Annotated in this window: 52 protein-coding genes (1 of these 52 running past the window's edge); 28 read left to right on the top strand and 24 right to left on the bottom strand. The window is 59.4% G+C overall.

Features of this window, described 5'->3' with window-relative positions:
• The 4 genes from ACEN8Z_RS26605 to ACEN8Z_RS26590 all read right to left on the bottom strand — a co-directional run.
• A protein-coding gene (locus tag ACEN8Z_RS26605) for an NAD(P)/FAD-dependent oxidoreductase (protein ID WP_495596181.1) crosses the window boundary here: on the bottom strand, window positions 1-113 show its 5' end (the start). The gene continues 1,015 nt to the left of window position 1, outside the view; the window shows 113 of its 1,128 coding nt (coding positions 1-113); it begins with the start codon at window positions 111-113; the stop codon falls past the left edge of the window.
• A 147-nt stretch (window positions 114-260) separates the two neighbouring features.
• Complete coding sequence (locus tag ACEN8Z_RS26600) at window positions 261-1,205, bottom strand: ornithine cyclodeaminase family protein (RefSeq protein ID WP_495596180.1); 945 nt, start codon at window positions 1,203-1,205, stop codon at window positions 261-263.
• A gap of 138 nt (window positions 1,206-1,343) precedes the next feature.
• Entirely contained in the window at window positions 1,344-2,834 is a 1,491-nt protein-coding gene (gene rhlB / locus ACEN8Z_RS26595; RefSeq protein WP_007998588.1) for an ATP-dependent RNA helicase RhlB, read from the bottom strand.
• 98 nt (window positions 2,835-2,932) lie between these two features.
• Entirely contained in the window at window positions 2,933-3,589 is a 657-nt protein-coding gene (locus tag ACEN8Z_RS26590; protein ID WP_495596179.1) for an alpha/beta hydrolase, read from the bottom strand.
• Between the two features lie 467 nt (window positions 3,590-4,056).
• Here ACEN8Z_RS26590 and ACEN8Z_RS26585 point away from each other — a divergent pair, with 467 nt between their 5' ends.
• The 6 genes from ACEN8Z_RS26585 (at window position 4,057) to ACEN8Z_RS26560 (ending at window position 10,463) form a co-directional block, all read left to right on the top strand.
• Window positions 4,057-5,088 carry an amino acid ABC transporter substrate-binding protein gene (locus ACEN8Z_RS26585; protein ID WP_007972676.1) on the top strand — a complete coding sequence of 344 codons (1,032 nt, stop codon included), beginning with the start codon at window positions 4,057-4,059 and terminating at the stop codon, window positions 5,086-5,088.
• A 65-nt stretch (window positions 5,089-5,153) separates the two neighbouring features.
• Window positions 5,154-6,335 (top strand): amino acid ABC transporter permease, encoded by a 1,182-nt coding sequence (locus ACEN8Z_RS26580; protein ID WP_108228530.1) that lies wholly within the window; start codon window positions 5,154-5,156, stop codon window positions 6,333-6,335.
• A 10-nt stretch (window positions 6,336-6,345) separates the two neighbouring features.
• Window positions 6,346-7,443: an amino acid ABC transporter permease gene (locus tag ACEN8Z_RS26575; protein WP_495596178.1), complete on the top strand. Its 1,098-nt coding sequence runs from the start codon at window positions 6,346-6,348 to the stop codon at window positions 7,441-7,443.
• A 28-nt stretch (window positions 7,444-7,471) separates the two neighbouring features.
• On the top strand, window positions 7,472-8,236 hold the full coding sequence (locus ACEN8Z_RS26570; RefSeq protein WP_007998578.1) for an amino acid ABC transporter ATP-binding protein: 765 nt from the start codon (window positions 7,472-7,474) through the stop codon (window positions 8,234-8,236).
• Between the two features lie 276 nt (window positions 8,237-8,512).
• Window positions 8,513-9,172: a FadR/GntR family transcriptional regulator gene (locus ACEN8Z_RS26565; protein WP_007998576.1), complete on the top strand. Its 660-nt coding sequence runs from the start codon at window positions 8,513-8,515 to the stop codon at window positions 9,170-9,172.
• Window positions 9,162-10,463: a CynX/NimT family MFS transporter gene (locus ACEN8Z_RS26560; RefSeq protein ID WP_495596177.1), complete on the top strand. Its 1,302-nt coding sequence runs from the start codon at window positions 9,162-9,164 to the stop codon at window positions 10,461-10,463. The genes ACEN8Z_RS26565 and ACEN8Z_RS26560 overlap by 11 nt, the downstream gene beginning before the upstream one ends.
• A 14-nt stretch (window positions 10,464-10,477) precedes the next feature.
• Here the strand turns inward: ACEN8Z_RS26560 and ACEN8Z_RS26555 are convergent, their stop codons facing one another.
• From ACEN8Z_RS26555 to ACEN8Z_RS26535, 5 genes are all read right to left on the bottom strand, one after another.
• Window positions 10,478-11,128, bottom strand: coding sequence for a DUF1120 domain-containing protein (locus ACEN8Z_RS26555; protein ID WP_495596176.1), 651 nt, complete (start codon window positions 11,126-11,128; stop codon window positions 10,478-10,480).
• An 85-nt stretch (window positions 11,129-11,213) separates the two neighbouring features.
• Window positions 11,214-11,825, bottom strand: coding sequence for a DUF1120 domain-containing protein (locus ACEN8Z_RS26550; RefSeq protein WP_495596175.1), 612 nt, complete (start codon window positions 11,823-11,825; stop codon window positions 11,214-11,216).
• A gap of 81 nt (window positions 11,826-11,906) precedes the next feature.
• The gene (locus ACEN8Z_RS26545; RefSeq protein WP_495596174.1) at window positions 11,907-13,049 is read right to left on the bottom strand and encodes a DUF1120 domain-containing protein; all 1,143 of its coding nucleotides are present in this window, start codon (window positions 13,047-13,049) and stop codon (window positions 11,907-11,909) included.
• A gap of 10 nt (window positions 13,050-13,059) precedes the next feature.
• Complete coding sequence (locus tag ACEN8Z_RS26540; RefSeq protein ID WP_495596173.1) at window positions 13,060-15,543, bottom strand: fimbria/pilus outer membrane usher protein; 2,484 nt, start codon at window positions 15,541-15,543, stop codon at window positions 13,060-13,062.
• A gap of 134 nt (window positions 15,544-15,677) precedes the next feature.
• Window positions 15,678-16,412 carry a fimbria/pilus chaperone family protein gene (locus ACEN8Z_RS26535; RefSeq protein ID WP_495596172.1) on the bottom strand — a complete coding sequence of 245 codons (735 nt, stop codon included), beginning with the start codon at window positions 16,410-16,412 and terminating at the stop codon, window positions 15,678-15,680.
• 458 nt (window positions 16,413-16,870) lie between these two features.
• Between ACEN8Z_RS26535 and ACEN8Z_RS26530 the strand changes: the two genes are divergently transcribed.
• The 4 genes from ACEN8Z_RS26530 (at window position 16,871) to ACEN8Z_RS26515 (ending at window position 19,491) form a co-directional block, all read left to right on the top strand.
• Complete coding sequence (locus ACEN8Z_RS26530) at window positions 16,871-17,497, top strand: response regulator (RefSeq protein ID WP_442098255.1); 627 nt, start codon at window positions 16,871-16,873, stop codon at window positions 17,495-17,497.
• 120 nt (window positions 17,498-17,617) lie between these two features.
• A complete protein-coding gene (locus ACEN8Z_RS26525) occupies window positions 17,618-18,088 on the top strand; it encodes a nuclear transport factor 2 family protein (protein ID WP_007998559.1) in 471 nt (156 codons plus the stop codon).
• A 40-nt stretch (window positions 18,089-18,128) separates the two neighbouring features.
• Window positions 18,129-18,467, top strand: coding sequence for a GIY-YIG nuclease family protein (locus ACEN8Z_RS26520; RefSeq protein WP_495596171.1), 339 nt, complete (start codon window positions 18,129-18,131; stop codon window positions 18,465-18,467).
• Window positions 18,468-18,555: 88 nt separating this feature from the next.
• On the top strand, window positions 18,556-19,491 hold the full coding sequence (locus ACEN8Z_RS26515; protein ID WP_495596170.1) for a glutathione S-transferase family protein: 936 nt from the start codon (window positions 18,556-18,558) through the stop codon (window positions 19,489-19,491).
• Window positions 19,492-19,592: 101 nt separating this feature from the next.
• Here ACEN8Z_RS26515 and ACEN8Z_RS26510 read toward each other — a convergent pair whose 3' ends face one another.
• Window positions 19,593-19,943, bottom strand: coding sequence for a glutaredoxin family protein (locus ACEN8Z_RS26510; protein ID WP_495596169.1), 351 nt, complete (start codon window positions 19,941-19,943; stop codon window positions 19,593-19,595).
• Entirely contained in the window at window positions 19,943-20,947 is a 1,005-nt protein-coding gene (gene yejK, locus ACEN8Z_RS26505; RefSeq protein WP_495596168.1) for a nucleoid-associated protein YejK, read from the bottom strand. The genes ACEN8Z_RS26510 and yejK overlap by 1 nt, the downstream gene beginning before the upstream one ends.
• A 396-nt stretch (window positions 20,948-21,343) precedes the next feature.
• Between yejK and ACEN8Z_RS26500 the strand changes: the two genes are divergently transcribed.
• Together ACEN8Z_RS26500 and ACEN8Z_RS26495 are read left to right on the top strand one after the other, a co-directional pair.
• A complete protein-coding gene (locus ACEN8Z_RS26500) occupies window positions 21,344-21,625 on the top strand; it encodes an HU family DNA-binding protein (protein WP_007905514.1) in 282 nt (93 codons plus the stop codon).
• Between the two features lie 333 nt (window positions 21,626-21,958).
• The gene (locus tag ACEN8Z_RS26495; RefSeq protein ID WP_495596167.1) at window positions 21,959-22,396 is read left to right on the top strand and encodes a DUF3757 domain-containing protein; all 438 of its coding nucleotides are present in this window, start codon (window positions 21,959-21,961) and stop codon (window positions 22,394-22,396) included.
• 167 nt (window positions 22,397-22,563) lie between these two features.
• Here the strand turns inward: ACEN8Z_RS26495 and rlmF are convergent, their stop codons facing one another.
• From rlmF to ACEN8Z_RS26470, 5 genes are all read right to left on the bottom strand, one after another.
• The gene (gene rlmF / locus ACEN8Z_RS26490) at window positions 22,564-23,595 is read right to left on the bottom strand and encodes a 23S rRNA (adenine(1618)-N(6))-methyltransferase RlmF (RefSeq protein ID WP_495596166.1); all 1,032 of its coding nucleotides are present in this window, start codon (window positions 23,593-23,595) and stop codon (window positions 22,564-22,566) included.
• A 246-nt stretch (window positions 23,596-23,841) separates the two neighbouring features.
• Window positions 23,842-26,688 carry a valine--tRNA ligase gene (locus tag ACEN8Z_RS26485; protein ID WP_495596165.1) on the bottom strand — a complete coding sequence of 949 codons (2,847 nt, stop codon included), beginning with the start codon at window positions 26,686-26,688 and terminating at the stop codon, window positions 23,842-23,844.
• Between the two features lie 230 nt (window positions 26,689-26,918).
• Window positions 26,919-28,235, bottom strand: a complete 1,317-nt coding sequence (locus ACEN8Z_RS26480; RefSeq protein WP_495596164.1) for an MFS transporter — start codon at window positions 28,233-28,235, stop codon at window positions 26,919-26,921.
• Between the two features lie 220 nt (window positions 28,236-28,455).
• A complete protein-coding gene (locus ACEN8Z_RS26475) occupies window positions 28,456-29,688 on the bottom strand; it encodes a transporter associated domain-containing protein (RefSeq protein ID WP_495596163.1) in 1,233 nt (410 codons plus the stop codon).
• Between the two features lie 12 nt (window positions 29,689-29,700).
• The gene (locus ACEN8Z_RS26470; protein WP_495596162.1) at window positions 29,701-30,513 is read right to left on the bottom strand and encodes a cytochrome C assembly family protein; all 813 of its coding nucleotides are present in this window, start codon (window positions 30,511-30,513) and stop codon (window positions 29,701-29,703) included.
• Between the two features lie 210 nt (window positions 30,514-30,723).
• Between ACEN8Z_RS26470 and ffh the strand changes: the two genes are divergently transcribed.
• The 11 genes from ffh (at window position 30,724) to ACEN8Z_RS26415 (ending at window position 41,255) form a co-directional block, all read left to right on the top strand.
• Window positions 30,724-32,100 (top strand): signal recognition particle protein, encoded by a 1,377-nt coding sequence (ffh, locus tag ACEN8Z_RS26465; protein WP_495596161.1) that lies wholly within the window; start codon window positions 30,724-30,726, stop codon window positions 32,098-32,100.
• Between the two features lie 250 nt (window positions 32,101-32,350).
• A complete protein-coding gene (gene rpsP, locus ACEN8Z_RS26460) occupies window positions 32,351-32,602 on the top strand; it encodes a 30S ribosomal protein S16 (RefSeq protein ID WP_007972721.1) in 252 nt (83 codons plus the stop codon).
• A gap of 5 nt (window positions 32,603-32,607) precedes the next feature.
• A complete protein-coding gene (rimM, locus tag ACEN8Z_RS26455; protein WP_007990026.1) occupies window positions 32,608-33,144 on the top strand; it encodes a ribosome maturation factor RimM in 537 nt (178 codons plus the stop codon).
• Between the two features lie 2 nt (window positions 33,145-33,146).
• Window positions 33,147-33,899 carry a tRNA (guanosine(37)-N1)-methyltransferase TrmD gene (gene trmD, locus ACEN8Z_RS26450; protein ID WP_007998533.1) on the top strand — a complete coding sequence of 251 codons (753 nt, stop codon included), beginning with the start codon at window positions 33,147-33,149 and terminating at the stop codon, window positions 33,897-33,899.
• A 45-nt stretch (window positions 33,900-33,944) separates the two neighbouring features.
• Window positions 33,945-34,295, top strand: coding sequence for a 50S ribosomal protein L19 (gene rplS / locus ACEN8Z_RS26445; RefSeq protein ID WP_003440273.1), 351 nt, complete (start codon window positions 33,945-33,947; stop codon window positions 34,293-34,295).
• Between the two features lie 133 nt (window positions 34,296-34,428).
• Window positions 34,429-35,325 (top strand): site-specific tyrosine recombinase XerD, encoded by an 897-nt coding sequence (xerD, locus tag ACEN8Z_RS26440; protein ID WP_007998531.1) that lies wholly within the window; start codon window positions 34,429-34,431, stop codon window positions 35,323-35,325.
• 319 nt (window positions 35,326-35,644) lie between these two features.
• Window positions 35,645-36,376, top strand: a complete 732-nt coding sequence (gene dsbC, locus ACEN8Z_RS26435) for a bifunctional protein-disulfide isomerase/oxidoreductase DsbC (RefSeq protein ID WP_495596160.1) — start codon at window positions 35,645-35,647, stop codon at window positions 36,374-36,376.
• A gap of 132 nt (window positions 36,377-36,508) precedes the next feature.
• A complete protein-coding gene (locus ACEN8Z_RS26430; RefSeq protein WP_495596159.1) occupies window positions 36,509-37,813 on the top strand; it encodes a homoserine dehydrogenase in 1,305 nt (434 codons plus the stop codon).
• A 109-nt stretch (window positions 37,814-37,922) separates the two neighbouring features.
• Entirely contained in the window at window positions 37,923-39,332 is a 1,410-nt protein-coding gene (gene thrC, locus ACEN8Z_RS26425; protein ID WP_008018562.1) for a threonine synthase, read from the top strand.
• Between the two features lie 119 nt (window positions 39,333-39,451).
• Window positions 39,452-40,807, top strand: a complete 1,356-nt coding sequence (locus ACEN8Z_RS26420; protein ID WP_495596158.1) for a transporter substrate-binding domain-containing protein — start codon at window positions 39,452-39,454, stop codon at window positions 40,805-40,807.
• Between the two features lie 160 nt (window positions 40,808-40,967).
• Window positions 40,968-41,255: a DUF3509 domain-containing protein gene (locus ACEN8Z_RS26415; RefSeq protein WP_007998520.1), complete on the top strand. Its 288-nt coding sequence runs from the start codon at window positions 40,968-40,970 to the stop codon at window positions 41,253-41,255.
• Window positions 41,256-41,425: 170 nt separating this feature from the next.
• On the opposite strand, the gene ACEN8Z_RS26410 is transcribed toward ACEN8Z_RS26415, so the two are convergent.
• A complete protein-coding gene (locus tag ACEN8Z_RS26410; protein ID WP_495596157.1) occupies window positions 41,426-42,382 on the bottom strand; it encodes a TIGR02285 family protein in 957 nt (318 codons plus the stop codon).
• Entirely contained in the window at window positions 42,336-43,535 is a 1,200-nt protein-coding gene (locus ACEN8Z_RS26405; RefSeq protein WP_495596156.1) for a CaiB/BaiF CoA transferase family protein, read from the bottom strand. The genes ACEN8Z_RS26410 and ACEN8Z_RS26405 overlap by 47 nt, the downstream gene beginning before the upstream one ends.
• Window positions 43,536-43,683: 148 nt before the next feature.
• On the opposite strand from ACEN8Z_RS26405, the gene ACEN8Z_RS26400 reads away from it, so the two are divergent.
• The 3 genes from ACEN8Z_RS26400 (at window position 43,684) to ACEN8Z_RS26390 (ending at window position 47,384) form a co-directional block, all read left to right on the top strand.
• Complete coding sequence (locus tag ACEN8Z_RS26400; protein WP_007998514.1) at window positions 43,684-44,226, top strand: YaeQ family protein; 543 nt, start codon at window positions 43,684-43,686, stop codon at window positions 44,224-44,226.
• A gap of 66 nt (window positions 44,227-44,292) precedes the next feature.
• On the top strand, window positions 44,293-46,002 hold the full coding sequence (gene recJ / locus ACEN8Z_RS26395) for a single-stranded-DNA-specific exonuclease RecJ (protein WP_007998513.1): 1,710 nt from the start codon (window positions 44,293-44,295) through the stop codon (window positions 46,000-46,002).
• A gap of 275 nt (window positions 46,003-46,277) precedes the next feature.
• On the top strand, window positions 46,278-47,384 hold the full coding sequence (locus ACEN8Z_RS26390; RefSeq protein ID WP_495596155.1) for an NADH:flavin oxidoreductase/NADH oxidase: 1,107 nt from the start codon (window positions 46,278-46,280) through the stop codon (window positions 47,382-47,384).
• Between the two features lie 67 nt (window positions 47,385-47,451).
• Here ACEN8Z_RS26390 and glpD read toward each other — a convergent pair whose 3' ends face one another.
• The 4 genes from glpD to ACEN8Z_RS26370 all read right to left on the bottom strand — a co-directional run bounded on the left by glpD (window position 47,452) and on the right by ACEN8Z_RS26370 (window position 52,566).
• Window positions 47,452-48,990, bottom strand: coding sequence for a glycerol-3-phosphate dehydrogenase (glpD, locus tag ACEN8Z_RS26385; RefSeq protein ID WP_495596154.1), 1,539 nt, complete (start codon window positions 48,988-48,990; stop codon window positions 47,452-47,454).
• 293 nt (window positions 48,991-49,283) lie between these two features.
• Window positions 49,284-50,039, bottom strand: coding sequence for a DeoR/GlpR family transcriptional regulator (locus tag ACEN8Z_RS26380; RefSeq protein ID WP_495596153.1), 756 nt, complete (start codon window positions 50,037-50,039; stop codon window positions 49,284-49,286).
• 95 nt (window positions 50,040-50,134) lie between these two features.
• Window positions 50,135-51,640, bottom strand: a complete 1,506-nt coding sequence (gene glpK / locus ACEN8Z_RS26375) for a glycerol kinase GlpK (protein WP_495596152.1) — start codon at window positions 51,638-51,640, stop codon at window positions 50,135-50,137.
• Window positions 51,641-51,714: 74 nt separating this feature from the next.
• The gene (locus ACEN8Z_RS26370; RefSeq protein WP_495596151.1) at window positions 51,715-52,566 is read right to left on the bottom strand and encodes an MIP/aquaporin family protein; all 852 of its coding nucleotides are present in this window, start codon (window positions 52,564-52,566) and stop codon (window positions 51,715-51,717) included.
• A gap of 348 nt (window positions 52,567-52,914) precedes the next feature.
• On the opposite strand from ACEN8Z_RS26370, the gene ybaK reads away from it, so the two are divergent.
• Window positions 52,915-53,385 carry a Cys-tRNA(Pro) deacylase gene (gene ybaK, locus ACEN8Z_RS26365; protein ID WP_495596150.1) on the top strand — a complete coding sequence of 157 codons (471 nt, stop codon included), beginning with the start codon at window positions 52,915-52,917 and terminating at the stop codon, window positions 53,383-53,385.
• Between the two features lie 106 nt (window positions 53,386-53,491).
• Window positions 53,492-54,274, top strand: coding sequence for a PhzF family phenazine biosynthesis protein (locus tag ACEN8Z_RS26360; RefSeq protein ID WP_495596149.1), 783 nt, complete (start codon window positions 53,492-53,494; stop codon window positions 54,272-54,274).
• A 123-nt stretch (window positions 54,275-54,397) separates the two neighbouring features.
• Here ACEN8Z_RS26360 and ACEN8Z_RS26355 read toward each other — a convergent pair whose 3' ends face one another.
• Window positions 54,398-55,507, bottom strand: coding sequence for an ABC transporter ATP-binding protein (locus tag ACEN8Z_RS26355; protein ID WP_495596148.1), 1,110 nt, complete (start codon window positions 55,505-55,507; stop codon window positions 54,398-54,400).
• Window positions 55,504-56,424: an ornithine carbamoyltransferase gene (gene argF / locus ACEN8Z_RS26350; RefSeq protein ID WP_033052334.1), complete on the bottom strand. Its 921-nt coding sequence runs from the start codon at window positions 56,422-56,424 to the stop codon at window positions 55,504-55,506. The genes ACEN8Z_RS26355 and argF overlap by 4 nt, the downstream gene beginning before the upstream one ends.
• Between the last annotated feature and the right edge of the window lie 433 nt (window positions 56,425-56,857).

The following is a 56,857-nucleotide window of genomic DNA, read 5'->3' as shown; positions in this document are numbered from 1 at the left end:
GCCGGATGGGATTCGCGTTCGAGCACGATCACGCGACCATGCTGCGACAGCCAGAAACCGGTGGAAGCGCCGGCAATCCCGCCGCCGATGATGATGAAATCTGCCTGGCTCATGAACGTCTCCTTTAGAGCGCAAATGCCAATGAAGTCGGTGCCTTTGTGGGAGCGAGCTTGCTCGCGATGGCGGTGTATCAGTCAAATCATTTCTGAATGACAGATAGCTATCGCGAGCAAGCTCGCTCCCACAGGTGACTGTTGGTGTCAGTACGTGAGGTGGTAGATCGCATTGGCCAGCGCAATGTCTTCCAGGCCCAGGCCAATCGAGCGGAAAAACACGTGGCGATCGTAATCCGGGCGCTGGGCTTTTTCGCTGAGCAGGTCGGGCAGGTCGCCGACAATCGCACTCCTGTCCCAACCGTGCTGCTCGGCGGCGATCAGCATTTCACCGGCGGAGCCCGGGGTGGTCAGGCGATAGTCGCAGTACACCTGCATGTCGTTGAGGCACTGCGGCGGCACTTCGTGGGCACGCGGCGCGTTGGTGCTGATGGAGGTGATCAGCGCCGGTTTGCGCAAGCTCGACGGATCGATCACCGGACCGGCGGACGAGGTGCAGAGCATGATCACGTCGGCGTCCTGAACGGCGGTTTCGCGACTGTCGACGATGTTCAGGCGTGGCTCGATGTTTTTCAGCAGGCTGACGGTCTCGGCATCTTCGCTCAGGCTCGGCGAGTACAGGCAGATGCTCTGCCAGTCGCGCAGGCCTTTCACGTAATGCAGGTGCGCCTGGGCCACTTTGCCGCTGCCGATGATGGCCAGGCGATTGGCTGTTAGCGGCGCGAGGGCATCGACGGCCACCGCTGTGGTCGCAGCGGTGCGTGCCGTGGTCAGTTCGCCTGCATCGCAAAGCAGTAGCGGTTGGCCGGTCTGCATCGACATCAACAGTGTCCACGCTGTCACCAACGGTCCCTGTTCACGGACGATGTACGGCGACGTTTTGATCCCGTACACGCCGTCTTCGGCCAGCACACCCAGGTAGTTGATGAAGTCGCCGGCGCCCTGTGGAAACTCCACCAGTTGCTGCGCCGGTTGTACGGCTTGCCCGGCGGCCAGGTTACGGAACAGTTTGCGCAGGATCTGCGGCACATCGACCTGCGCCAGTAGCTCGCGAGCCTGGGCTTGGGTAATCACTTGCGGCGTACTGGACATGATCGGCTCCGGAGCTGGAAGTAAACTAATTTGTCTATTATGGACTTTTAGTTATCGCGAGCAAGCACCTGTTGAAAAAAAGCCGGACGAAAAAAAAGCGCAGTCCGTTTCCGGCTGCGCTTGTTCTTGCAACGTCACTCAGTGCGGACGCTTGCGCTCAATCGCCCGCAACAGATGCGTCGGTGGCGTTTCACAGCTGATCTTGCGGCCCAGCAGTTCTTCGATGGACGGTAGCTGGTAGGAGTCGTCTTCACCGGCAAAGCTGATGGACACGCCGTCGGCACCGGCACGCCCGGTACGCCCGATGCGGTGCACGTAGTCGTCCGGCACTTCCGGCAGGGTGAAGTTGATCACGTGGCTGATGCCGTCGATGTGGATGCCGCGACCGGCCACGTCGGTGGCGACCAGGACGCGAATCTTGCCTTCGCGGAAACCTTCCAGAGTCTTGATGCGCTTGTGCTGCGGCACGTCGCCGGACAGTTGCGCGGCGTTGATGCCGTCGCGCACCAGGCGTTCTTCGATGCGCCGCACTTCATCCTTGCGGTTGGCGAAGACGATCACCCGCTCCCAACCATTGTCGTTGACCAGGTTGTAGAGCAGTTTGTATTTGTCAGCACCGGCCACCGCGTAGATGTGCTGCTCGACGTTTTCGCTGGCCACGTTCTGCGACTCGATCTCGACGATCGACGGGTCGGTGGTCCATTGCTTGGCCAGGTTCATCACATCTTCGGTGAAGGTCGCGGAGAACAGCAGCGTTTGACGCTCGGACTTCGGCGGCGTCTGGCGAATGATCTGGCGCACTTGCGGGATGAAGCCCATGTCGAGCATGCGGTCGGCTTCGTCCAGCACCATCACTTCGACCATGTCCAGATGCACGTCGCCGCGCTGGTTGAAGTCCAGCAGGCGGCCCGGCGTGGCCACGAGGATGTCGCAGTGGCGGGCTTCGAGGTGCTTGAGCTGCTTGTCGAAGTCCATGCCACCGACGAACGTCATGACGTTGAGGCCGGTGTACTTGGTCAGGTCGGCGGCGTCCTTGGCGATCTGTACCACCAGTTCGCGGGTCGGCGCGATGATCAGTGCCCGTGGCTCACCCATGTAGCGCTCTTTCGGCGGCGGGGTTTGCAGCAACTGGGTGATGATCGAGATCAGGAACGCAGCGGTCTTGCCGGTGCCGGTCTGGGCGCGGCCGATGGCGTCTTTGCCCGCGAGGGTGAAGCCCAGCACCTGGGCCTGGATCGGCGTGCAATACGGGAAGCCCAGGTCCTGGATGGCGTGCATCAGTTCAGGGGCGAGTTTGAAGTCGTGGAAGCGGGTTTTGCCTTCCTGGGGTTCGACGACGAAGTCTTCGAGTTTCCATGGGATCACCGGCGCCTTGGGCTTGGGTTCGCGACGCGGTTTGGCGGGTTTCGGCGTTTCGCTGAGCGGCTGCTCCGGGGCTGTTATCGCCGCAGGCTGGGCAGCTTTTGCGGTCTTTGGCTCATGCTTGGGTGCCGCGGTGGTGGCGGCCCGTTCAGACTGATTACCGTCGGTGCGGTGGCCGGGAGCGTGAGACGCAGGGCTGGGAACTGGCGCGAGTTGCTCAGTCTCGCTTTTACCGAACATTTTCTTGAGTGCTTTGAGCACGGTCATCTCATCAATTGGTTAAGGAATGTACGCCGGCCAGTGTAATGCAAGAATCAGGCGCGGCGTAGTGGGATGGATCAAAGGGCGCTTTTAAACAGGAATGCTTAACGCAAGCGCTCGGCGAGCCATGTGCCGATGTCGCGAATTTCTTCGGGTAACACTTCGTGACCCATTGGGTATTCCTGCCATGTCACGGTGACACCACGCTGCTTCAAATGCTCGTAGGCGCTGCGTCCCATCGAGTTTTGCACCACATCGTCATATTGGCCGTGCATCGACAGTACCGGTATGCGCTGCTGGCTGGCGGACAGTTCCAGTTCATTGCTGAAGGTTGGTGCATAAGTAGAAAGGGCAACGATGCCACCCAGTGGTCCCTGCCATTTCAGAAACGCGGTGTGGAACACCACGGCACCGCCCTGGGAAAAACCTGCCAGGAAAATCCGCGAGGCGTCTATTCCGCTGGCCTTCTGCGATTCGATCAGTTCGATGATCCAGTTGGCAGACTCCTCCAGCTGCTCGCGGTTGATCGCGCGCGCCGGGCTCATGGCCAATATGTCGTACCAGCTCGGCATCTCGTAACCGCCATTGATGGTCACGGCGCGGCTCGGTGCTTGGGGCAAAACGAAGCGGGTGCTCAGCAGGCTTTCCTGTAGGGCTTCGGCTACCGGCAGGAAGTCATAGCGATCGGCGCCCAGGCCATGCAGCCAGATGACGCAGGCGTCTGCGGTCTTGACAGGTTCAAGAATCAAGGGGTTGGTCATGGCTGCTCCAATGTTGTGCGTGCGCGCTCATTAAGTGCGTGATCCAAGTGCGCGTCGGGTTGATCCGTTAAGAAGATGTCGCAAGGGTACAAGTTTTGCTATTGACCTGCTGCTGAACCGCTTTAGTAGGCGGTGTGGTACGGGCTTTGCTATGGAGAAATGGTGCAACACATCTCATGCCCGGCGGTAACACTATCAGTGTACTGCCGACTGTGGGATAGCAATGAATCCGGTGATGGATGTTCGCCAAGGGCCGCTACGGGGCTTCGCGAACGTGAAAGGGCTACCGCCCGTTCGGCCGACTGGTGAGAGTGAGTTTTCCATGACGTGGATTTTCTCCTACTAGACTCATAGCTAACGTCTTACGTCGGTTGACCCCAAAACAAGCCAACACGGGTCGACTACGCCTCAAAAGGGTGCGACAGGACTCACGCTCCGACACAACAAGAGCAAAACTGGAGGTTTGAATGAAGATGTTGAAATCCACCCTGGCTATCGTGACTGCAGCCGCGGTACTCGGTGTCAGCGGGTTTGCCCAGGCGGGTGCAACCCTGGATGCAGTGATGAAGAAAGGTTTCGTGCAGTGTGGCGTCAGCGATGGCCTGCCAGGCTTCTCGGTTCCGGATTCCACCGGCAAAATCGTCGGTATCGATGCTGACTACTGCCGTGCAGTAGCAGCTGCCGTCTTCGGCGACGCGACCAAGGTCAAGTTCAGCCAGTTGAACGCCAAGGAGCGCTTCACCGCGCTGCAATCCGGCGAAATCGACATTCTGTCGCGCAACACCACCATGACCAGCTCCCGCGACGCGGGCATGGGCTTGAAATTTCCTGGTTTCATCACTTACTACGACGGCATCGGCTTCCTGGTAAACAACAAGCTGGGCGTGAAAAGCGCTAAAGAGCTGGACGGCGCGACCATCTGCATCCAGGCCGGTACCACTACCGAGCTGAACGTTTCCGACTACTTCCGCGGCAACGGCCTGAAATACACCCCGATCACCTTTGACACCTCCGACGAGAGCGCCAAGTCGCTGGAATCCGGTCGTTGCGACGTACTGACCTCCGACAAATCCCAGCTGTTCGCCCAGCGCAGCAAGCTGGCTTCGCCGAAGGACTACGTGGTTCTGCCGGAAACCATTTCCAAGGAACCTCTGGGCCCGGTCGTGCGTAATGGCGACGACGAGTGGCTGGCCATCGTGCGCTGGACTGGCTACGCCATGCTCAACGCTGAAGAAGCCGGCATCACTTCGAAGAACGTCGAAGCCGAAGCCAAGGGCACCAAGAACCCTGACGTTGCCCGTCTGCTCGGCACCGACGGTGAATACGGCAAAGACCTGAAAGTGAAGAAAGACTGGGTCGTGCAGATCGTCAAACAAGTCGGCAACTACGGCGAAGTGTTCGAGAAAAACCTCGGCAAGAGCACTCCGCTGGAAATCGACCGCGGGCTGAACGCTCTGTGGAACGCTGGCGGCATTCAATACGCACCACCAGTGCGCTGATGGTTCTATCACCCGGTGGGCCAACCGCCGGGTGATGTTCTGTTCCATTATTTCCGGGGCACTTCATGCAAAATTCAATCGGCGCACCAAAGCAGAGGCTCAGCCTCAGCGATCCACGCGTGCGTGCTTGGGTATTCCAGATCATCACGATTATCGGGGTGGTCTCGTTAGGCTGGTTTCTGTTCGACAACACGCAAACCAACCTTCAGCACCGGGGCATTACCTCCGGTTTCGACTTTCTTGAGCGCAGTGCCGGTTTCGGTATCGCCCAGCACCTGATCGACTACACCGAAGCGGACACTTACGCCCGGGTGTTTGTCATCGGCCTGCTCAATACCTTGCTGGTGACCTTCATCGGCGTGATCCTGGCGACGATCCTGGGGTTCATCGTCGGTGTGGCACGACTGTCGAAGAACTGGATCATTGCCAAGCTGGCGACGGTGTACGTGGAAGTCTTCCGCAACATCCCGCCGCTGCTGCAGATCCTGTTCTGGTACTTCGCGGTGTTCCTGACCATGCCGGGGCCGCGTAACAGCCATAATTTCGGCGATACCTTCTTCGTCAGCAGCCGTGGCCTGAATATGCCGGCGGCGTTGATGGCGGACGGCTTCTGGCCGTTTGTAGTCAGCATCGTGGTGGCGATCGTTGCCATCGTGCTGATGAGCCGCTGGGCCACCAAGCGCTTCGAAGAAACCGGTGTGCCGTTCCACAAGTTCTGGGCCGGCCTGGCGCTGTTCCTGGTGATCCCGGCCTTGTGCGCGCTGATCTTCGGTGCACCGCTGCATTGGGAAATGCCGAAGCTGCAAGGCTTCAACTTCATTGGCGGCTGGGTACTGATCCCGGAACTGCTGGCGCTGACACTGGCCCTGACCGTTTACACCGCGGCGTTCATCGCCGAGATCGTGCGTTCGGGCATCAAGTCGGTCAGCCATGGCCAGACCGAGGCGGCGCATTCCCTCGGCCTGCGCAACGGTCCGACCCTGCGCAAGGTGATCATCCCGCAAGCCCTGCGCGTGATCATTCCGCCGCTGACCAGCCAGTACCTGAACCTGGCGAAGAACTCCTCGCTGGCGGCCGGTATCGGGTATCCGGAAATGGTCTCGCTGTTCGCCGGCACCGTGCTCAACCAGACCGGTCAGGCGATCGAGGTGATTGCCATCACCATGAGTGTGTACCTGGCGATCAGTATCAGCATTTCCCTGCTGATGAACTGGTACAACAAGCGCATTGCGCTGATCGAGCGGTAAGGAATAGCGCATGAGTACTCATACTTTCAAACCTGACATGCCTCCACCGGGCCGCAGCATCGGTGTGCTGGCGTGGATGCGCGCGAACATGTTCTCCAGCTGGCTCAACACCCTGCTGACCCTGTTTGCGTTCTACCTCATCTACCTGGTGGTGCCGCCGATCCTGCAGTGGGCCATCCTCGACGCCAACTGGGTGGGCACGACCCGCGCCGACTGCACCAAGGACGGAGCTTGCTGGGTGTTCATCCAGCAGCGTTTTGGCCAGTTCATGTACGGGTACTACCCGCCGGAACTGCGCTGGCGCGTGGACATGACCGTGTGGCTGGCGATCGTCGGCGTGGCACCGTTGTTCATCTCGCGCTTTCACCATAAAGCGGTGCACGGGCTGGGCTTCCTGGTGTTGTACCCGATCATTGCCTACTTCCTGTTGCATGGCGGCATTTTCGGCCTGACCAACGTGGCGACCAGCCAGTGGGGTGGCCTGATGCTGACCCTGGTTATCGCCACCGTCGGCATTGCCGGTGCGCTGCCGCTGGGGATTGTCCTGGCTCTGGGCCGTCGTTCGAACCTGCCGGCGATTCGGGTGGTCTGCGTGACCTTCATCGAGTTCTGGCGCGGCGTGCCGTTGATTACGGTGCTGTTCATGTCTTCGGTGATGCTGCCGTTGTTCCTGCCTGAAGGCATGAACTTCGACAAGCTGCTGCGGGCACTGATCGGTGTGATCCTGTTCCAGTCGGCCTACGTGGCTGAAGTGGTGCGTGGCGGTCTGCAAGCGATTCCCAAAGGTCAGTACGAAGCAGCGGCGGCGATGGGGCTGGGCTACTGGCGCAGCATGGGCCTGGTGATTCTGCCGCAAGCCCTGAAGCTGGTGATCCCCGGCATCGTCAACACGTTCATTGCGCTGTTCAAGGACACGAGCCTTGTGATCATCATCGGCCTGTTCGACCTGCTCAACAGCGTCAAGCAAGCCGCCGCCGACCCGAAATGGCTGGGCATGGCCACTGAAGGCTATGTGTTCGCAGCCCTGGTGTTCTGGATTTTCTGTTTTGGTATGTCGCGCTATTCCATGCATCTGGAACGCAAGCTCGACACTGGCCACAAGCGCTAAGTCGCTACCTAATTTAGGAAGTTTTGTGATGAGCGAAGCAATCAAACAACCTGTGAGCCCTGAAGGTATTATTCAGATGCAGGGCGTGAACAAGTGGTACGGCCAGTTTCACGTACTCAAGGACATCAACCTCAACGTCAGGCAGGGCGAGCGAATCGTGTTGTGCGGCCCGTCGGGTTCCGGCAAGTCCACCACTATCCGCTGCCTCAACCGTCTGGAAGAACACCAGCAGGGCCGCATCGTGGTCGACGGCGTGGAACTGACCAACGACCTCAAGCAGATCGAAGCGATCCGTCGTGAAGTCGGTATGGTGTTCCAGCACTTCAACCTGTTCCCGCACCTGACCATTTTGCAGAACTGCACGCTGGCGCCGATGTGGGTGCGCAAGATGCCCAAGCGCAAGGCCGAGGAAATTGCCATGCATTACCTGGAACGCGTACGCATTCCGGAGCAGGCGCATAAGTTCCCGGGGCAACTGTCCGGCGGTCAGCAACAGCGTGTGGCGATCGCCCGCGCGCTGTGCATGAAGCCGAAAATCATGCTGTTCGACGAACCGACGTCGGCACTCGACCCGGAGATGGTGAAAGAGGTACTGGACACCATGATCGGCCTGGCCGAAGACGGCATGACCATGCTCTGCGTGACCCACGAAATGGGCTTCGCCCGCACCGTGGCCAACCGCGTGATCTTCATGGACAAGGGCGAAATCGTCGAGCAGGCCGCGCCGAACGACTTCTTCGACCACCCGCAGAACGAACGCACCAAGCTGTTCCTGAGTCAGATCCTGCATTGATCGAATCCAGGCAGTGAAATAAACCCGGACAGAGTTCCGGGTTTATTTTTGCCTGGAATTGAACATTCGATGGTCTTGCCACAGTCCCTGTGGGAGCGAGCTTGCTCGCGATGAGGCCGCCACCTTCAACACTGATGGTGACTGATCCGCCGCTTTCGCGAGCAAGCTCGCTCCCACAGGTTTCGCGTTGCCAAATCCCCGGTGGTTGCTCTATGGAAACAAGCTGACTAACATGTCAGAAAATTCATCCTATGATTGGATGAAAGGGCGAATTCCATGTCAGAAATTTCTCCATTAGTGAAACGATCCCTGGTCGATCAGGCTCTGGACCAACTGCGCCTGCGCATCAACCAGGGCGTGTGGGTCGTGGGCCAGCGTTTACCCACCGAGCCTGAGTTGTCCGCCGAGCTGGGCATCAGCCGCAACACCGTGCGCGAAGCCATGCGGGTGTTGGCGTTTTCCGGACTGATCGAGATCCGTCAGGGCGACGGCAGTTACCTGCGGGCGGTGGTCGATCCGCTCGATACCTTGAAGGCGCTGTCCCGTTGCTCCCTTGAGCAGGCCCGGGAAACCCGGCGCATCCTCGAAGTTGAGGCCATCGGGCTGGCAGCCATGCGCCGCACCGATGAAGACCTGGTGGCATTGCGCGAGGCGCTGGGTGTCAGTGGCAGCCACTACCATGGCGATCTCGATACCTACATCGCCTGCGATCTGGTGTTCCACCGCCGGCTGGTGGACGCCGCGCACAATCCGACCCTCAGCGAGTTGTATCGCTATTTCTCCAGCATCGTCGGTGCGCAGTTGCGCCAGACCCTGAACATCGTCCCGCGCCGCCAGGAAGTGTTCGACCTGCACATCGAGTTGCTCGATGCCGTCGAACAACGCGACCCGGAGCGTGCCAAAGCCCTGTCGAGGCAGTTGATCAATGAACCGTGAAACCGAGAACAGCCTGACCACCCATCACCTTTCACTGTCCAAACGCACGGCGGAGCTTGAAGAGCTGTTGATCGACGCCGAGGCCGATGATGAACAGGTCCAGCAAACTCACCCGGTCCTGCGCCGTCCATGGCTGTTGCTGCTGGGACTGATTCTGGTGGCTTTGAACCTGCGCCCGGCGCTGTCGAGCATGGCGCCGATGCTCAGCGAGGTCTCGAAGTCCCTTGGTTTGTCGGCATCGCAGGCCGGTTTGCTGACGACGTTGCCGGTGTTGTGTCTTGGCCTGTTTGCGCCGTTGGCGCCGGTATTGGCCCGCCGCTTTGGTGCCGAGCGGGTGGTGTTGAGCATTCTGCTGACACTCGCTGGCGGGATCATCCTGCGCAGTTCGTTCGGTGAGATCGGCCTGTTTGCCGGCAGTGTGCTGGCCGGTGCCAGCATCGGCGTGATCGGTGTGTTGCTGCCAGGCATCGTCAAACGTGATTTCCCGAAACAGGCCGGAACCATGACCGGCGTCTACACCATGGCTCTATGCCTGGGTGCGGCGATGGCGGCGGGTGCAACGGTGCCGCTCAGTGAGCATTTCGACAAGAGCTGGGCGCTGGGTCTCGGTATCTGGGTTATTCCGGCATTAGCGGCGGCGCTGTTCTGGCTGCCGCAAGTCGGCCAGAAACACGGCGCACACAACGTCGCCTATCGCGTTCGGGGATTGCTGCGCGATCCGCTGGCCTGGCAGGTGACCTTGTACATGGGGCTGCAATCGTCCCTGGCCTACATCGTGTTTGGCTGGTTGCCGTCGATTCTGATCGGGCGCGGTCTGACACCGACCCAGGCCGGGCTGGTGCTGTCGGGCTCGGTGATCGTGCAACTGGTCAGCTCCCTCGCCGCGCCATGGCTGGCTACACGCGGCAAGGATCAGCGCCTGGCGATTGTGATCGTGATGGCACTGACTCTCGGCGGTCTGTTCGGTTGCCTGTATGCACCGATCGAAGGCTTGTGGGGCTGGGCAATTGTGCTGGGGCTGGGGCAGGGCGCCACGTTCAGCCTGGCGTTGACCCTGATTGTGCTGCGCTCGCGGGATTCCCATGTGGCGGCGAACCTGTCGAGCATGGCCCAGGGTTTTGGTTACACCCTGGCGTCCATGGGGCCGTTCGCGGTCGGTATCGTGCATGACTGGACCGGCGGCTGGACAGCCGTGGGCTGGATCTTCGGCGTCATCGGCCTGGGGGCGATCATTGCCGGTCTCGGTGCCGGGCGGGCGCTGTATGTGCAGGTCAGCAGTGAGAAAATTTAAATGCAATGGAGCGTCTACAAATAGACAACCTCCAGGGTTGCCGAGCCATCGAGTGTTGCATCGTCAGTCAGGTCCAGCGTTGAGGTGGGTGCAATGACCGTGACAAGCGTGACCCGACTGCTCAGGTTCTGAATCGCGACAGGACCTGCGGTGCTGCCCGCCACATCGGTGAAGCCCAGATAGCCTTTGGCGCCGATCGGTATGGGGCTGGACCTGGAGGTGCTCCACGCCCGCCCCCCGGTGGTGGAATCGGTTCGATACACTTGAGCCAGTGCGTCCACTACGGTTCTGGCGGGATCGAAGTTCAGTGAATACAGACCGATCTTGTTGCCGCTGCGGTCGAACTTCAGGCCGTAAAAGATCTCACTGTTGCCGATGGCCGAGCCTTCCCGGTTGTCCCGCATGATCAAGGCGAAACGGGCAGGTGCCGTGCAGCTGATGTTGAGATCGAGGGATTTGTCACGCAGTTGTGTCCGTTTATCGACGTTCAGGTCCTGCCGGGAGATTTTTCCGTAGTCGACAAGACCGTTGTTGGAGAATGTCGGGGTGCAGGCGATCGGAGTGATGATGCCGTTGACTGTCAGGTCTGCGGTAGACGCCGCAAGGGCGCTAGTCGTCGTGCTCACCAGCAACGCTGCTGCCAGGGTTGTAGGGATACGCTTCATCGGTAAATTCCTTTTCGAGAAGAAGGTATGGGTGCTGAACCGCTCGTTCATTCAGGCAACGAACGGTTCAGCACCTTGGCCCTAATTAGTAAACAATTTCGAACGTCGCGGAGCCATCAATGTTGACATCGTTGGTCAGGTTCAGCTCGTCGGCGCGGGTAATGTATGTATCAACCCTAAAGTCCATGGCGACAACCTGTGCTTCGATCGGATCGGTATCGCCAGCATTGGCAACGGACAGCCAATATCCCGGTTGAGCAGACTCCGCTTTCGCCCAGGTGGTTCCTCTGTCGTTTGATTCGATAGGATCCGCCGCGGATGCGTCTGCTGTGGCTTGCAGAATTTCTGGGTAAAAGTATCCCAGCTTTTTTCCGTCCTCGGTCCGGCCAAGGCCAAACCAACCATCAAGTGCCGTACCGGGCCTATTGTCGATTGGATTGATGGAGAATGTAGCAGCTGCACTGCAGTTCACGGTCAAAGTAAGCAGATGACTGCCAACCAGAGTGTTCTCGTCCTGATTGAGGTCACCTGACGAGATCCTGCCGAGATCAATGTCACCGCCGCCAGAGAAGGTCGGCGTGCAAGCGACAGGCGTGATGAGGCCAGAAACCGTCAGGTCAGTGCTCGACGCTGCGAGAGCAAAAGGAGCGGCGCTGATCAGTGCCGTTGTGGTGAGTGCTGCGAAGTACTTTTTCATGGGTGAAACTTCCTTGCTGTTGTTGACCTTGAATGGCCCGGAGCGCGTGATTGCACTTCGGGTTCAAAGGCAGGGTGGGTGTTACGGATAAAGAATTTCGATGGTCCCTGAGCCGTCGAGGTGAACGGCGGTGCTCAGGTCCAGGCTCACGGTGGGGGCAATGACGGCATCGACCGTAACCGTGGTTGTGAGGTTCTGGATCGAGGCCGGCCCAGCGGTGCTGGCGGCGCTGTCGGTAAAGCCCAGGTAGCTTTTTTGGGCGATCGATATGGGGTTCGAACTGGAGGTGCTCCAGGCCACGCCCAGGGTGGTGGAGTCGGTTCGATACACGCGGGCAAAGCTGTCGGCGCTGGCGTTGGCGGGATTGACGTTGAGTGAATACAGGCCGATCTTGTTGCTGCGGTGATCCAGACCCAGCCCGTAGTAAATCTCGCTGTTGACCGTCGCAGAGCCTGAGCGGTTGTCATGCATGACCAAGGCAAACTGTGTCGGGGCGTCGCAACCAACCCGCAGGGTTAAATCCCTGGGCGGCAGTCGGGTGCTTTTGTCGGGGTTGAGGTCGTTTTTCGATAGCCGGCCGAAATCCACCAGACCGCCATTGGACAGTTCCACGTTGCATGCGGCAGGCGCGAAACTGGCGCGCAGGGTTATCTCCCTTGAGCGTCCCGTAGCGACCGCATCCAACAGGCCGGTGGTTTCCCAGACAACGGCGTCACGTACCTGCAACGCTTTTTCCTGCGCCCAGGCTGACAGTTCCAGTTGCGCCGAAAGATTTTGCCCTTGCACCGCGACACCGCCCCGAACCGGAACGATGGCCTGCCGAGGTCGCCAAAGCAGACTCAAAGCGGTTTCGTCAGATACCTGGCCGACGGCGGTAATCAGGCCCAGGCTCACCGGTTGCCCATCGAGTACGGCGTCACCCATACGCACCGCATAGCTGCCGCCTTCGGCAAAGTGAAAGCGCTCGGCGGTTGCGGCCATGGCGCGGTAGAACAGGGTCATGTCGGTAGGTTGGGTGCAGCTCAGGTTCAGGCTCAAGCGGCGCTCGCCCAAGGTTCGCTCTGCGGAGGCATCGGCGCGTATAGCCCGATTCGTCAAACCGTAATCGACTACCGGCTGACTCAGGGTGAGCTGGCATTCATCGGCGAGCGCCCAGGCCTGAGGCGTCAGTGCGCTCAACATCAGCGTGGCGAGTGTTAACGACAAATGGGGGCGCTGCTTCATAAGGTCATCCTTAAAGAGTCCGGCACTGGGCGGCGGCGGTCTCGTAATACACCTGGGTATTGGCCTTGGCCGGCAGTTCGAAACGCAGTTCGCAGCGCTCCAGCCCCGGTGCGGTTATCCACAACTCGCGGTTGTCGAGGACGTTGGGCAGAAACACCAGTCCACCTTCTTGAGCGAGCGTGACGAACTCACCGTTTGCGGTGCTGACCGTCGCGCCACGGGGCAGAGGGGCACCGTTGTCCGTGGTGACTTTGAGCAAGGCACGACGGGTCAGCGTGATACCGAATTCGACCTTGTCGACGGCCCCGCGCCCTGCGGAAACCACGGTCAGTCCGTTGTTGATATCGAGGTTGCGCGGTAGCGAGCGGGTGTCGATTTCTATCGGGCTGCGACCATAGGCGGCCAGCTGGGGAACCACGGCTCGACCTTGCCAATCGGTCCAGACCGGACCGCTGGGGGTCGAGACTTTGATGGCGCTTGCATCGCCTACCGAGAGCAGCGCGAAGGTGTCCCGTACGGGGTATGGCGATAACGTCAAGCCGTCGCCGTGCAGCACCGCGCCGCCACGCGCGCCAACCTGGTAGCTGGAGCGCTCGGCATCGGAGCGGGTGTAGTTCAAGTCCAATTGGCTGTAACGCGGCAGCAGGGAAACCCCCGCCGAGGACTGCACTTGCTTGTCTCGTGTGTCGTGCTCAACGCCGACCCGGTAACTCAACTGATCGTTGACCTGCTCGTTCAGGCCGACACCGCTGCGGTAATCGCCAGCGGAACTGCGCACCCAGGTGCGCGCCCGGCGGTTTTCACCTAGAGGAATACTGAGGCTCAGGTAAACGCTGTCATCGCTGCGCTGTGTACCGCTGACTTGCCTTTGCGCTGTGGCCGAGACGGACACGCCTCTGATGTTGGTGCCCCAGGACGCGAGGGCGCGGCTGCTGCTTTGCCCATCGAATGTCGTTGAGCGGCTGAAGCCACTGCTGAACGCGCCAAGCCCGGGAGTTGACCAGGCCAGTGACAAGCTTTGCTGATCGCGGTAACGCGACTGGCTACGTTCCGATCGAGTGTCAAACACCGCCTCCGACAGTTCGCGATATCCAAAGGTCCGGTGCGAAGTTGCGGCATTGATCGACCACTGTTCACCCAAACGTTGCGAAATGTTCAGGTCGGCCTGAAGCCCTCTGTCGGCTTGGCGGGTGCTGGTGTCGGCCATTTGCAGGGTGGTCTGGATCTGTGTGCCGGACCCTGGCAGCAAGCTCAGGCCTGTGCCCGCAGCACGGTAGTCGGCGGCACCCGTGGCGCCGGTGCTGAGCAGGACATTCGGGTTGAGTGCTCCACTCCACCCGCCGCTGATCACCCATGGTTCGGCGTTTTGTGCAGCGCCGAGACTGCGTACCTGGCCGGCGGCCAACGAAAAGCCGGGAGCCGGCAGGCCAACACCGAGCATGGCGACGGGTACCGTGAAGCGTTGCTCGCTGCCATCCGCTTCCTTGACGGTGACTTCAACATCGGAGCGACTGTCGAGTCGACGTACGTTACTCAGGGAAAACGGTCCGGCCGGCACCACTGTCGAGTGGATCAGCGAACCGTTCTGCCGAATTTCGACCTGAGCCTGACTCTGGGCAATCCCTTCGATGGGAGTGCTTTGGCCTTCCACCTGCAGGGCCTGCTCGGTCATGACTTGCACGCCGGTGATCTGCGCGCCGGCCAGTACCGGGTTGTAGAGATTGACCTGACCCGCTTGAAGCACCGTCTCATGGCTGGCAAAGGTGCGCTGGGCGTAAGCCGCCAGGTGAGTGGTGCGGGACACATCGTTCTGCCAGGTCTGCACCTGACGACTGCGCACAATCCAGTCTCCGGCATTGAAACCGACTTCGGTATTGGCTGAGAGGTAGCGGTTCGATTGATTGCCGTATTGGCTGTGAAGGCTGTTGACGTCGTAGTTGAGTAACCCGGCGATGCCTCCGGTTTGATAACCCGAGATATCCCGGACTGTCGGACGTATCGCCTGGGTGGGCACTATCAATGACAGTCCGAGGTTGGCTGGATCCTGTTCGATTCGGGACTGCGGCCAGGTGGCGAGCACATCGAAACAGCCTTTGTCGTTGACCGGAATTGAAGGCACGGTCAGGTTTGCCGCATCGAGCAGGGCACGGTCAAAGCACAAGTCGCCTTCCCGATTGAACGTGACGTCCACTCGGCCACGGCGCAGGCCATTGACCGTGAGGGTGATGGGATGTCGGCCAGCGGTGAAGCTCGGAGCAGTCAGCAGCAGGGTGGCGAGACTGGGGTCGATACCGCGTTGACTCAGCATTTTCTGGTCAAAGGAGGTCAGCAACGCAGCAGCATTGAGATCTTTGGCATTGGCTTCGAGCCCTATCAGCACGTTGCTCAGCAGTAGCACCATGCCGGTCCGAACCCGCGACAGATAAGGGGACGTGCTGGCCGACCGAATCGCAGGCATGGCTTCGCCATCACGGTATTTCAATACGGTGTTCATGAGGTTCACTTGGGTTATGTCTGGGCGCCGGCTTAATCCACTACGGCTTCCGTTACGCATGTAGCGACGGCAAAACAGGCCGTCACGTTGAAATGTCTGCGTCTGCTCTTCCCTGTGCGGCGCTATCGGTGGTGTCAGCTCTGGGGCGTGAGCGGTGCGTCATAGGGAGGCACGGCAAAGCCATAGACGGTCGCGGGATGAATTCGAACCTGGGTGGCAGTTTTTGCCGGGACCGAAACACTGATGTGCTCACCAGGCAGCACATAGGTTCGCGGTAGCGTTGCAGCGCCCCCGGAAGGCAGCAGCTGTACCGCCTGAGCCAGGCGTACGACATAAGGGGTTTCGTTGCGTACGGTCAGTTGACCATCCAGCAGCGACCATTTCAGGTCGGTCCACGGTGTGCGGTTGGGCGCCAGGCCTGCGGGGTGAAGAATGATCGGCAGGTTCTGGCGCACCGTCACACCCACACGGGCATGCCCGGCTTCGGGAGCAGATTTGCCCTGGGGGATGCCTTCAAAAATCACCCGCTTCAAACGCTGGGTGAGCAGGGGCTTTTCTGATTGCAGGATGAAGCGCACCAACTGCGTCTTGGCGGCTTCAACGCGTGCCAAGGGTGGCGTCACGAACACCAATGGCTCGGTGTCTTCGGGAATGTCTTCGATGGTGACGTGTAGCAGTGCCAGGGTGGCGTCGGTGTTGGTCACTGATACAGCGGTTTCCCCGTTGGCCTCATTGACGATGACCACGGAGGTATCGGGCACCATGCCGTCGGCGTGGACCTGTGCGGCCCATAACAGAGCGCAGGCACCGATACCCGTATGGGTCAAGCGGCGCACCTGCTGCAAAAACATTGTCTTGAAGTCTCTCATTGAAGTTCCCGGATAAAAGACCGTTGGCTTGGCTCGCAATACAGGCACCGCAGGGATTGCGTGAGCAGGGTCATTGGCGTCTTGTTCATGTATTCGATGGTCAGGCACTGAGTGAGCGCAGTTCTGTACGGGTACGAAGGACTGCTTGGCGGGCCACAACTTAGCGAGCAGGTAAGGCGGGAGGAATGCAACAAATACGAAAAGAGAGAGAGGCGTGTATGAAAGAGTGTTGCGGACTACGTAGCGTTTTCTAACGGGGGAGTCCTTTGGTTGTAGTCCTCCCGCGTAGTCGTCATCGCGCTGCAATGTAGGAACCATCTGTTTGTTAGATGGGCAAAGAGTTAGCCCATTGAATTCATTGAGGGTGCGACGTTGGAGGTTTTTTCGGGGCGTTGTGGAAGGGGTAAGAACGGCGCTATTTTCCGCGCCTTCGCGCCATAAGCAGGAGGTATCCCACAATGCGAGTCGTAATTGCTGACGACCATTCCGTCGTTCGTGTCGGGCTGCGCATACTCATCAACGCCAGCCGACGATGCGTGATCGTCGGCGAGGCCGACAGTGCCGACAGCCTGATGAGTCTGCTATCAAGCACATCCTGCGACCTGCTGATCACTGACTTCTCCATGCCGGGAGGACAGCAGGCCGATGGCTTGAAAATGTTGAGTACGATTCAACGCCATTACCCGGCCTTGCCGATCATTCTGGTGACGATGTTTACCAGTGTGGCGACGGCAAGGGCTGCGTTGGCTCAAGGGGTGAAGGCCATCGTTGCCAAAACCGCATCGGCGACGGAGTTGCCGTTGGCAATCAATGCGGTGGAGGAAGGGCGCCGCTACCTCAGCGAGTCCCTGCGCACGTTGCTGGTCAATACCCGCAGTCAGATTCACGAGTCGCCACTGTCAGCCAAGGAACATGAAGTGGTCCGAATGCTCGCCAGTGGCATGACCGTCAGCGAAATCGCCATTCACTTCAATCGCAGCGTGTCGACCATCAGTAAACAAAAGAACATGGCCATGCACCGGCTGGGTATTTCCACGGACGTTGATCTTTTTTCCTACGCCCGGGACAGCGGAATGTCGTACTGAAATGACGGGAATAGTCATTGCGCTATTTTCGTCATGAATGCCGATAGTGTTCGATGCATTTGCAGACTATCGTGCAGGCAATCTTTCGCCGCCATTATGTAAATCCAGGGGAGCCCGCAATTGAGTGAAGCCCATAGCGCCTTGATCACCCGTTTCTACCAGGCTTTCCAGCGCCTGGATGCCGAAGCCATGGCTTCCTGCTACACCGATGATGTGGTGTTCAGCGACCCGGCGTTCGGTGAGCTTCGCGGTCGCGATGCCAGTGACATGTGGCGCATGCTGACCACTCGGGCCAAGGACTTTTCCCTGACCTTCGATCATGTACACGCCGACGAGCGCACCGGTGGTGCCCATTGGGTCGCGACCTATCTGTTCAGCCAGACTGGCAACACCGTGGTCAACGATATCCAGGCGCGTTTCATCTTCCGTGATGGCAAGATTTGCGAACATCACGACAGTTTTGATCTATGGACCTGGTCGCGTCAGGCGTTGGGTTTCAAAGGCCTGTTGCTGGGCTGGACGCCGCTGGTGCGCAATGCCGTTCGCGCCCAGGCATTGAAGGGCCTGAAGGCATTCCAGGCCAGTCGCTGATAAGATCGCGGCTTGTTTTCCTTCAAGTCCTGATCGTTACGTGACCAACCTCAGCGAAAGCCCGGCTGACGCCGAAACACCCGCGAGCAAAACCTGGTTCGTCTACCTCGTTCGCGCGGCCAACGGTTCGCTCTACTGCGGGATCAGCGATGATCCCGTGCGCCGCTTCGCCAAGCATCAAAGCGGCAAGGGCGCACGATTCTTTCTCTCCAGCCCTGCCATGGCTCTGGTCTACACAGAACGCTGTCGCGACAAAAGCGATGCGTTGCGTCAGGAACGGCTGATCAAAAAACTCAAGAAGAGCGCCAAGGAATGCCTGGTGGCGAGCGCAGCGAACGCAGTGAGTGCAGCGAGCGCCACCTCAGACTTATCACTCTGACTGATCGGTTCCCATCAGGCAGATCTGTAGGCTGCCAAGTGATTGCGCGCTAAGCTGCTGGCTCCTGATCCTTGCGGCGGAGCCGAGCATGTCCGAGTTGATTCTGCATCATTACCCGACGTCCCCCTTTGCCGAGAAGGCCCGCCTGCTGCTGGGCTTCAAGGGCTTGTCCTGGCGCTCGGTGAAGATTTCACCAGTGATGCCAAAACCGGATCTCACGGCGCTGACCGGTGGCTACCGCAAGACACCGGTGTTGCAGATCGGTGCAGATATTTATTGCGACACGGCATTGATTGCCCGGCGACTGGAACAGGAAAAAGCCTTGCCGGCGTTTTTCCCGGAAGGTCAGGAAATGATCGCCGCGTCGTTTGCAGCTTGGGCCGATTCGATGGTGTTCCAGCATGCGGTCAGCCTGGTGTTCCAGCCGGAATCGATAGCGGTGCGCTTTGGCAATCTGTCGCCGGAAGCGATCAAGGCGTTTCTGGCCGACCGTGCCGGTTTGTTCAGTGGTGGTAGCGCGACAAAACTGTCCACCGAGCAGGCCAAACATCAGTGGCCAACGATCATGTCGCGCCTGGAGTTGCAGTTGCAGCGCGAAGAGGGTGATTTCCTGTTCGGTGAGCCGTCGATTGCCGACTTTGCCCTGGCGCACTCACTGTGGTTCCTCAAGGCCACGCCGGTCACTGCACCGCTGGTCGATGCTTATCCGGCGGTCAGTGCGTGGCATGCGCGAGTGCTGGGCTTCGGTCACGGTGCATCCAGCGAGATGACGTCCGAGGAGGCGCTGGAGGTGGCGCGCACGTCCACGCCAGCGGCATTGCCCGATGAGCAATTCGTCGATCCGAATGGATTCAAGGCAGGTCAGCAGGTAATCATCGCGGCCACGGACTACGGCGTTGATCCGGTGGCGGGGGAGTTGTTGTTTGCCGGCAGTGAAGAACTGATTGTGCGTCGCAAGGACGAGCGTGGTGGCGTGGTGCATGTGCACTTCCCGCGGTTAGGTTTCCGGATCGAAGCCTGCTGAAAAAAAACCTTGTGGGAGCGAGCTTGCTCGCGATGGCGGACTGACATTCAACAAGATTGTTGACTGTGTTGGCCTCATCGCGAGCAAGCTCGCTCCCACAGTTAATTCAACGCAGCCAGAATCGCATCCGGGTCATATCCGCGAATCAGTGTCCCGTTCACATCGATAATCGGAATGCCGCCACCGCCCAGCGCCTGATAGTCCTTGCGCGCGACGGCATCTTTCTCGATATCGAATTCCTTGTACGGAATACCTTTCTGATCGAGAAAGCGCCGGGTCAGCTTGCAGTAGCCACACCATTCGGTGGCGTAGAGCACGACGTCGGCCTGGGCCTGCGTCTGCGCAGACACCACTTGCGATGGATTGAACACCCGCTCGATCTTGCCCCAGTTCTGATAAACCACGACCACCAGCAGGATCAGCAGGCATTTTTTCAGTACGCCGCCGAGCATCAGTTGCGACGCTTCAGCTGATCGGTGAGCGAAGTGGGCAGGCCCTTGATGATCAGCGTGCCGGCATCTTCGTCGTACTCGATCTTCGAACCCAACAGGTGCGCCTCGAAACTGATCGACAGGCCTTCGGCGCGGCCAGTGAATCGGCGGAACTGGTTCAGGGTGCGTTTATCAGCCGGGATTTCCGGAGAGAGGCCATAGTCCTTGTTACGGATGTGGTCGTAGAAAGCTTTCGGGCGTTCTTCGTCGATCAGGCCCGACAACTCTTCCAGGCCCATCGGCTCACCAAGTTTGGCCTGGCTGCTGGCGTAATCCACCAGGGTCTTGGTCTTCTCGCGGGCGTCGTCTTCCGGCAGGTCTTCGCTTTCGACGAAATCACTGAAGGCCTTGAGCAGGGTGCGGGTTTCACCTGGGCCGTCGACGCCCTCCTGGCAGCCGATGAAGTCGCGGAAATACTCCGAAACCTTTTTGCCGTTCTTGCCTTTGATGAACGAAATGTACTGCTTGGACTGCTTGTTGTTCTGCCACTCGGACACGTTGATCCGCGCCGCCAGGTGCAACTGGCCCAAATCCAGGTGACGGGAAGGGGTCACGTCCAGTTGATCGGTCACCGCAACGCCTTCGCTGTGGTGCAGCAGGGCGATGGCCAGGTAATCGGTCATGCCTTGCTGGTAGTGCGCGAACAGTACGTGGCCACCGACCGAGAGGTTGGACTCTTCCATCAGCTTTTGCAGATGCTCCACTGCCACACGGCTGAACGCCGTGAAGTCCTTGCCACCCTCGAAGTATTCCTTCAGCCAGCCGCTGAATGGAAAGGCCCCGGACTCCGGATGAAACAGGCCCCAGGCTTTGCCCTGTTTGGCGTTATAGCTTTCGTTGAGGTCGGCGAGCATGTTCTCGATGGCCGCGGACTCAGCCAGTTCAGAGTCACGAGCGTGGAGAACTGCAGGTGTGCCGTCGGGTTTTTTGTCGATCAGGTGGACGATGCAATGACGGATCGGCATGGGCTTCTCGGCTGAATGAAGAGAGGAGGGCGTGCTCCCCCGAAAAAGCGCTCAGTGTACCGCAACCACTGGTTTTGGCGCGGTGCGAAGGGCAATTGTCGGGCGACCGACGGCGCTTATGCAGTTTTTTACGGTTTTAGCACAATAAAGCTGACCAAATGGGTAGCTAGAGGCGGATATTTCCACGTCTGTGTGCTAGCTTTGCCCGGTCTTGCGCGAAGTCACTGCGTTAAGCGTGCAGTCAGCATTTGTCAGGTCGAACCAAACCCTGATTTCGGTATCTATAACCCCGATCCCGAGGTTATTTGGCCGAGGGTGCCAGATCCAGAAGATCGGGCTCGATAGCTGACATTGCACTCTGCAATCCATATGAATTTGATAGGGAAGGAACACTAAATGGCTCTTACTAAAGACCAACTGATCGCCGACATCGCTGAAGCTATCGACGCGCCGAAAACCACCGCGCGTAACGCTCTGGACCAACTGGGCCAAATCGTTGCCGATCAGCTGGAAAATGGCGGCGAAATCACTCTGCCAGGTATCGGCAAACTGAAAGTGACTGAGCGCCCTGCCCGTACCGGCCGCAACCCTTCGACTGGCGCTGCCATCGAAATCGCTGCCAAGAAAGTGATCAAGCTGGTTGTGGCCAAAGGCCTGACCGACGCTGTCAACAAGTAAGACTTGTTAAAAAAAACCGTGCGCCGGAGCGATCCGGGCACGGTTTTTTTGTGGGCGTCATAAAGATCCACGCAAGGTAGATCGATACAAGACATTTGTTGTTTCTCTGTAATATATATCTATATCCGATATTTCATGGGCGATTGTTTGTGGGTTCGGTTTTTTTTAAGTGCGCACTGAATAAGTCAGTTTTCTCCGTATATCTAGCGAACTTTCCTACAGCGCTGATAGTTGAGTGTCTGCCTTGGATCGGTAGTATCGATCAGGTGTGGCGCTCGGCTTTGCGTAAAAGCTAAAAAACTAAATTCTAGTGGTTAGTTGTAGGGATATTTTATGAAGCTTAAACAGTTGGTGTTGTGTGTGGCGGTTATGTTATCCGGCCAGGCGTGGGCAAATGTCACGGAGTACTGCCCAAGCCCTTCAGACATCAAAGAGGTGGCCCCAGGTGTCTATAAAGCGCCGACGGCCAGTGGCGACGGCGAGTGGTACGGCGTGTCTCAAACCGGACGGGGGCAGGTGGGTGAATTCGAATTGGCGATATTCGCGCCTCACAAGGATGTCGAGGGTGAAACTGTCATAGGTGAAGTCCTGCGTTGTGGTTATAAGCTGCAAAAGGGCGGCGCGTTGGATATGCGCTTCAAGCGGGAAGGGGTCGTCGCCAGTATTGAAACAAATGGACCATGGGAAGAGTGGAATTCACGGTATTACTGTGACAATAAAGAAGTACGTGGCTGCGCATTCAAAGAAGTTGTCAGGGTAACGAAGCGCTGATGCGTGATTCATTCGATCCAGGGTATCGGGTCAATGGTGGCCAATATCCTGATTGAAGCTGTCAGCAAGTAACACTTGTTAAAAAAGCCGTGCACCGAATTAACCCGTGCACGGCTTTTTTGTTCGCAACAAAGACTTGGCCCAAGGCCAAGCGCTGCAACGTTCTGTTACTCCGATGAAGCCTTGGCCCACCGTGCCTGGCGCCAGGCCTGTTGCTGCGCTTTGGTCTGGAAAGTCCAGGCGACGAAGCGGCTCTGTTTCTGTCCCTGGGACATTTCCACTATCTGGTTTTCCAGTGCGCCGGCCTTTTTCAGGGCGGTCTGGATCGCGGGAAGATTTGAGGCTTTCGACACCAGGGTGCTGAACCACAAGACCTGCTGCCCCACTTGAGCACTTTCGCTGACCAGTTGCGTGACGAAACGCACTTCCCCACCCTCACACCACAATTCCGCCGCTTGTCCGCCGAAGTTCAGCACCGGCAGCTTGCGTTTCGGATCGGCTTTACCCAAGGCGCGCCATTTGCGCGTGCTGCCCCGTGTGGCCTCGTCCAGCGATGCGTGGAACGGCGGGTTGCACATCGTCAGGTCGAAACACTCGGCACTTTCCAGCAGGCCTGTGAGGATCTGCTTGGGATTGCTCTGTTGGCGCACCTGAATGGCTTTGTTCAGGCCGTTGGACACAATGATTGCCTTGGCGGCGGCGATGGCGGTCGCATCGATATCGGAACCGAGAAAATGCCAGCGGTAATCACTGTAACCGATCAGCGGATATACGCAGTTGGCGCCCATACCGATGTCCAGCACCTTCACGGCGGCGCCACGGGGGATCACACCGTCATTGCCACTGGCCAGCAGGTCGGCAAGGAAGTGCACGTAATCGGCGCGACCTGGCACCGGCGGGCACAGATAGTCGGCCGGAATGTCCCAGTGAGCGATGCCGTAGAACGACTTGAGCAGGGCCCGGTTGAACACCCTCACGGCTTCGGGGCTGGCGAAGTCGATGCTTTCCTTGCCGTACGGATTGATGATCACGAACTTCTTCAGTTCCGGAGCGCTTTTGATCAGCGTCGGAAAGTCGTAGCGACCCTGATGGCGATTGCGCGGGTGCAGGCTGGCCTTCTCGCGGGGCTCCACGGCTTTGGCCGGGGTCGCGGGTGAAGGCTTTTTGCGCGCAGGTTTCGGTGGGCGAGGGGCGGTCATGGCGGTGGTCAATTCGGGTATGGCTGAAAGTGGCGGGCATTGTCCCACATCTGTGGGGCAACACCGACCAAATGTGGGAGCGAGCCTGCTCGCGAATGCGGTGGGTCAGTCGCCATCATCGTTGATTGTTACACCGCCATCGCGAGCAGGCTCGCTCCTACAGGGGATCTTCATAAGATGTAAGAAAGTGGCAGGCATAAAAAAGGGAGGCCATTACCGGCCTCCCTCTTTCATTGCGATCTGCCGTTACAGGCTGGCAATCCGCGCATGCTGCTCGGCCAGCTTGCCCAGGGCCTGTTCGGCCTCGGCCAGTTTGGCGCGTTCTTTCTCGATGACTTCGGCTGGCGCCTTGTCGACGAAGCCGGCGTTGGACAGCTTGCCGCCGACTCGTTGCACTTCACCTTGCAGACGCTGGATTTCCTTGTCCAGACGCGCCAGTTCTGCACCTTTGTCGATCAAGCCGGCCATGGGCACCAGTACTTCCATCTCGCCGACCAGCGCGGTGGCGGACAGCGGCGCTTCTTCGCCAGCAGCCAGTACGGTGATCGATTCGAGGCGCGCCAGCTTCTTCAGCAGGGCTTCGTTCTCGGTCAGGCGACGCTGATCCTCGGCGCTGACGTTCTTCAGGAACAGCGGCAGCGGTTTGCCCGGGCCGATGTTCATTTCGCCACGGATGTTACGGGTGCCAAGCATCAGGCCCTTGAGCCATTCGATGTCATCTTCGGCCGCCTGATCGATGCGTGTTTCGTTGGCCACTGGCCACGGTTGCAGCATGATCGTCTTGCCTTCGATACCGGCCAGCGGCGCGATGCGCTGCCAGATTTCTTCGGTGATGAAGGGCATGAACGGGTGCGCCAGGCGCAGGGCGACTTCCAGCACGCGAACCAGGGTGCGACGGGTGCCGCGCTGGCGCTCGACCGGTGCGTTTTCGTCCCACAGCACAGGCTTGGACAGTTCCAGGTACCAGTCGCAATACTGGTTCCAGATGAACTCGTACAGGGCTTGTGCCGCCAGGTCGAAACGGAACTGGTCAAGCTGGCGGGTCACTTCGGCTTCGGTGCGTTGCAGCTGCGAAATGATCCAGCGATCAGCCAGGGACAGTTCATAGGCTTCGCCGTTCTGGCCGCAGTCTTCGCCCTTGTCCAGCACGTAGCGCGCTGCGTTCCAGATCTTGTTGCAGAAGTTGCGGTAGCCTTCGACGCGGCCCATGTCGAACTTGATGTCGCGACCGGTGGACGCCAGCGAACAGAAGGTGAAGCGCAGGGCGTCGGTGCCGTAGCTGGCGATGCCTTCGGCGAACTCGTCACGGGTCTGCTTCTCGATCTTCTTCGCCAGTTTCGGCTGCATCATGCCGGAGGTGCGTTTCTGTACCAGCGCTTCGAGCTCGATGCCGTCGATGATGTCCAGCGGGTCCAGGACGTTGCCCTTGGACTTGGACATCTTCTGGCCCTGGCCATCACGCACCAGACCGTGAACGTACACTGTCTTGAACGGGACCTGCGGCGTGCCGTCTTCGTTTTTCACCAGATGCATGGTGAGCATGATCATCCGGGCAACCCAGAAGAAAATGATGTCGAAGCCGGTTACCAGGACGTCGGTGGAGTGGAACTTCTTCAGGAATTCGGTTTTCTCCGGCCAGCCGAGGGTGGAGAACGTCCACAGGCCCGAGCTGAACCAGGTGTCGAGAACGTCATTGTCCTGCTGCAGAGCAACGTCCGGGCCGATGTTGTGCTTGGCCCGCACTTCGGCTTCGTCGCGACCGACATAGACCTTGCCCGACTCGTCGTACCAGGCCGGAATCCGGTGACCCCACCACAGCTGACGGCTGATGCACCAGTCCTGGATGTCGCGCATCCACGAGAAGTACATGTTTTCGTATTGTTTCGGCACGAACTGGATACGGCCGTCTTCAACGGCAGCAATCGCAGGCTCGGCCAAAGGCTTGGTAGACACATACCACTGGTCGGTCAGCCACGGCTCGATAACGGTGCCGGAGCGGTCGCCTTTCGGCACTTTCAAGGCGTGATCGTCAACGCTGACCAACAGACCGGCAGCGTCGAACGCGGCAACGATCTGCTTGCGCGCTTCGAAGCGGTCGAGGCCGGCGTATTCGGCCGGGATCTTGCCGTCGATGCTTTCGTTCAGTGTGCCGTCGAGGTTGAACACCTGGCACGCAGGAAGAACGGTGGCGTTCTTGTCGAAGATGTTCAGCAGCGGCAGGTTGTGGCGCTTGCCGACTTCGTAGTCGTTGAAATCGTGGGCCGGGGTGATTTTCACGCAGCCGGTGCCGAATTCAGGGTCGCAGTAATCGTCGGCGATGATCGGGATGCGGCGGCCAACCAGCGGCAGCTCGACAAATTTGCCGATCAGGGCTTTGTAGCGATCATCGTTCGGGTTCACCGCAACGGCGGAGTCGCCGAGCATGGTTTCCGGGCGAGTGGTCGCGACGATCAGGAAATCGTTGCCTTCAGCGGTCTTGGCGCCATCGGCCAGCGGGTACTTCAGGTTCCACAGGAAACCTTTCTCGTCGTGGTTTTCCACTTCAAGGTCGGAAATCGCCGTGTGCAGCTTGGTGTCCCAGTTGACCAGGCGCTTGCCACGATAGATCAGGCCGTCTTCGTGCAAACGAACGAACGCTTCTTTAACGGCTTCCGAGAGGCCGTCGTCCATGGTGAAGCGCTCGCGGCTCCAGTCAACGGACGAGCCCAGGCGACGGATCTGGCGGCTGATGTTGCCACCGGACTCATCCTTCCACTCCCAGACTTTTTCGAGGAATTTTTCGCGGCCCAGGTCGTGGCGGCTCTGGCCCTTGGCTTCGAGCTGACGCTCTACCAGCATCTGCGTGGCGATACCGGCGTGGTCGGTGCCCGGCTGCCACAGGGTGTTGCGACCCTGCATGCGGCGGAAACGGATCAGGGCGTCCATGATCGCGTTGTTGAAACCGTGACCCATGTGCAGGCTGCCGGTGACGTTCGGCGGCGGGATCATGATGGTGTAGGACTCGCCCGCGCCTTGCGGGGCGAAGTAATTCTCTGACTCCCAGGTGTTGTACCAGGAAGTTTCAATGGCGTGCGGCTGGTAGGTCTTATCCATGCGCGGCGGGACCCTATTGGCATTTATTCAGGAAAAGCCGGGAAGTATAGCGGGGATGTGCCGATGCGCGTAGAGCGAGGTGACAATGGGTGGGGGAAAAGTTGTGGTTGGTGTTTTGTCTGGGAGGGCCCCTTCGCGGGCAAGCCCGCTCCCACAGGATCAGTGTCGATCACAAAATAGTGGTTCGACAAAAGTCCTGTGGGAGCGGGCTTGCCCGCGAAAGCAATCTGTCAGGCGACCTGATTCAAATCGTTATGCCGCGTCTCCTTCAAACACAGCACTGCAATCAAACTCAGCACCGCCGCCCCGGACACATACCCGCCGACGTAACTCAAACCACCCATCGCCACGAGTTTCTGTGCGAAGAACGGCGCCGCGGAGGCGCCGACGATACCGCCCAGGTTGTAGGCCGCCGAGGCGCCGGTGTAGCGCACGTGGGTGGGGAACAACTCCGGCAGCAGCGCACCCATCGGCGCAAACGTCACACCCATCAGGAACAGTTCGATGCACAGGAACAGCGCTACGCCCCACGTCGAGCCTTGAGTCAGCAACGGCTCCATCAGGAAACCGGACAGGATCGCCAACACGCCGCCGACGATCAGCACCGGTTTACGCCCATAACGGTCACTGGCCCAGGCCGACAACGGAGTGGCGGCCGCCATGAACAGCACGGCGAAACACAACAGGCCGAGGAAGGTTTCTCGGCTGTAGCCAAGCGTTGTCACGCCGTAGCTCAGGGAAAACACGGTGGAGATATAAAACAGCGCGTAGCACACGACCATCGCACCGGCTCCCAGCAATACGGGCACCCAGTATTGGCCGAACAGCTCGAACAGCGGGATCTTCACCCGTTCCTGACGCGCCACGGCGTTGGCGAACACCGGGGTTTCATGCAGTTTGAGGCGCACGTACAGGCCGACCAACACCAGCGCGGCGCTGAGCAGGAACGGAATACGCCAGCCCCATGAGCGGAATTGTTCATCGTCCAGCACTACGGCCAATGTCAGGAACAGGCCATTGGCCGCCAGAAAACCAATGGACGGACCCAGTTGCGGGAACATGCCGAACCACGCGCGTTTGCCTTTCGGCGCGTTTTCCGTGGCCAGCAATGCCGCACCACCCCATTCGCCGCCCAACCCCAGGCCCTGGCCGAAGCGCAGGACGCAAAGCAGGATCGGTGCCCAGGTGCCAATGCTGTCGTAACCGGGCAGCACGCCGATCAGCGTGGTGCACACGCCCATCAGCAGCAGCGAGGCGACCAGGGTCGATTTGCGACCGATACGGTCGCCGAAGTGGCCGAAAAGGGCCGAACCCAAGGGGCGTGCAAGGAAGGCGATGCCGAACGTGAGAAACGCCGAAAGCATCTGGGCGGTGCCGGATGTCTGTGGAAAGAACACCGGGCCGATCACCAGCGCAGCGGCGGTGGCATAGACGTAGAAGTCGTAGAACTCGATGGCGGTACCGATGAAGCTCGCGGTGGCCACGCGGGTGGCGGAGTTCGTCGGTTGCGCAGGTGTGGAGTCGCTGTAAGTCGTGCTGGTCGTCATGCGGTTATCCCTGACAGTCATGTGCTCCAGTGGAGCGAATTATTATGGTCGAGAACCCAGGGATGTGGGCTTAACGCAGAGTGCGGGTGGCACAGGGTGTGGCGGGGCTTGGGTAAGCGGTTCGATTATAGGAAGGTGGCTAACGATCAAACAAGTGGCTTGGGGTCTGGCATTTGTGGCGAGGGAGCAAGCTCCCTCGCCACAGAAAATTACCTCGATCCTAGATAACCACAGGCATCGAGCTGGTCTGCCAGATCAATACTCGCGTGACACGGTTGTCTTCGGTCTCGAGAATCTCCAGGCGATACCGACCGATCTTCAGGCACACCGCGCTTTCGGGAATGGTTTCCAGTGCCTCGGTGACCAAGCCGTTCAGGGTTTTCGGGCCATCGCTTGGCAGGTGCCAGCCGAGGCTCTTGTTCAGCTCGCGAATGGACGCGGCGCCGTCGATCACCAGGCGTCCGTCGGCCTGGGGATGAATGTGCGGGTTGTCCAGGCTGTGCTGGCTTTCGAACTCGCCGACGATTTCTTCGAGAATGTCTTCCAGGGTGACGATGCCCAGCACTTCGCCGTATTCGTCGACCACCATGCCCAGGCGCCGCTGCTGCTTGTGGAAGTTGAGCAGTTGCAACTGCAACGGGGTACTTTCCGGCACGAAGTACGGCTCGTGACTGGCCGCCAGCAACGCTTCCCTGGTCAGGCTCGCATCGGGCAGCAAGTGAAGGATGTGTCGGGTGTTGAGGACGGCTTCGACCTGGTTGATATCACTGTGGAACACCGGCAGGCGAGTGCGTTTGTTGTGGCGCAATTGTTCGATGATTTCTTCGAGGGCGTCATCGAGATTGATGCCGTCCACATCACTGCGCGGTACCAGGATGTCATTGACCGTGATGTTGTCCAGCGCGTGGATGCCTGGCAGCGGGTGAGGGCGGCTTACGGTTTCCGGCATGTCCTGCCGCTCCGTCAGTGTTTCGTCCTCACTTCGTTGCACCACTTTGGCTTTACGGGCGAACGGTCGCATCAGCAACTGACTGATGCTGTTGAGCAGCCATGCCGCGGGATAGATGATTTTCAGCGGCACGCGCAGCAGGTTGTTGCCTTGGGCCAGGATCGCATCCGGATAGCGGGTAGCGAGGGCGCGTGGCAAGTAGTCGGAAAACACCAGCAATATGGCGCCCGCCCCGAGGCAAGCGACCCACGGACCGTTTTCGGCCCAGGTGAAAATGGCCAGCAAGGTACTGATGACCACCACGAGTGCACGGCAGAGGGTGTTGCAAAAAATCAGGCTGGCCAGGGGGAAGCTGAGTTTCGCCACCGGCTTGTCGCTGGAACGCGTCGCGGTGCGCTGGGCCAGCAAATACTGGTGCGCCGCTTCGATGGCGGTAAACAGCCCCGACCATAAAACCAGCAGGGTCACTACCGCGAGCATCGGCCCTATGGGCAAGTCGTCCATTAATGCCGCCCGTCAGATATGCAGGATGTATTCACGAACCAGTTTGCTGCCGAAATACGCCAGCATCAGCAGGCAAAAGCCGGCCAGGGTCCAGCGAATGGCTTTGTGCCCGCGCCAGCCGAGGCGATTGCGGCCCCAAAGCAGCACGCTGAAAACGATCCAGGCCAGGCAGGCCAGCAGGGTTTTGTGCACCAGGTGCTGGGCGAACAGGTTTTCGACGAACAGCCAGCCGGAAATCAGCGACAGCGACAACAGTGTCCAGCCGGCCCAGAGGAAACCGAACAGCAGGCTTTCCATGGTTTGCAGCGGCGGGAAGTTCTTGATCAGCCCGGATGGGTGCTTGTGCTTGAGTTGGTGGTCTTGAACCAGCAGCAGCAAGGCCTGGAACACCGCGATGGTGAACATGCCGTAGGCAAGGATCGAAAGCAGTATGTGGGCGAGGATGCCCGGCTCCTCATCAATGACCTGTACTGTGCCGGCGGGGGCAAAATGCGCCAGCATCACGGTCAAGGCCCCAAGCGGGAACAGCAGGACCAGCAGGTTCTCTACCGGTATTCGCGAGCAGGCCAGCAGGGTCAGCGCGATGACCGCCACGGCAATCAGGCTGGCGGCATTGAAGAAGTCCAGGCCCAGGCCGCCCGGGGTCAGCAGGTGGCTGAACAGGCTGGCGCCGTGGGCCAATACGGCGAGCACGCCGAGCATGACCAGCAGGCGTTTGTTGACCTTGGCGCCGGACGCCAGGCGAGTGCCCTGGTAAATGGTCGCAGCGGCATACAAGCAGGCGGCGGCGAGGGTAGTTAGCAAGCTGGGTGACAAGGGGAGCATAAATCCTGTTAGGCAAGCCCGAAAGTCGCTGAGTTTGGCATAGAACCCACACCACACGAAAGACCGCGCAACCCGACAGCGAGGTGTCCGCCAGCCACAGTCTTCGCTATAATCCGCGACCTGCCCACGCCGCAGGCTCGCCGAGCACACGTTTAGTCCGGTCCGGGCCGCCATTATCCCGGTCTACACAGGGCCTGAAAGGATCGCGCAATGTTTGAAAACTTAACCGACCGTCTCTCGCAGACGCTGCGCCATGTCACCGGCAAGGCCAAGCTGACTGAAGACAACATCAAAGACACCCTGCGTGAAGTGCGCATGGCGTTGCTCGAAGCCGACGTCGCCTTGCCGGTGGTCAAGGACTTCGTCAATTCGGTCAAGGAACGCGCCGTCGGCACCGAGGTGTCGCGCAGCCTGACGCCGGGCCAGGCCTTCGTGAAAATCGTCCAGGCCGAACTCGAAAGCCTGATGGGCGCGGCCAACGAAGACCTGAACCTGAGCGCCGTTCCGCCAGCGGTCATCCTGATGGCCGGTTTGCAGGGCGCCGGTAAGACCACCACCGCCGGCAAGCTCGCGCGGTTCCTTAAAGAGCGCAAGAAGAAGTCGGTCATGGTCGTGTCCGCCGACGTTTACCGTCCAGCGGCGATCAAGCAGCTGGAAACCCTGGCCAACGACATCGGCGTGACGTTCTTCCCGTCGGATCTGAGCCAGAAGCCGGTCGACATCGCCAGCGCGGCTATTAAGGAAGCAAAACTCAAATTCATCGACGTGGTCATCGTCGATACCGCTGGTCGCCTGCACATCGACGAAGAGATGATGGGCGAGATCAAGGCGCTGCATGCCGCGATCAACCCGGTCGAAACCCTGTTCGTGGTCGATGCCATGACCGGCCAGGACGCCGCCAACACGGCCAAGGCCTTCGGCGATGCATTGCCGCTGACCGGTGTGATCCTGACCAAGGTCGACGGTGACGCCCGTGGCGGTGCCGCGCTGTCGGTGCGTGCCATCACCGGCAAGCCGATCAAGTTCATCGGTATGGGCGAGAAGAGCGAAGCGCTCGATCCGTTCCACCCTGAGCGTATCGCCTCGCGCATCCTCGGCATGGGCGACGTGCTCAGCCTGATCGAGCAGGCGGAAGCGACGCTCGACAAGGACAAAGCCGACAAGCTTGCTAAAAAGTTGAAGAAGGGCAAGGGCTTCGACCTCGAAGACTTCCGCGATCAGCTGCAACAGATGAAGAACATGGGCGGCCTCGGCGGGCTCATGGACAAGCTGCCGAACATGGGCGGCGTGAACCTGGCGCAGATGGGCAACGCCCAGGGCGCGGCAGAAAAGCAATTCAAGCAGATGGAAGCCATCATCAACTCCATGACCCCGGCCGAGCGCCGCGACCCTGAGATGATCAGCGGTTCGCGCAAACGCCGGATCGCCATGGGTTCCGGCACCCAGGTGCAGGACATCGGCCGCTTGATCAAGCAGCACAAGCAGATGCAGAAAATGATGAAGAAGTTCTCGGCGAAAGGCGGAATGGCCAAGATGATGCGCGGCATGGGCGGTATGTTGCCTGGCGGCGGCATGCCAAAGCTCTAAAGAATCCGCGCCGGTCATCGTACCGGCGCAGACCCCGCAAGGAAGCGGGATCTCCAGCAAACCCGCATTTGGCGGGAGCTGACCGGCCGTTTTCAACGACGGCTCTATAGCAAATCTGCACGGCGGCCGGTAGGCGCCGGAAAAAGTCATTTGCAAAAGTCCGGATATTCCTTAGAATATGCGGCCTTTCGGGCACCCATGCCCGCTGTGCATTTAGATTTGCAGCACCGACTACAGGAACGATGTTCACATGCTAACAATCCGTCTTGCCCTTGGCGGCTCCAAAAAGCGCCCGTTTTACCACTTGACCGTAACCGACAGCCGCAACCCGCGCGACGGTTCGCACAAGGAACAGGTTGGCTACTTCAACCCTGTTGCCCGTGGTCAGGAAGTTCGTCTGTCCGTGAACCAAGAGCGCGTAGCCTACTGGCTGAGCGTTGGTGCACAACCTTCTGAGCGCGTTGCTCAGTTGTTGAAGGAATCTGCTAAGGCTGCGGCCTGAGCAATATGAACGCGACGCCAGCCATTGCTGATGATTTGATCGTTATCGGCAAGATTTATTCTGTTCACGGCGTTCGCGGCGAAGTGAAGGTGTACTCCTTTACTGATCCGATTAAAAACCTGCTGGACTACAAAACCTGGACGCTCAAGCGTGAGGGTAATGTAAAGCAGGTAGAGCTGGTCAGCGGACGCGGGAATGACAAGTTTCTGGTCGCAAAGCTCAAGGGTCTCGATGATCGCGAAGAAGCTCGTCTTCTGGCTGGTTATGAGATCTGCGTGCCGCGCAACCTGTTCCCTGAACTGACCGACGGCGAGTACTACTGGTACCAGCTGGAAGGTCTCAAGGTTATCGACACGCTCGGACAACTGTTCGGGAAAATCGATCACCTGCTGGAGACCGGCTCGAACGATGTCATGGTGGTCAAGCCTTGCGCTGGCAGCCTGGATGATCGCGAACGCCTGTTGCCCTATACGGAGCAATGCGTGTTGGCCGTCGACCTGGCCGCAGGCGAGATGAAGGTGGATTGGGATGCGGATTTCTAAGCGTGGCTAACTTGCGCGTAGAAGTGATCAGTCTGTTTCCCGAGATGTTCTCCGCCATCAGCGATTACGGCATCACCAGTCGTGCGGTGAAACAGGGGCTCTTGCAGCTCACCTGTTGGAATCCGCGAGACTACACGACGGATCGACATCACACTGTGGACGATCGCCCGTTTGGCGGTGGTCCGGGCATGGTGATGAAGATCAAGCCCCTGGAAGATGCTCTGGTTCAGGCCAAGGCAGCCGCCGGGGAGGGAGCGAAGGTAATTTACCTGTCCCCCCAAGGCCGCCAACTGACTCAGTCGGCGGTACGCGAGTTGGCGAATCTGGATGCATTGATCCTGATTGCCGGCCGCTATGAAGGCATTGACGAGCGTTTTATAGATGCTCATGTCGATGAAGAGTGGTCGATTGGCGACTATGTACTGTCTGGCGGCGAGCTGCCGGCGATGGTCCTGATCGATGCGGTTACACGACTGCTGCCTGGAGCTTTAGGGCATGCGGACTCCGCCGAGGAAGATTCCTTTACGGATGGTTTGCTGGATTGCCCGCACTACACCCGACCGGAGGTGTATGCGGATCAGCGTGTTCCCGACGTATTGCTAAGTGGCAATCACGCGCACATCCGGCGTTGGCGTTTACAGCAGTCCCTTGGTCGGACCTTTGAACGACGCGCCGATCTTCTGGAAAGCCGCTCGCTTTCTGGAGAAGAGAAGAAGCTGCTCGAGGAATACATCCGCGAGCGGGACGATAGTTAACAACGTATCGATGGTAAATCCGATGATTTACCTTAGGAGCACAGCATGACTAACAAAATCATCCTTGCACTCGAAGCAGAGCAGATGACCAAAGAGATCCCTCCCTTTGCCCCGGGCGACACCATTGTCGTTCAGGTGAAAGTGAAGGAAGGCGACCGTTCGCGTCTGCAAGCGTTCGAAGGTGTTGTTATCGCCAAGCGTAACCGCGGCGTAAACAGTGCATTCACCGTTCGTAAAATCTCCAACGGTGTTGGCGTAGAGCGTACTTTCCAGACCTACTCCCCGCAAATCGACAGCATGGCTGTCAAGCGTCGCGGTGACGTACGTAAAGCCAAGCTGTACTACCTGCGTGATCTGTCGGGTAAAGCAGCTCGCATCAAGGAAAAACTGGCTTAAGTCCAGCTTCCGATGCAGAAAAAAGCAGCCTTCGGGCTGCTTTTTTGTTGCCTGCGATTTATGCGTGCGATGGTTCCGCGGGCGCGCGGGCTATGAAAGACTTGCGGTCAGTCTTTCCGCTGCCTGAGTCTTTATGCCCGCCATCGATCATCCCCTGATAGATCAATTCCTCGACGCCCTGTGGCTAGAGAAAGGTCTCTCCGACAACACCCGCGATGCTTATCGCAGTGACCTTGCGCTGTTCAACGGCTGGCTGCAGGAAAAAGGCCTGGAGCTGATCAACGCAGGCCGCGAGCTGATCCTCGATCACCTGGCCTGGCGCCTGGAGCAAAACTACAAACCCCGTTCGACCGCCCGATTTCTCTCCGGCGTGCGTGGCTTCTATCGCTATTTGCTGCGGGAAAAGCTGATTGCTGTCGATCCGACCCTTCGCGTCGATATGCCGCAACTCGGCAGGCCATTGCCAAAGTCCTTGTCGGAAGCAGATGTAGAGGCCTTGTTAAAAGCGCCGGATCTGAGCGAAGCCATCGGCCAGCGCGACCGCGCCATGCTCGAAGTGCTGTACGCCTGCGGACTGCGGGTGACCGAGCTGATCAGCCTCACCCTTGAACAAGTCAATTTGCGTCAAGGCGTGTTACGTGTGATGGGCAAGGGCAGCAAGGAGCGGTTGGTGCCAATGGGCGAGGAGGCGATTGTCTGGGTCGAACGCTATATGCGTGATGCCCGCAGCGAACTGCTTGGCGGGCGTCCCAGCGATGTATTGTTCCCGAGCCAGCGTGGCGAGCAGATGACCCGCCAGACCTTCTGGCACCGGATCAAGCATCAGGCCAAGGTGGCCGGGATCGGCAAGTCGCTGTCACCGCATACGCTGCGCCATGCCTTCGCCACGCACCTGCTCAACCACGGTGCAGACTTGCGGGTGGTGCAGATGCTGCTGGGGCACAGCGATTTGTCGACCACCCAGATCTATACCCACGTGGCACGCGCACGCTTGCAGGACCTGCACGCCAAACACCACCCGCGCGGTTAGCACGGGACTGTGTAGCAGCTGGCGAAGCCTGCGTCCGGCTTGGGCCGCGTTCGGACGAAGCAGTCGTAAACCCTGAATTCTCGGTTTAACTGATGTACCTCAGTGCCTGATCTTACGACTGCTGCGCAGCCGGACGCAGGCTTCGCCAGCTGCTACATAAATGCGTCGTGCAACGTGAGCGAAATGTCGTGCATCAGGCGCATTCGGCCCCACGGACCTTATGTGATAGGCTTGGCCGGTTTGCACGATGGGCGATTATGACCCGGTGTTTCGGCACGGGCGTTCTGATCGTCCCATATGTTCGCCTTCAGGAGTTCTCATGCGTCTGACCCAGATTTTTGCCGCCGCAGCCATTGCGTTGGTCAGCACCTTTGCCGTCGCCGATGACGCGGCCGACAAAGCCATTCGTAAAAGCCTGGAAAACCTCCAGCTCGAAGTCCCGGTGGAAAGCATTACCGCCAGCCCGTTGCCAGGCCTGTACGAAGTCAAGCTCAAAGGCAGCCGTGTGCTGTACGCCAGTGCCGACGGCCAGTACGTGGTTCAGGGCTACCTGTTCGATCTCAAGGACGGCAAGCCGGTCAACCTGACCGAGAAGACCGAGCGCCTGGGCATTTCCAAGTTGATCAACGATATTCCGGTCGCTGAAACCGTGGTGTACCCGGCCATTGGCGAAACCAAGTCGCACATTACCGTGTTCACCGACACCACTTGCCCGTACTGCCACAAACTGCACGCCGAAGTGCCTGAGCTGAACAAGCGCGGCATCGAAGTGCGTTACGTGGCGTTCCCGCGTCAGGGCCTGGGTTCGCCGGGTGACGAACAACTGCAAGCGGTGTGGTGCTCGAAAGACAAGAAAGCGGCCATGGACAAAATGGTCGAGGGCAAGGAAATCAAGGCCGCCAAGTGCGATAACCCGGTTTCCAGGCAGTTCGCTCTCGGCCAGTCGATTGGCGTGAACGGCACACCGGCCATCGTTTTGGCCGACGGTCAGGTCATTCCGGGCTACCAGCCTGCGCCACAAGTCGCCAAACTGGCGCTGGGCGCGAAGTAAATTCGCATCGTCACGGCAAGCCTTGACGATCATGGTCCGGCAGCGACATCGCCGGGCCATCAATAGAGAGCCGCGAGCCTGCGGTTGTTTTCACGGCCGGCCTTGAGTCGGCCGTTTTATGGGGAGTTCACAGTGAAACCGGTCAAAGTAGGCATCTGTGGGTTAGGAACCGTCGGTGGCGGTACCTTCAACGTACTTCAGCGCAACGCCGAGGAAATTGCTCGTCGTGCCGGGCGTGGGATCGAAGTGGCACAAATTGCCATGCGCACGCCAAAGCCTCAGTTCCAAACGACCGGTATTGCGATTACCAACGATGTCTTCGAAGTGGCCACGAACCCTGAGATCGACATCGTCATAGAGCTGATGGGCGGCTACACCGTTGCCCGCGAGCTGGTACTCAAGGCCATCGAGAATGGCAAGCATGTGGTCACCGCGAACAAGGCGCTAATCGCCGTTCACGGTAATGAAATTTTCGCCAAGGCCCGCGAGAGGGGCGTGATCGTTGCGTTCGAAGCGGCGGTGGCCGGTGGTATCCCGGTGATCAAGGCGATCCGCGAAGGGCTGTCCGCCAACCGCATCAACTGGGTGGCCGGCATCATCAACGGCACCGGCAACTTCATCCTGACGGAAATGCGCGAGAAGGGTCGCACCTTCGAAGACGTGTTGGCCGAAGCCCAGGCATTGGGTTACGCCGAAGCCGACCCGACCTTCGACGTTGAGGGTATCGACGCCGCGCACAAGCTGACGATCCTGGCGTCCATCGCGTTCGGCATCCCGCTGCAATTCGACAAGGCATACACCGAAGGCATCACCAAGCTGACCACGGCTGACGTGAACTACGCCGAAGCGCTGGGCTACCGCATCAAGCACCTGGGCGTGGCACGCAGCACCGCGGCCGGTATCGAATTGCGCGTGCACCCGACGCTGATCCCGGCCGATCGACTGATCGCCAACGTCAACGGCGTGATGAACGCGGTGATGGTCAACGGTGATGCTGCCGGTTCGACCCTGTTCTACGGCGCCGGTGCCGGCATGGAGCCGACCGCCTCGTCGGTGATCGCCGACCTGGTGGACGTGGTTCGCGCCATGACCTCCGACCCGGAAAACCGCGTACCGCACCTGGCGTTTCAGCCGGATTCGCTGTCGGCTCACCCGATCCTGCCGATCGAAGCCTGCGAAAGCGCCTACTACCTGCGTATTCAGGCCAAGGACCATCCGGGCGTATTGGCTCAGGTTGCGAGCATCCTCTCGGAGCGTGGCATCAACATCGAGTCGATCATGCAGAAGGAAGCCGAGGAACACGACGGTCTGGTGCCGATGATCCTGCTGACCCACCGCGTACTGGAGCAGCACATCAACGATGCGATTGCCGCCCTGGAAGCCTTGGCGGGCGTGGTTGGTCCGGTCGTACGGATCCGTGTCGAGCACTTGAATTAATTAAAAGCAGCGGCAAGCTGCAAGCTTCAAGCGGCAAGTCAAAGGCAGATAGGCTTTTACTTGCAGCCTGTAGCTTGTAGCTTGCAGCCCAAACCGAAGGTTTGCCCTTATGCGCTACATCAGTACCCGCGGCCAGGCACCGGCCCTGAATTTCGAAGACGTCCTGCTGGCAGGCCTTGCCACCGACGGCGGTCTGTACGTCCCGGAAAACCTGCCACGCTTCACCCAGGAAGAAATCGCTTCCTGGGCCGGCCTGCCGTATCACGAGCTGGCTTTCCGCGTTATGCGCCCGTTCGTCACCGGTAGCATCCCGGACGCCGATTTCAAAAAGATTCTTGAAGAAACATACGGCGTATTCGCCCACAACGCCGTTGCGCCGCTGCGTCAGTTGAACGGCAACGAATGGGTGCTGGAGCTGTTCCACGGCCCCACCCTGGCGTTCAAGGACTTCGCCTTGCAATTGCTCGGTCGTTTGCTCGACTACGTGCTGGAAAAGCGCGGCGAGCGCGTGGTGATCGTCGGTGCCACCTCCGGTGACACCGGTTCGGCCGCCATCGAAGGCTGCAAGCACTGCGAAAACGTCGACATTTTCATCCTGCACCCGCACAACCGGGTGTCCGAAGTACAGCGTCGGCAGATGACCACCATCTTCGGCGAGAACATTCACAATATCGCCATCGAAGGCAACTTCGACGACTGCCAGGAAATGGTCAAGGCCAGCTTCGCCGACCAGGGTTTCCTCAAGGGCACGCGCCTGGTCGCAGTAAACTCGATCAACTGGGCGCGGATCATGGCCCAGATCGTTTACTACTTCCACGCGGCCCTGCAACTGGGCGGCCCGGCACGTTCGGTGTCGTTCTCGGTGCCGACCGGCAACTTCGGCGACATTTTCGCCGGTTACCTGGCGCGCAACATGGGCCTGCCGATCAACCAGTTGATCGTCGCCACCAACCGCAACGACATCCTGCACCGCTTCATGAGCGGCAACCAGTACGTCAAGGAAACCCTGCACGCGACGCTGTCGCCGTCCATGGACATCATGGTGTCGTCGAACTTCGAACGCCTGCTGTTCGACCTGCATGGCCGCAACGGCGCGGCAATCGCCGGGCTGATGGATTCGTTCAAGCAGGGCGGCGGTTTCAGCGTCGAGCAAGAGCGCTGGACCGAAGCCCGCAAGTTGTTCGACTCGCTGGCCGTGGATGACGCGCAAACCTGCGAAACCATCGCCGAAGTCTACGAGCAGACCGGTGAAGTGCTGGATCCACACACTGCCATCGGCGTGAAAGCTGCGCGGGAATGCCGCCGCAGCCTGGACATTCCAATGGTGATCCTGGGCACCGCCCACCCGGTCAAATTCCCGGACGCCGTGGAAAAAGCCGGTGTAGGAAAAGCTCTCGAACTGCCTGTACATCTTTCTGATTTGTTTGAACGAGACGAACGTTGCACCGTATTGCCAAATGACCTGAAGGCCGTGCAGGCCTTTGTCAGTCAGCATGGCAACCGCGGCAAGCCGTTGTAACCGGTCAGCGCTGTTACATTTTGAAGCCCGTCTCCTGACGGGCTTTTTCATTTCTGCATGCACACTTGTCGTGTTATCGCCGCGAAAGGACAGGCGAGTGGATCACCAAGGACATGGGAATGCGGTTTACAAGTGTGTTCAAGCCAGTCGCGCGCTGGCTGATTTTATTCGGCATCGTGGGAGCCGCCGAATGGGGAGGGGCAAGCCCTGCATCGATTCAGGAGCGTGGGAAGACTGTCGCACGTTCAGTGGTCGTGCTGGATGACCAGGAGGTGCAATGGATAGCCAGCCATCCACGGGTCGTGGTCACCGCACTGGAATACCCGTTGTACCAGTTCAAGGATGAGTATGGTCAATGGACGGGCCTGAACAGTGACCTGCTCAAGCGCATCAGTGACATGACGGGGTTGCAGTTCGTTTACGAAGAGTCTTTTTCCGTCGATCAGATGCTGGCACGCCTGGAAAGCGGCGCGGCGGATTTGAGCACCACGCTGTCAGTAAATGACGAACGCAAGGCGTTTCTCGATTTCAGCCATGCGTTCGGCGGTGCAGGATGGGTCTTTGTCGGGCAGGCCGGGGCACCGCCGGTGCAGTCGCTGGAGGATCTGGCGAAGCGGGTACTGGTGCTGCCGACCCGGCATGCACTGGAGGCGACGATCCGTCGCGATTATCCGTCCATAGAGTTGCGTTCGGTCAAGACCTACGCCGAAGCCCGTGCCTGGGTTGAAAGCGGCGAAGCCTATGCCACCATCGAAAGCGAAATCGGCGCCCAGCTTATTCCGTCGGGGCGACTGCAGATCGGGGCTGTGGTGCCGGGCAAATGGGATGCGGATTATCTGGCGGTGCGCAAAGGCCAGCCGCAGTTGCTGAGTATCCTCAACAAGGCGCTTGAGGCGTTTCCTGCGCAGGAACTGCGCGACCTTCGCCTGAAGTGGTTCGGTGGTGCTACCGTGCCACAGGCGCCTGGCTTCTGGCAGCGGCTTGACCAATGGGTCTGCTGGGGCATGTTTGTGCTCAGCCTGTTCGGCCTGTTGTCCCTGCTCTGGAACCGGCGGTTGGCGGTGGTGGTCAGGCAGCGGGTCGACGCCCAAAGGTGCCTGCGCGATCAGCTCGCATTCCAGCATGCCCTGATGGATGCCATGCCTGACCCGATGTTTGTCCGTGATCTGCAAGGGCGTTTGATCATGTGCAACAAAAGTTATGAGGACGCCTTGTCGACGCGTTTTGACCGGATGCAGGGGCGGCAGTTGATCGAGGTTGATGTCATGCCCAGACAAACCGCGGAGTTGCTGCATGCCGAGTTCCTGGCTCAGTTGATTACGCGCAGGACGCGCTTCTTCGAGCGCCAATTGATGTTCAAGGAAGGTGTCAGGGATATCTACCAGTGGACGGTGCCGTTTTACACGGCGGATGGCCAGCTACGAGGATTGCTGGGGGGCTGGGCCGATATCGCCAGGCGTACCCGACAAACGTGACGGTTGCGTTTTTTCTCTGTCATGTTCGCCGTGCATGCTCTCTTGACTGACCTGTAGTTTCATCTGCGGTCAGTATCCAGAACTTTCTTCTCGGGCCAGCGGTCATCTGTTTTAGGCATGCCCCAGGCACGTTGTTTCGGACTATTGAATGGTGATCGGGATGGAAAGTATCAGTTTGTTGCTCGGTGAGGCGCTGAGCCCGTATCAGGTCACATTGACCCCGTCAGGTATTCGTGGCGAATGCCGGGTGACCCTGAAGAATGCTATCGGCGCGACCGTGGTCGAGCGCGAGTTCAATCAGGCCCAGTTTAATGACAAACGCCTGCTGACGGATGTGGTCGACGGATTGCATCGCGACGTGCTGATCGCTGAAGGACGCCTGGAGCCTTGTGTCATCGCGGCATTGCGCAATGCTGCCCAGGACAAGCTTCTGGCCAGCCGCAATTGAACGGATTTTTGTGGGAACCTTCCCGCGCCCAGGTCAGTCAGACTTTGTAACGGCAGGATCAAGCATTGTGCTCCGGTGCTTGTAGCTTGCTGCTACTGGTCTCCAAGCAGGCCACGTTTAACCCCGGGTCGTCTCCCCACTTCCCGGGGTTTCTTTTTGCCCGGGATTTGTCATGGTTGCGCCAGATTGTCGAAAAACGCCTTGGTGTCTTTCAGGTAATCGCTACGACTCTCCGGATCCAGCCAGGCGGCGTAGGCCTCATCAAGGCGTTCGCGGGGAAGGGTGCGCAGCACCTGGTTGATCTCGACAATGGCCTGCCGGCCCTTTGGCGTGTCGGTGCAACCGATGTAGCCGGACAGGTATTTGCCCGTGCCGCGAATCGGATAGAACTGCAATTCATCCTCGGCGATGCCTTGCAGCGAGGCCTGATAGCGAATTTCCGGGCGATAGCCCAGCAGCAGGTGCAAGCGTCCCAGGCGCTGCATTTGCAACAGGCTGCCCAAGGCGTCGTTGCCGTAATGAGCGGTCAGCGCTTCGGCTGGTGCTTGCTTGAGCAGCCCATCGAGGTATTCGCCGTAATTGCGCTCGGCAATAATCCCCAGTTTTTCGCGGCCGCTGGCGAGCAGCGCTGCCAAGTCCACTTCTCCATCCTTGATAAAGGGTGCCAGCACGTTCTGGTCAATGCGCCGCACGGTCAGGCCATTGCTCATGGCGCGGAAGACCGGGATGGAAAAGGCGATCCACTGTTCCCTCTCCTTGCTCCAGTTCAGCGCCGCGTCGCAGACGAGAGACGGTTCGTGGAGCATTTGCAGTCCACGCGCGCGATTGACCCTCATCACGCGGTGCTGGTACCGCGGCATGCCGGCAATCAACAGTGGAAGCAGTTGATCGATGACACCCTGTCCTTTTTTCGGCCCATCGAAAATTGTCAGCGGCGGCAGGTCACGCTTGAGCCAGATAAGGGTTTCCCGGGTTTGCGCCAGGGCTGACGGGAGCGGTTCAAGGAGCCAGAGTAAAATTGCCAGCATGCACAGCACCCACCCGCCGCGCGACGGGCAGCGTCGAGGCAGGCGCCTGAGTTCAGATGGCTCCGTCTTTGCGCAACTGTGCGATCTGCCTCGCGTCATAGCCAAGTTCCTGGAGTACCTGTGCGTTGTGCTCACCCAGTTGTGGCCCGACCCATTCACATTCACCGGGTGTCTCTGAGAGTTTCGGCACAATGCCCGGCATCTTGAAGTCTTTGCCATCCGGCAGCTTGGCTTGCAGGAACATTTCTCGCGCCAGGTACTGAGGGTCATTGAACATGTCTTCGGCGCTGAAGATCCGGCTGGCCGGCACGTCGGCCTGATTGAGCAGCGCCAGCACCCTGTCCAGCGGCAACGAGTTGACCCAGCGATCGATGACGCCATAGATCTCGTCGCGTCGGGCATCGCGGCCATCGTTGCTGGCAAGCAGAGGGTCGTTGGCCAGGTCTTCCCGGCCAATGATCAGCATGAAGCGTTTGAAAATCGCGTCGCCATTGGCGCCGATCTGCACATGCTTGCCATCGGCACTGGTGTGGATCGAGGACGGGGTGATGCCTGGCATGATATTGCCCGTGCGTTCGCGGATGAAGCCGAACACGTCGAACTCCGGGACCATGCTTTCCATCATGGCGAAGATGGCTTCGTACAGCGCCACGTCCACCACTTGCCCCTGGCCGCCGTTGACCTCGCGATGACGCAGGGCCATCAGCGCGCCGATCACGCCCCAGAGCGCGGCAATCGAGTCACCGATGGAAATGCCGGTGCGCACCGGTGGCCGGTCTTCGAAGCCGGTGATGTAGCGCAGGCCCCCCATGGATTCACCGACCGCGCCAAAGCCGGGCTGATCTTTCATCGGGCCGGTCTGGCCGAAACCCGACAGCCGCACCATGACCAGTTTCGGGTTCAAGGCGTGCAGGACATCCCAGCCCAGGCCGAGTTTTTCCAGGACACCGGGACGAAAGTTTTCGATCAGAATGTCTGCTTCTCCCAGCAGCTGTTTCAGGATCGCCTGACCGTCGGGGTGTTTGAGATTGAGGGTCAGGGACTTTTTGTTGCGCGCCTGGACGAACCACCACAACGAAGTGCCTTCATACAACTTGCGCCATTTGCGCAATGGATCACCGCCGTCCGGGGATTCGATCTTGATCACATCGGCACCGAATTCGGCGCAAATGCGCGAGGCAAACGGGCCGGCAATCAAGGTGCCCAATTCAATGACTTTCAGACCGGAAAGCGGTTTGGCGGTGAGCGACATGCTGGATCCTGTGGGGGCAAAGGTTGAGCGAATAGAGGGTTTTAACATAGCCGACTGTCCGACGCTCCAGCTTGATTGTGTTCTATTCGTGGATTGCCCGTCGCATCGGGTAGACTTGCCGACTTTCCTCGTATCAAGAAGCCCGTTCATGGCCCAGCCGTCCACGACCTACAAGTTTGAACTGAACCTCACCGACCTTGACCGCAGCGTCTATGAGAACGTGAAGCAGACCATCGCCCGTCACCCTTCGGAAACCGAAGAACGCATGACCGTACGCCTGCTGGCCTACGCCCTTTGGTACAACGAGCAGCTGTCGTTTGGCCGTGGTCTGTCGGAAGTGGATGAACCGGCCTTGTGGGAAAAAAGCCTGGATGACCGTGTCCTGCACTGGATAGAAGTCGGCCAGCCGGATGCCGAGCGCCTGACCTGGTGCTCGCGCCGCACTGAGCGCACCAGCCTGCTGGCCTATGGCAGCCTGCGCGTGTGGGAAGGCAAAGTGGTGCCAGCGGTGAAAAACCTGAAGAACGTCAACATCGCTGCCGTGCCTCAGGAAGTCCTGGAGACCCTGGCCAAAGACATGCCACGGGTTATCAAGTGGGACGTGATGATCAGCGAAGGGACGATCTTCGTCACCGACGACCGTGGTCAGCACGAAGTTCAGTTGCAGTGGCTGGCCGGTGAGCGCGGCTGATTTTCCGCCGCTTTAGCGTGTCACCCGGTTTTATCCTACGTATTCAAGAGAAGCCCCTGTCACCCCATGCGCATCGAACCTCGCCTGCTGCCCGATACCCTGCCATTCCTCGGTGATATTCCACCGCTGCTGACCCGCCTGTACGCGGCGCGGGGCGTGCAATCCGAGGCTGAACTGGACAAGAGCCTGGCGCGGTTGATTCCGTTCCAGCAACTCAAGGGTATCGATGCCGCCGTGGACCTGCTGGTGACGGCGCTCGAACAGCGTCAGCGCATTCTGATCGTCGGCGACTTCGATGCCGACGGTGCGACGGCCAGCACCGTGGGCACCCTGGGTTTGCGCCTGTTGGGTGCTGCACATGTTGATTACCTGGTGCCTAACCGTTTCGACTACGGCTATGGCCTGACACCGGAAATCGTCGCGGTGGCGCTGGAGCGCCAGCCTCATCTGCTGATCACCGTGGACAATGGCATCTCCAGCGTCGATGGCGTGGCCGCGGCGAAAAAGGCCGGGCTCAAGGTGCTCGTCACCGACCACCACTTGCCCGGCGACGAACTGCCGTTGGCCGACGCCATCGTCAATCCGAACCAGCCGGGTTGCGCGTTCCCGAGCAAGGCACTGGCCGGTGTCGGGGTGATTTTCTATGTGCTGATGGCCCTGCGTGCGCGATTGCGCGAACTCGGCTGGTACACAAGCAAGCCGCAGCCGAATATCGGCGAATTGCTCGATCTGGTGGCCTTGGGCAGCGTGGCCGACGTGGTGCCGCTGGATGCCAACAACCGGATTCTGGTGCATCAGGGCCTGGAACGGATTCGTGCCGGACGTGCCCGGCCGGGGATCAAGGCGATCCTCGAAGTGGCCAAGCGCGATCATGCGCGCATCACCTCCACCGACCTGGGCTTCATTGTCGGCCCGCGCCTGAACGCGGCGGGGCGCCTGGATGACATGAGCCTGGGCATTGAATGCCTGCTGACCGAAGACTCAGGTCTGGCCCGTGAGATGGCTGCTCAATTGGACGGCATGAACCAGGATCGAAAGTCCATCGAGCAGGGCATGCAGCGCGAAGCGCTGGCGCAGCTCAAGGATCTGCCAGTGGAGTCGATGCCGTTCGGCTTGTGCCTGTTCGATCCCGAGTGGCATCAGGGCGTCATCGGTATCCTCGCGTCACGGATGAAAGAGCGCTATTTCCGCCCGACCATCGCCTTTGCCGATGCCGGAGATGGCCTGCTCAAAGGCTCGGGGCGTTCGGTCCAGGGCTTTCACATCCGCGACGCCTTGAGTGTGGTGGCGGCGCAACATCCGAACCTGATCACCAAGTACGGTGGCCACGCCATGGCGGCTGGCCTGACGCTGCCGGAAGCGAATTTCCCTTTGTTCGCCGAAGCTTTTGACGCTGAAGTGCGCCGGCAACTGCGCGAGGAAGACCTGACTGGCCGCCTGCTGTCGGACGGCACCCTGGCGGTGGAAGAGTTTCACCTGGAACTGGCCCGTGCCCTGCGGCATGCCGGCCCATGGGGGCAGCACTTCCCGGAGCCGTTGTTTCATGGGGTGTTCCAGTTGGTCGAGCAGCGCGTTGTTGGCGAACGGCACCTCAAAGTCGTGCTCAAAAGTGAATGTGGTTCGGTGAAACTCGACGGCATTGCCTTCGGGATCGACCGCGACATCTGGCCGAATCCGACCATCAAGTGGGTGGAACTGGCCTACAAACTCGACCTCAACGAGTTTCGTGGCAATGAGACGGTTCAATTGATGATTGCCCACATCGAACCGCGTTGACCCTCTGTAGGAGCGAGCTTGCTCGCGATGGACGTGAACGATGGCGCTGGGGACCTGATACCCCGCGGTATCCTGTCGTCCATCGCGAGCGAGCTCGCTCCTACAAAGGGCAACATCCCCCGATGTCGACTAGGCTCTAAACACTGCTTGATTTTAGCCTTGTGACGTCTTGTCGAATTTTTTGCCCGCGGGGGCGGGTGTTGTACCTTTTTCCTGTCACTCGTCGACTATTCAAACAGAACCTGGAGCCTGCCCACTGATTCGAGAGGTGCCCCATGAGTCTGCTGCTTGAACCCTTTACCATTCGCCAATTGACCCTGCCCAACCGCATCGCGGTATCGCCGATGTGCCAGTATTCCTGCGCCGATGGCCTGGCCAATGACTGGCACCTGGTCCACCTCGGCAGCCGTGCTGTCGGCGGGGCAGGGCTGGTGTTTACCGAAGCCACGGCGGTCACCGCCGACGGGCGTATCACCGCTCAGGACCTTGGTCTGTGGAATGACGAGCAGATCGAACCCCTGCAACGCATCACCCGCTTCATCAGCGCCCAGGGCGCCGTTGCCGGCATTCAATTGGCCCATGCCGGGCGCAAGGCCAGTACCTACCGGCCATGGCTTGGCAAACACGGCAGCGTCAAACCCAACGATGGCGGCTGGGTGCCGGTCGGACCTTCACCCATTGCGTTCGACCCACAGCACACGCAACCCAGACAACTGGATGACGGCGAGATCGCCAAGGTGGTCCAGGCGTTTGTCGACGCAGCAAAGCGCTCTCTGATTGCCGGTTTCAAGGTGGTCGAAGTTCACGCAGCCCATGGTTACCTGCTGCACCAGTTCCTGTCGCCGTTGAGCAATCAGCGTCGCGATCAATATGGCGGTTCGTTCGAAAATCGCATTCGGCTGGTGCTTCAGGTCACCGAAGCGGTGCGTGCGGTGTGGCCTGAAGAGTTGCCGGTGTTTGTCCGGGTCTCGGCCACCGACTGGGTGGAAGATGGCTGGAACCCTGATGAGACCGTGGAGTTGGCGCGCCGCCTGAAAGACCTGGGCGTGGACCTGATCGATGTATCGTCGGGCGGGACGGCGGCGAATGCGGAGATTCCCACAGGGCCGGGTTATCAGACCCGCTTCGCCGAGCGTGTACGCAAGGAGTCGGGCATGGCCACCGGCACCGTTGGCATGATCACCGAGCCGGCCCAGGCCGAGCACATCCTGCGCACCTGTCAGGCCGATATCATCTTCCTGGCCCGTGAGTTGTTGCGCGATCCGTACTGGGCGCTGCATGCAGATGACGATCTGGGCGGGCACAAGGCCGTGTGGCCGGCGCAGTATCAGCGGGCGACCCACCGTGAGCAGCCCATTCACGAATCGGATTTGCGCGACTGAAATCCATCGATACGAAAAAGCCCCTGAATCGTGAGATTCAGGGGCTTTTTTTTGTTACGTGTCTCGATCAGGCCGCTTCGATCTTGCTGCGGTTCTGTTCGACCTTGTTCAGGTAGTCCTTGAGCTTTTCCTGTTCGGCCACCGTCGTGAACAAACCGAGCTTGCTACGACGCCAGAGGATATCGTGGGCGCTGGTTGCCCATTCTTCGCTGCACAAATAGTCGACTTCACGGGTGTAGAGACCGCCGCCGATGTGTTCACCCAGATCGCTGAGATCCTGTACGCCTTCGAGCATGCGCCAGGTACGGCTGCCGTAGGTGGTGGCCCAGCGGCGAGCGATCTCGCTCGGTACCCAGTCGAATCTGTCGCGGATACGCGAGGTCAAGGCTTGCGGGGTGGTCATGTCTTCACCGCCCGGTAGCGTGGCGTTGGCGGTCCAGCTTGGCTTGATGTGCTTGAAGTACGGTGCCAGTTGCGCCAGCGCCGACTCGGCCAGTTTGCGATAAGTGGTGAGTTTGCCGCCGAATACCGACAGCAACGGAGCTTCTTCACCAGAGCCCGACAGCGCCAGGGTGTAATCGCGGGTCACGGCCGACGGGTTGTCGGATTCGTCGTTGCACAGCGGGCGCACGCCGGAATAGCTGTGCAGGATGTCGTCGCGACTGATTTGCTTTTTGAAGTGGGCGTTGACCACGTTCAACAGGTAATCGGTTTCGCCGTCGGTAATTGCAACGGCAGCCGGATCGCCGGTGTACTCGCGGTCGGTGGTGCCGATCAGGGTGAAGCGGTTCAGGTACGGAATGGTGAACACGATGCGCTGATCTTCGTTTTGCAGGATGTGCGCGTGTTCGCCTTCGTACAGTTTCGGCACGATCAGGTGGCTGCCCTGGATCAGGCGGATGCCATATGGCGATTCCATCTTCAAGTCATCACGAATGAACCTGGCGACCCAGGGCCCGGCCGCATTGACCAATGCCTTGGCGCGGATCGAAAACAGGCTGCCATCGGCGCGTTCCAGATGCAGGTGCCAGAGGCCCTTGGTACGCCGCGCGCTGACGCAGCGGGTCCGGGTGTGAACGTGGGCGCCTTTTTCCCGGGCGGCCATGGCGTTCAACACCACCAGTCGCGCATCGTCGACCCAGCAATCGGAGTATTCGAAACCCTTGGTGATCTCACTTTTGAGCGCGCTGTCGGGGCCGAACTTCAGGCTTTTCGAACCTTGCAGTTGCTCGCGTTTGCCCAGGTTGTCATAGAGGAACAGACCGGCACGGATCATCCACGCCGGGCGCAGGTGCGGGCGGTGTGGCAGCACGAAGCGCATTTGCTTGACGATGTGCGGTGCTTTGGCCAGCAGCACTTCACGTTCGGCCAGGGCTTCACGCACCAGGCGAAATTCGTAATGTTCGAGGTAGCGCAGGCCGCCGTGGATCAGCTTGCTGCTGGCCGACGAAGTATGGCTGGCCAGGTCATCCTTTTCACAAAGGAACACCGATAGGCCGCGACCGGCAGCATCCGCTGCGATCCCCACGCCATTGATCCCGCCACCGATGACGGCGATATCGTAAACCTCGGCGAGAGGGGGCGTAGACAAGGTGGAAGTGGGCATCGGCTCGGCCTCGGAATTCTTTTATGTTCTGTATTTGAAATCGAACATTAATGTTCATTTGCGAAAATACTAGCCCATAAAGAGGCGCACAGCCAGTCAGCTTCGATTGAAAATACTCATCGAAGGGCCGTTAAAGGAAAATTTACGAACATTTTGATGCGCGTTATGGCGCAAGAGGGGGGCTGTATGTGCGATCGTCTTCGCGGGCAAGCCCGCTCCCACAAGGATCACACGTGCCTGTGGGAGCGGGCTTGCCCGCGATAGCGCCAGTGTAGGCACTGGAGATGGTGGGGTTAAACGACTTCCAGCCGAACCTTGTGCTGGTTCAGCAGCTGCGCCAGCGCTGGCGAAGGCTGCTGATCGGTGACCAGACAATCGACCAGGCTGATCGGCCCCAGGCGAATCATGGCGTTGCGCCCGAACTTGCTGGAGTCGGCTGCGAGGATCACTTGTCGGGCATTGGCGATGATCGCCTGGGATACCCGCACTTCCTGATAGTCGAAATCCAGCAGGCTACCGTCCTCATCGATACCACTGATGCCCACCAGGGCGAAATCGACCTTGAACTGGTTGATGAAGTCGACACTGGCCTGGCCCACCACACCGCCGTCGCGCCGTACGTTGCCACCGGTCAGCAGCACGTCGAAGTCGTCCTTGGCGCTGAGCATCGACGCCACATGCAGATTGTTGGTGATGATCTTCAGGTGACTGTGGTTGAGCAGTGCCCGGGCAATGGATTCGGTGGTGGTGCCGATGTTGATGAACAACGAGGCATGGTCGGGAATCTGCGCGGCAATGGCTTCGCCGATACGCTGTTTCTCGTCGCGCATCTGATCGGCGCGCATGGCGTAGGCGGTGTTTTCGACACTGGAATCATAGGCGGCGCCACCGTGGTAGCGACGCAACAAATTGGATTCCGCGAGCTGATTGATATCGCGGCGGATGGTCTGCGGTGTAACAACGAACAACGTGGCCATTTCCTCGATGCTGACATAGCCGCGTTCGCGGACCAGTTCGAGGATTTGCTGCTGACGGGGAGGCAGATTCATGGGGCGTCCTTTGGGCTGCCGTGCAAAATTTGCCCATGATGCCGCAGGAATCCGCTCCCTACCAGTTACAACCAGATACGAGTCTGGGGCCTGGCTTATTCAGCCGCGTCTTCAGCCTCCCAATTGCGGGTGCGGCTGACGGCTTTTTTCCAGCCGGCGTAGAGTTTTTCCTTCGCAGCTTCATCCAGGGTCGGCTCGAACTGGCGCTCGATCACGGCCTTGCCACGCAGCTCTTCCAGGCTGCCCCAGAAGCCACAGGCCAGGCCTGCCAGGTAAGCGGCGCCGAGTGCGGTGGTTTCGCGCATTTGCGGGCGCTCGACCTGGGTGCCGAGGATGTCGGCCTGGAACTGCATGAGGAAGTTGTTGGCCACCGCGCCGCCATCCACGCGCAGGGCCTTGAGGCGTTCGCCGGAGTCCTGCTGCATGGCGTCCAGCACATCGCGGGTCTGGTAGGCAATCGACTCGAGCGCGGCACGAATGATGTGATCCACGCGTACACCGCGGGTCAGGCCAAACAGTGCGCCACGGGCGTACGGGTCCCAGTAGGGAGCGCCAAGACCGGTGAAGGCCGGCACCAGGTACACACCGTTGCTGTCCTTGACCTTGTTGGCGAAGTATTCGGTGTCGTGGGCGTCGTTGATGATTTTCAGTTCGTCACGCAGCCACTGCACGGTAGAACCGCCGTTGAACACCGCGCCTTCCAGTGCGTAGGCCACTTCGCCACGTGGGCCGCAAGCGATGGTGGTCAGCATGCCGTGTCGGGATTTCACCGCCTTGTCACCGGTGTTCATCAGCAGGAAGCAGCCAGTGCCGTAGGTGTTTTTCGCCTGGCCTGGCTCGACGCACATCTGTCCGAACAGGGCAGCTTGCTGGTCACCGGCAATGCCGCCGATGGCGATGCCGCTTTTGGTATGGCCATAAATTTCCGAGGACGATTTAACTTCCGGCAGCATTTCGCGCGGAATATCCAGCATCTCCAGCATCTTCGCGTCCCACTCCAGGGTGTGGATGTTGAAGAGCATGGTGCGCGAAGCGTTGGTGTAGTCGGTGACATGCACCTTGCCGCCGGTAAATTTCCAGATCAGCCAGCTGTCGACGGTGCCGAACAGCAGCTCGCCGTTGCGCGCGCGTTCGCGGCTGCCTTCGACATTGTCGAGGATCCACTTGAGCTTGGTGCCGGAGAAGTAGGGGTCGGTGACCAGGCCAGTGGTTTCGCTGATGTATTGCTCGTGACCATCGCGTTTGAGCTGCTGGCAGATCTCGGTGCTGCGTCGGCATTGCCAGACGATTGCGTTGTAGATCGGGCGGCCGGTGTTCTTGTCCCACACCACGGTGGTTTCGCGCTGGTTGGTGATACCGATGGCTGCCACCTGGTCGTGGTGCAGGCCGGCTTGTGCCAGGGCCTCGACCATCACGGCGCTTTGGGTGGCGAAGATTTCCATCGGGTCATGCTCGACCCAGCCGGCTTGCGGGTAATGCTGGGCGAACTCCCGTTGGGCGGTGCAGACCACGTTCGCGTCGCGGTCGAAAATGATCGCGCGGGAGCTGGTCGTACCCTGATCGAGGGCAATGATGTAGTTCTTATTCTGTGTGTCGGTCATGTCGATTGCCTTGGGGTGAATAAGGGAGTGAGGTCTGGCGCGCGATCAAAGGGCAGGGGCACGCGCCAACGGTATCAAGAAGTTCTGGGTTTGCCGTTAATGGCAGGTAGTGCGTCCTTTGTAGCAGGCACGGCGCTGGGCAGATGGCGGGCAATCAGCCCGCGATAGGCGGCAGCACCGAGGCAGGCACCGACAATCGGTGCAAAAACAGGAATCAGGAAATACGGAATATCGCGTCCGCCAGTGAAGGAAATTTCACCCCAGCCAGCGAAGAAAGTCATCAGTTTAGGGCCGAAGTCTCGCGCCGGGTTCATGGCAAAACCGGTCAGCGGTCCCATCGAGCTGCCGATCACCGCAATCAGCAGGCCGATCAGCAGCGGTGCCAGCGGGCCTTTTGGCAGGCCATTGTTGTCGTCGGTCAGGGACATGATCACGCCCATCAGGATGGCCGTAATGATCACCTCGACCAGAAACGCCTGGGCGGTGGTCAGCACAGGATTCGGGAAGGTGGAGAACACGGAGGCCAATTCAAGGCTGGTCTGTGTTCCGCGAACCATATGGTGAGTTTGTTCGAATTCGAAGAATAGATTGCTGTAAAGCGTGTAAACCAACAGCGCTCCACAGAAGGCGCCTGCCACTTGAGCAAGCATGTAGAAAGGTAATTTACGCTTTTCGAAGTCCGCGAAAATACTCAGGGCAATGCTGACTGCGGGGTTCAGATGTGCCCCGGAAACTCCGGCGGTGAGGTAGATCGCCATGCTGACGCCGACGCCCCAGATAATGCTGATTTCCCACAAGCCAAAACTGGCACCCGCGACTTTGAGCGCGGCAACGCAACCCGTACCAAAAAAGATCAGCAGCGCCGTACCCAGGAATTCGGCCATGCATTGGCTCGAGAGCGATGGTTGTTGTAAAGCAGTTGTCATTGAAACCTCGGTTTTTTTTGTTGTCTGGCGCTTTTTCCATCATGGTCGAAGCGCGGTTTTCAGCGAGGCAGGATCCCCATCCTGGTCGCGGTTTACTGCTGGGTGCTGCGGTAGGACGTTTCGTGCAGTTTCAGAAACGAAAAAATATAGACAAGAAACACTACTGTCAAAGGTCGAAAGTGAACCGTTGGTCATAAATAAACTATTCGTCGCATGAATGAACGAGTCTTTGGGTGCTGGGAAGGCTGGGCTATGGCGTTATGGATGCGCTGCCCTGGAGCCTTTTAACGATCAATGTCCTAGAATTCGCCGCAGTATTTTTCTTCTGCCGCCCACTCTGGAGCTGCCATGACCCCCGCATTGGATTTGTTGAAAAAGGTTCGGGCCGAACATCGCATACACAGTTACGAACATGACCCAAAGGCCGCCTCCTACGGACTGGAAGCAGCGGAGAAACTGGGGCTCGACCCGGCCCAGGTGTTCAAGACCTTGCTGGCGGCCAGCGAAAAGGGCGAGTTGTTGGTGGCGGTGGTGCCGGTTGTCGGCAGCCTGGACTTGAAAGGGCTGGCCCAGGCCGCTGGCGTGAAAAAGGTCGAAATGGCCGACCCGGCGGCGGCGCAGCGCTCCACTGGTTATCTGTTGGGCGGGATCAGTCCGCTGGGGCAGAAAAAACGTTTGCGTACCTTCATTGATAATTCAGCCCAGCCCTTCGCCAGCATTTTTGTCAGTGCTGGCCGGCGCGGACTGGAAGTCGAACTGGCGCCGGCCGTGCTGGCCGAACACACCCAGGCAAAGTTTGCCGATATCGGCCGTGCATGAGCGTCGAAGTGAATGCAGCTCTGTATGGTGAAAATCAGCCTGCTCTGTCACTGGTGCCGGTGCGGCCAGCGCGGCATGCTCGGCGGTCTGACAAAGGGAGAAGGTTATGCAGCTTGAGTTTCATCAGGTCGACGCGTTCAGCAATCAGCCGTTCAGCGGCAACCCGGCAATGGTCTATCGGCTCGAAACCTGGCTCGCCGATGAGTTGATGCAAAAGATTGCCGCCGAGCACAACCTCGCCGAAACGGCATTTGTCGTGCGCGAAGGGCAGGGCTGGCACATCCGCTGGTTTACGCCGACCACCGAGGTGCCATTGTGCGGTCACGCGACGCTGGCTAGCGCCTATGTGCTGTTTGAAATCTATAAAGAGCCGGTCGAGCGACTGGACTTCACCTGCAAATCCGGACCGTTGAGCGTGACCCGTGAAGGTGAGCGCTTGTGGCTGGATTTCCCGGCGATCATTCCCTCGGAAATCGACGTGACCCTGGATGTTGAGCGTGCCCTCGGCGTTGAGGCTGTCGATGTGCTGGGTTCCAATGAACTGTTTGTGGTGCTGGAGTCCGAGCAAGCGGTGCTCGACTGCAAGCCGGACATGGTCGCCCTGGCGAAGTTGCCATGGTTGGGCGCCATCGTGACGGCGCGGGGTGAGCAGCACGACTTTGTTTCCCGGTACTTCGCCCCGGCAATCGGCATCAATGAAGACCCGGTGACCGGATCGACCCATTGCCTTCTGATTCCGTACTGGTCAAAGCGTTTGGGCAAGTCGAGCCTGACGGCTTTTCAGCGTTCGGCGCGGGGTGGGGAGTTGTTCTGTCGGCTGGAAGGGGAGCGGGTGAAGATTGGCGGGAATGTGACGCTCGTGGCGCGCGGAACGCTGATGTTGGGCTAACGCAAACCCAATGTGGGAGCAGCTTGCTCGCGATGGACGACAACGATAACGCGTGCAACCGGAATGAACGCGTTATCCAGACGTTTTTCGCGAGCAAGCTCGCTCCTACAGGGTTTTTGTGTATCAGCTGGCCGCGCTGTAACGCCGGACACCCGATTCAACAACCGGAATCTGCGCCGCCGTACTGCCGGAAGCCTGGAACAACACCAGGTGTTCAGCCGCGACACGAATGCCCACATCCGCCCCAACCTGACGATCGACATGGCTCGGGAAGATCGATTCCAGCTGTGCGCCTGTCGGCAGCTGCAAGCGATACAGGGTCGAAGCACCCAGGAATGTCTTGCCGGCGATTCGCGCCTTCAGTGTGCTGTCCGGTGCATAGACGATATCGTCCGGGCGCAGTAGCACGTCCACGGCACCGCCTACCGGCCAGGTGTAGGCCCGATTGCCGCGCAACTCACCCAGCTCGGTTTGTACCGATTCCGGGCTGTTCAACTGACCGCGTATGAAATAACCCTGGCCGATGAAGCTCGCCACAAAAGGTGTCAGTGGTTCGTGATACAGGTTGTAGGGCGTATCCCATTGTTCCAGGCGACCTTCCTTGAACACGCCAACGTGGTCGCTGACCGCGAAGGCTTCTTCCTGGTCGTGAGTCACCAGAATCGCGCTGGTGCCACGGGCCTTGAGGATGTCGCGCACTTCATGGCTGAGCTTGCGGCGCAATTCACCATCGAGGTTGGAGAACGGTTCGTCGAGCAGCAACAGTTGCGGTTCCGGCGCCAGGGCACGGGCCAGGGCGACACGTTGCTGCTGACCACCTGAAAGCTCGTGGGGGAAGCGCTTGCCGAGGTTCTTCAGGTTGACCAGTTCCAGCAGTTCTTCGGTAACGCGATCCTTTTGCGGATGCTTGCGAATGCCGAAGGTGATGTTGTCGGCCACGCTCAAATGCGGAAAGAGTGCGTAGTCCTGGAACACCATGCCAATGCGACGTTTCTCCGGGGCAAGGGTGAAACCGGCGCTGGAGATCGTCTCGCCAGCCAACTGGATTTCACCTTCATGCACCGGCTCGAAACCGGCAATCGCCCGCAGCGTTGTGGTCTTGCCGCAACCCGAGGAGCCCAGCAGGCAACCGATGTCGCCCGCGTTCAGGTGCAGATTGAGGTTTTGAACCACTCGCTGGTCCTGATAACCGCAGGCGAGGTTGCGCAGATTAAGCAGTAATGGCTGGCTCATGCGTGGTGGTACGAAGGCGGAACGAGGAATTCGAGCAAGGCCTTTTGCGCGTGCAGACGGTTTTCGGCTTGATCCCAGGCAACCGAGCGTTTGTCATCGAGCAGGTCGACGCTGATTTCTTCGCCGCGGTGCGCCGGCAGGCAATGCATGAACAGCACGTCTTCAGCAGCCAGGTCGAGCAGGGCGCAGTTGACCTGATACGGTGCGAACAGCTGCAGGCGCTTGGCGGTTTCCTCTTCCTGGCCCATGGAGGTCCAGACGTCGGTGCTCACCAGGTGCGCACCGCGTACGGCATCTTTCGGGTCGCGAACGATGGTGACCCGATCGCCGGCCTTGGCCAGGAACACCGGGTTGGGTTCGTAGCCTTCCGGGCAGGCTACGCGCAACTGGAAGTCGAACTGGATCGCCGCTTCTATATAGCTGTTGCACATGTTGTTGCCGTCGCCGATCCAGGCCACGGTCTTGCCCTGGATGGAGCCGCGGTGTTCGAGGAAGGTCTGCATGTCAGCCAGCAACTGGCACGGATGCAGGTCGTCGGACAGGCCATTGATTACCGGTACGCGGGAGTTGGCGGCGAATTCGGTCAGGTTGCTGTGGGCAAAGGTACGGATCATCACTGCGTCGAGCATGCTCGACATGACAATGGCGCAGTCGCCGATCGGCTCGCCACGGCCCAGTTGAGTGTCACGGGGCGACAGGAAGATCGCCTGGCCGCCGAGCTGGATCATGCCGGCCTCGAAGGAGATCCGGGTGCGGGTCGAGGATTTCTCGAAAATCATCCCCAGGACGCGATTTTTCAGAGGCTCGAACAGTACGCCGCGGTTACGCAGGTCCTTGAGCTCAACGCCTCGACGGATCACGCTGACCAGCTCTTCGGGCGTGCAATCCATCAGGGAGAGAAAGTGCCTTGCGCTCATCATTGACTACCTTTTTGCTACAAACCGCAGATGCTCAAAGCCTTGTTTAACGGAACAACGGGCGAGACCTGCGGCGTAAGCCGCACGGGGCGACGAAATAGGGGAAGGCGCGATCTTATAATTAAATGTCGCGTCTTACCAATAGGGCTACAGTTTTTAGGGAGTTTCAGAGGTGCTACGGGGTCACCGAGGTAGCGCTTTTGAAGCCTGTTTCCTGACAGCAGCGTCTCATTTGTACACCGGCCTCTCGGGGCTTGGCAATCAGGCGGGGCGGCAATGGTGCGCTGACAGTCGGTTTCTGACCTGTCATTCATCACTGCCGGGCTCGACGAACACTGGCGCCTGATCGGCGAGCTGACCGGTGTGCATGGCCCCCACGGACCGATTGAATCCCTTCGGGAAATCCACTTGCAGGCGCCGCCCAGGCTGCCTT

The organism is Pseudomonas sp. Pseusp10, from assembly GCF_059492225.1.
This window is presented reverse-complemented; position numbering and strand designations above follow the sequence as displayed.

Bases quoted from the DNA above. Each gene is read 5' to 3' on its own strand.
- ACEN8Z_RS26600 (WP_495596180.1), bottom strand. From the start codon at position 1,205: ATGTCCAGTACGCCGCAAGTGATTACCCAAGCCCAGGCTCGCGAGCTA.
- rhlB (WP_007998588.1), bottom strand. From the start codon at position 2,834: ATGACCGTGCTCAAAGCACTCAAGAAAATGTTCGGTAAAAGCGAGACT.
- ACEN8Z_RS26590 (WP_495596179.1), bottom strand. From the start codon at position 3,589: ATGACCAACCCCTTGATTCTTGAACCTGTCAAGACCGCAGACGCCTGC.
- ACEN8Z_RS26585 (WP_007972676.1), top strand. From the start codon at position 4,057: ATGAAGATGTTGAAATCCACCCTGGCTATCGTGACTGCAGCCGCGGTA.
- ACEN8Z_RS26580 (WP_108228530.1), top strand. From the start codon at position 5,154: ATGCAAAATTCAATCGGCGCACCAAAGCAGAGGCTCAGCCTCAGCGAT.
- ACEN8Z_RS26575 (WP_495596178.1), top strand. From the start codon at position 6,346: ATGAGTACTCATACTTTCAAACCTGACATGCCTCCACCGGGCCGCAGC.
- ACEN8Z_RS26570 (WP_007998578.1), top strand. From the start codon at position 7,472: ATGAGCGAAGCAATCAAACAACCTGTGAGCCCTGAAGGTATTATTCAG.
- ACEN8Z_RS26565 (WP_007998576.1), top strand. From the start codon at position 8,513: ATGTCAGAAATTTCTCCATTAGTGAAACGATCCCTGGTCGATCAGGCT.
- ACEN8Z_RS26560 (WP_495596177.1), top strand. From the start codon at position 9,162: ATGAACCGTGAAACCGAGAACAGCCTGACCACCCATCACCTTTCACTG.
- ACEN8Z_RS26555 (WP_495596176.1), bottom strand. From the start codon at position 11,128: ATGAAGCGTATCCCTACAACCCTGGCAGCAGCGTTGCTGGTGAGCACG.
- ACEN8Z_RS26550 (WP_495596175.1), bottom strand. From the start codon at position 11,825: ATGAAAAAGTACTTCGCAGCACTCACCACAACGGCACTGATCAGCGCC.
- ACEN8Z_RS26545 (WP_495596174.1), bottom strand. From the start codon at position 13,049: ATGAAGCAGCGCCCCCATTTGTCGTTAACACTCGCCACGCTGATGTTG.
- ACEN8Z_RS26540 (WP_495596173.1), bottom strand. From the start codon at position 15,543: ATGAACACCGTATTGAAATACCGTGATGGCGAAGCCATGCCTGCGATT.
- ACEN8Z_RS26535 (WP_495596172.1), bottom strand. From the start codon at position 16,412: ATGAGAGACTTCAAGACAATGTTTTTGCAGCAGGTGCGCCGCTTGACC.
- ACEN8Z_RS26530 (WP_442098255.1), top strand. From the start codon at position 16,871: ATGCGAGTCGTAATTGCTGACGACCATTCCGTCGTTCGTGTCGGGCTG.
- ACEN8Z_RS26515 (WP_495596170.1), top strand. From the start codon at position 18,556: ATGTCCGAGTTGATTCTGCATCATTACCCGACGTCCCCCTTTGCCGAG.
- ACEN8Z_RS26510 (WP_495596169.1), bottom strand. From the start codon at position 19,943: ATGCTCGGCGGCGTACTGAAAAAATGCCTGCTGATCCTGCTGGTGGTC.
- yejK (WP_495596168.1), bottom strand. From the start codon at position 20,947: ATGCCGATCCGTCATTGCATCGTCCACCTGATCGACAAAAAACCCGAC.
- ACEN8Z_RS26500 (WP_007905514.1), top strand. From the start codon at position 21,344: ATGGCTCTTACTAAAGACCAACTGATCGCCGACATCGCTGAAGCTATC.
- ACEN8Z_RS26495 (WP_495596167.1), top strand. From the start codon at position 21,959: ATGAAGCTTAAACAGTTGGTGTTGTGTGTGGCGGTTATGTTATCCGGC.
- rlmF (WP_495596166.1), bottom strand. From the start codon at position 23,595: ATGACCGCCCCTCGCCCACCGAAACCTGCGCGCAAAAAGCCTTCACCC.
- ACEN8Z_RS26485 (WP_495596165.1), bottom strand. From the start codon at position 26,688: ATGGATAAGACCTACCAGCCGCACGCCATTGAAACTTCCTGGTACAAC.
- ACEN8Z_RS26480 (WP_495596164.1), bottom strand. From the start codon at position 28,235: ATGACGACCAGCACGACTTACAGCGACTCCACACCTGCGCAACCGACG.
- ACEN8Z_RS26475 (WP_495596163.1), bottom strand. From the start codon at position 29,688: ATGGACGACTTGCCCATAGGGCCGATGCTCGCGGTAGTGACCCTGCTG.
- ACEN8Z_RS26470 (WP_495596162.1), bottom strand. From the start codon at position 30,513: ATGCTCCCCTTGTCACCCAGCTTGCTAACTACCCTCGCCGCCGCCTGC.
- ffh (WP_495596161.1), top strand. From the start codon at position 30,724: ATGTTTGAAAACTTAACCGACCGTCTCTCGCAGACGCTGCGCCATGTC.
- rpsP (WP_007972721.1), top strand. From the start codon at position 32,351: ATGCTAACAATCCGTCTTGCCCTTGGCGGCTCCAAAAAGCGCCCGTTT.
- rimM (WP_007990026.1), top strand. From the start codon at position 32,608: ATGAACGCGACGCCAGCCATTGCTGATGATTTGATCGTTATCGGCAAG.
- rplS (WP_003440273.1), top strand. From the start codon at position 33,945: ATGACTAACAAAATCATCCTTGCACTCGAAGCAGAGCAGATGACCAAA.
- xerD (WP_007998531.1), top strand. From the start codon at position 34,429: ATGCCCGCCATCGATCATCCCCTGATAGATCAATTCCTCGACGCCCTG.
- dsbC (WP_495596160.1), top strand. From the start codon at position 35,645: ATGCGTCTGACCCAGATTTTTGCCGCCGCAGCCATTGCGTTGGTCAGC.
- thrC (WP_008018562.1), top strand. From the start codon at position 37,923: ATGCGCTACATCAGTACCCGCGGCCAGGCACCGGCCCTGAATTTCGAA.
- ACEN8Z_RS26420 (WP_495596158.1), top strand. From the start codon at position 39,452: ATGCGGTTTACAAGTGTGTTCAAGCCAGTCGCGCGCTGGCTGATTTTA.
- ACEN8Z_RS26415 (WP_007998520.1), top strand. From the start codon at position 40,968: ATGGAAAGTATCAGTTTGTTGCTCGGTGAGGCGCTGAGCCCGTATCAG.
- ACEN8Z_RS26410 (WP_495596157.1), bottom strand. From the start codon at position 42,382: ATGACGCGAGGCAGATCGCACAGTTGCGCAAAGACGGAGCCATCTGAA.
- ACEN8Z_RS26405 (WP_495596156.1), bottom strand. From the start codon at position 43,535: ATGTCGCTCACCGCCAAACCGCTTTCCGGTCTGAAAGTCATTGAATTG.
- ACEN8Z_RS26400 (WP_007998514.1), top strand. From the start codon at position 43,684: ATGGCCCAGCCGTCCACGACCTACAAGTTTGAACTGAACCTCACCGAC.
- recJ (WP_007998513.1), top strand. From the start codon at position 44,293: ATGCGCATCGAACCTCGCCTGCTGCCCGATACCCTGCCATTCCTCGGT.
- ACEN8Z_RS26390 (WP_495596155.1), top strand. From the start codon at position 46,278: ATGAGTCTGCTGCTTGAACCCTTTACCATTCGCCAATTGACCCTGCCC.
- glpD (WP_495596154.1), bottom strand. From the start codon at position 48,990: ATGCCCACTTCCACCTTGTCTACGCCCCCTCTCGCCGAGGTTTACGAT.
- ACEN8Z_RS26380 (WP_495596153.1), bottom strand. From the start codon at position 50,039: ATGAATCTGCCTCCCCGTCAGCAGCAAATCCTCGAACTGGTCCGCGAA.
- glpK (WP_495596152.1), bottom strand. From the start codon at position 51,640: ATGACCGACACACAGAATAAGAACTACATCATTGCCCTCGATCAGGGT.
- ACEN8Z_RS26370 (WP_495596151.1), bottom strand. From the start codon at position 52,566: ATGACAACTGCTTTACAACAACCATCGCTCTCGAGCCAATGCATGGCC.
- ybaK (WP_495596150.1), top strand. From the start codon at position 52,915: ATGACCCCCGCATTGGATTTGTTGAAAAAGGTTCGGGCCGAACATCGC.
- ACEN8Z_RS26360 (WP_495596149.1), top strand. From the start codon at position 53,492: ATGCAGCTTGAGTTTCATCAGGTCGACGCGTTCAGCAATCAGCCGTTC.
- ACEN8Z_RS26355 (WP_495596148.1), bottom strand. From the start codon at position 55,507: ATGAGCCAGCCATTACTGCTTAATCTGCGCAACCTCGCCTGCGGTTAT.
- argF (WP_033052334.1), bottom strand. From the start codon at position 56,424: ATGAGCGCAAGGCACTTTCTCTCCCTGATGGATTGCACGCCCGAAGAG.